The organism is Streptomyces sp. NPDC127100 (assembly GCF_042724095.1).
In the GTDB taxonomy this organism is placed as follows: Bacteria; Actinomycetota; Actinomycetes; order Streptomycetales; family Streptomycetaceae; genus Streptomyces.
Map to the genome: position 1 here is coordinate 1 of NZ_JBHXFL010000018.1, position 57671 is coordinate 57671.

The window sequence follows — 57671 nt, forward strand, 5'->3', positions numbered from 1 at the left end:
GGGGGGGGTTGGGCGGCTCCGGCGGCCCGGGGGCCCCCCGGCGGGCCCCGGGGGGGGGGGGGCCGGGGGGCCCGCCCCGCCCCCCCCCCCCGCGCCGAGGGCCTCGGTGAACACCGCGACCGCCTCGTGCAGATCGTGCGGCCGGCCGGCCCGCTGGTACCGCAGGACGAGGGCGAGGCCCAGGTTGAGGCCGGCCGCGGCCGGACCCTTCGGGTCGCCGGGGGCGGCCCGGCGGAACAGGTCCACCACCTCGTCGCACTCCTCAGGGGTGCCGCCCTCCCGGTGCCGCAGCGCCAGCAGCGTCGCGCCCAGGGTGCTCAGGCAGTGCGCCGGATGCGGACTTCCGGCGGGGAGTTGGGCCAGCACGTCCCGTGCGATGCCGACCGCTTCGTACAGGTCCTCCGGGTCGTGCGCCCGCTGGTAGCGGTCCAGCAGCTGGATGCCCAGGTTGCTGAGCGCCGGAAGCCGGTCGGGGGAGTGGCCGGGGAGCGCCTTGACGGTGCGGTGGGCGAGCCGGAGCGCGGCTTCCGCGTCCGGGCCGGCGCCCGGCGCGCCGTCCCGTTCGCCGAGGGACAGCGCGTGGGTCAGATCGGCGATCCGGGCGCCGTACGCGGGGTCGTCCTCCGGAGTCGCGAGGACGGCGAGGCTGCCCGTGGCGACGGCCGTCGCGAGCAGCACGTCACGGCTCTGCACCGAGGCGCTCACCCGCTCGGCCAGGGCGTACAGACGCCGGTCGGCCTCCGTTGCGTCACGCGGCGGCCGGTGCTGCCGGCCATCGGCCGCGATCAGGGCCGCGGCGCACTGCGCGGACCACTCGGCGGCCCCGTCGGCGTCCGCCGGGTCGGGGCGATCCGCGGGGGCGGTGGCGGCGAAACCGGCTGCCAACTGCGGTGGCACGAGCCGGGGATCGGCCGCCCACACGGGGAAGAGCAGCGTTCCGGCCATGGCGCCGTGGACGCTTCCCCCGGCACCGGCGGTGGCCGACGCGCGGGCGATGCACAGCCATCCGGCCACGTGCCGGGCCTCCAGATCGGTCCTCGGGTCCACGGCCCGCAGCAGGGCCCGCAGTTCGGCGTCCGCGTCGGGGCCGAACACCACGCCCGGATCCACCCCCGTCTCCGCGGTGCCCGCTCGCGCCAAGCGGGCGCGGACGGCCCGTAAGTGCCGGTCCCGGTCGTCCCTCACCCTGTCGTCCCCCTGCGCTGTCGGCTCCGGCGGCTTGGCGACTCACTCTCCACTGTGCCCTTCGTAAGGCACACTTGGACCATGACCGTATCGCCCGGCGCCCCCGAACTCGTGCGACGGCAGGCGGCGTTGTGCGCCCTGCTCGGCTCCCGGGAGGAGATGCAGCAGCCCGGCGTGGGGGAGGCGGCCGAGCGTGCGCGGGACCTGCTGCGCGCGGGCGCGGGCCCCGAGGAGCTCGCGGTCTGCTTCGACGCCCTCGACCACGCCCTGCGCCGGGCCGGGTACGCGGGCGGACTGCTCGTCGCCTCCCGGGGGGTCGAGGTGCCCGGCGTGACCACGCACGTCAAGGTGGCCGTGTGCCCCGGTCCCGCGCGCTGCAGCCGTACGGAGCGGGCCCGCGACCTGCTGCCCGCCCCGCACTGCGCCGTCCACGATGTGCGCATGACCAAGGCGCGCCTGCGCCCCGACCGGTGACCGCGCCCGGTCCGCCGCTTCCATGAACCCACTCCTCGCCACCCTGGGCGGCAAGCTCACCGAGCGCTGGCTCAACCTGCTGGTGCTGCCCGGCGCCCTCTTCCTCGCCGTCGTGGCCGTCGGCAGCCGCCTCGGGCACCGTCACTGGCACGACGTCGACCGGCTGCGCGGCACGCTGGACGACCTCGCCGCCCGTCCCGCGCTCGACCGGACCGGCACGGCCGCGCTGCTGGTGGCCCTGGTCCTGCTCACCGCCGCCGCGGCGGCGCTCGCGGCGCAGTTCCTCGGCGGCGCGATCGAGCGGTACTGGCTGCGGTCCGGCCGCGACCGGCTCTCCCGCGCCCTGACCGCACGACGACGGCGCCGGTGGACCCTGAGGGACGCCAGGCTCGAGGAGGCGGTGGCCCGGACCGTCCCGGCGGGCGGGGGAGCGGACGGTGCGCTGACGGTCCCGGCGGCCGAGTGGGCACGTATCCAGGACCTCACCGAGGCCCGCGACCGCGTCGCGCCGCGCCCGCCGGTGCGGCCCTGCTGGTACGGCGACCGGATGCAGGCGGTGGCGGACCGCGTCGAGGACGCCTACGGCGTCGACCTCGCGGCGTTGTGGCCCCGGCTGTGGCTGATCCTCCCCGAACCCGCCGTTCGGCAGATCCAGTCGTCCCGCGACTCCTTCGGCGCCGCGGGACGGCTCGCGGCCTGGGCGGTCGGCTACGCCCTGGTCGCCTGCTGGTGGTGGCCGGCCGCGCCGGTCGCCGTCGCCTGCGCGGCCGTGTCCCGGGCACGGGCCCGGGCGGCGCTGGAGGCGCTGGCGGAACTCGTCGAGGCCGCCGTCGACGTCCACGGCAGGGAACTGGCCGCGCGGGTCGGCCTGCTGGCGCCGGAGTCGGCCGGGGTGCTGACCGCCGGCGCGGGCGACCGGATGTCGGAGCTGTTCCGCAAGGCCGGCTGACACCGTGGCGGGTACGGCCCCGGCCGCCGGGTCAGCCCAGACCGAGGACGCCCATGGTGTGCTCGGCCATGCGGCGCTCGCCCAGCGCGTTGGGGTGGACGGGGACCAGGTTCTGACCGAACAGGAGCGGTTCGATCCACCGGGTGCCGGGGGCCTTGCAGGCGTCGTGCCCCTCGGAGGCCCGGGCGAAGTCCACGTAGGTCACACCGGTCTCCTCGGCGGCCCGCTCGACGACCGCGTTGAGGTGCGTCTGGATGCTCCGCAGGTAGGGCACGTCACCGGAGGCGATCGGCAGCTTCAGGAAGCAGGACGGGTCGGCGGTGGCCGGCACGATCCACGGGTAACCCAGGGCCGCCACACGCGCGTTGGGCGCCTTCGCGCGGACGCTGCGCAGGGCCTCCTTGAGGGCGGGATAGGTGTTCGCCTCGATCTGGTCGTCGAAGGACGTGCCGTGCTTGTCCTTGCAGGGGCTGCCCTTGCCGCCGCTGAGCAGGCCCGCGGTGCCGCACGCCGTCACCGCGTTGATGAACGTGCCGTTGTCGTTGCCGCCGATGGTCAGCGTCACCAGGTCCGTGTCCGCGCCGAGCGCGTCCACCTGAGGGGCGACCCCCGGGTACTGGGACTGCGTGAAGTGCTTCGTCTCGGCGGCGCCGCAGGTGACGTCGTCGAGCCGGGCGCCCGTCCGGGAGGCGATGACGTGCGGGTAGTTCGCCGTGGAGCGCAGGCACAGCAGGTTCGTCGGGTCCACGGGCAGCACGCCGGAGCCGGCGCTGTAGCTGTCGCCGAGGGCGACGTAGTCGAGGGACGGCGCGGTGTCGGCGGCGGCGGCGGTGACGCTGAGGGCCAGCGTGCCGACCGCGGCTACTGTCGCGGTCATGACACGGCGCACGGCATGCTTCGGCATGTGCTCTCTCTTCTCGGGAGGGGGGCACGGGTGAGCGGGCGCGGTCGCGCCCGCGCAGGCGTGCTGATCGGTGAGAGTGCGGCGGCTCGAGCGAAGGACGGGCGACGGCCGTGCCGCGAGCGGGACGCGCACGCCGACGACCGCGGAGTACCGAACGCGAGTTACCGATCGGTTCTACCGTTAAGTAATGTGCCCGCGGCCCCGACACCGCGTCAACGTTGTTGACTGAACTTCTTGCAGCGGGCGCTCCGGTGCCCGTCGCCGTGCCCCTGCCGCCCAGCCCCCGCACCCGGAGCCGACCCCGTGATCCCGACCGAGTACGACCTGACCGACGCCGTGCACCGCGCGGCCCGCGCCGCCTTCACCGACCTGTTCCGGGAGAACCCCGGCCACCGGTTCTACTACTGCACCCTGGTCACCCCCGGCGAGGCGTACGGACCGGCGCTGTCCGCCTGGTCCGAGCAGGCCCTCGCCGAACAGGCGGCCCGTCACGACTGCCCGCCCCTCGACCTCAAGTGGTCCTACGCCGACTCCCCGTTCTGCTGCTGGGGCGAACGGCACCTCGAGCCGGTGCGCGACCTCTTCGCGGCCCGCGGCGAGCTCGCCGACCTGCCCGACGGCGAGGACGAGGCGGAGTTCGACCTGCGGCTGCGGGCGATGGAGACGGCCGTGGCACGCCTGGACGCGGAGGGACTCTTCGGCACGGGCACCGCCCGCCACGGTGTCGTCGTCGCCGTCGAGGTCGTCCCGCCGGACACGGGCAACGACGAGAGGACGCTGCGGCTCAACCCGCCCGAGGCCCTCACCGAATGGCTGGAGGAGGCCGCCGTCCTAGACGACGCCTGACGGCACCCGGGGAGCGCCCCGGCTGTTCTAAAGTGGCCTCCGCCAGTGCAGACTGCGGATCAGTGAGGTAGCCACCAACCATGCCGACCGAAACGTTTGAGTTCCAGGTAGAGGCGCGTCAGCTCCTTCAGCTGATGATCCACTCGGTCTACTCGAACAAGGACGTCTTCCTGCGCGAGCTCGTCTCCAACGCCTCCGACGCGCTGGACAAGCTGCGCCTGGCCGCCCTGCGGGACGACACGCTCGACGTCGATGTGACCGACCTGCACATCGACCTCGACATCGACAGCGGGGCCCGCACCCTCACCGTGCGGGACAACGGCATCGGAATGTCCTACGACGAGGTCACACGGCTCATCGGCACCATCGCCAACTCGGGCACGGCCGCGTTCCTCAAGGAACTGCGCGAGGCCGAGGACGGCGACGGGGGCGACGGGCTCATCGGGCAGTTCGGCGTCGGTTTCTACTCGGGTTTCATGGTGGCCGACGAGGTCACCCTGGTGACCCGGCGCGCCGGCGAGTCCCAGGGCACGCGCTGGTCCTCGCGCGGCGAGGGCACGTACACCCTGGAAACGGTCGACGACGCACCGCAGGGCACGTCCGTCACCCTCCACCTCAAGCCGGCGGACACCGAGAACCAGCTCCACGACTACACCTCCCCCTGGAAGGTGAAGGAGATCGTCAAGCGGTACTCGGACTTCATCACCTGGCCCATCCGCCTCGTCGGCGGGACCGGGGACGACGGCGAGCCCGAGACCCTCAACTCGATGAAGGCCCTGTGGGCGCGCCCGCGCGACGAGGTGTCCGACGACGAGTACCACGAGCTGTACAAGCACCTCGGCCACGACTGGCGGGAGCCGCTGGAGACGATCCGGCTCCAGGCGGAGGGCACCTTCGAGTACCAGGCCCTGCTCTTCGTCCCGTCCCACGCCCCGCACGACCTGTTCACCCAGGGACACCGGCGCGGCGTGCAGCTCTACGTCAAGCGCGTCTTCATCATGGACGACTGCGAGGAACTCCTCCCGCCCTACCTGCGCTTCGTCAAGGGCGTCGTCGACGCGCAGGACCTCTCGCTCAACGTCTCCCGCGAGATCCTCCAGCAGGACCGGCACATCCGCATGATCCAGCGCCGCCTGACCAAGAAGGTCCTGTCGACGGTCAAGGACATGATGACGTCCGCCCCGGACCGCTACGCCACGCTGTGGCGGGAGTTCGGCGCCGTCCTCAAGGAGGGTCTCATCACCGACCCCGACAACCGCGACGCGCTCCTCGCCGTCTGCTCGTTCGCGACCACGCACGACGCCGACACGCCGGTCACCCTGAAGCAGTACGTGGAGCGGATGAAGGACGGCCAGGACACCGTCTACTTCATGACGGGCGAGTCCCGGCAGGCCATGGAGGCCTCCCCGCACATGGAGGCCTTCCGGGCCAAGGGGGTCGAGGTCCTGCTGCTCACCGACCCGGTGGACGAGGTCTGGACCGACGCGGTGGGGGAGTTCGACGGCAAGCGGCTGCGTTCGGTGACCAAGGGCGAGATCGACCTCGACGGCGACCGGGAGGACGAGGCCGACGCGGAGAAGGACCGGCGGAGCGAGGAGTACGCCGGGCTGCTCGGCTGGATGACGGAGCACCTGGGCGAGGACGTCAAGGAGGTCCGCCTCTCCTCCCGCCTCACGGTCTCCCCGGCCTGCGTCGTCTCCGACGCCGACGACCTCACGCCCGCGCTGGAGAACATGTACCGGGCGATGGGCCAGGAGGTGCCCCGCGCCAAGCGCATCCTCGAACTCAACCCGGACCACGAGCTGGTGAAGGCCCTGAACCGGGCCCACACCGAGCGCGCGGACCGCACGGAGGTCACCGAGACCGCCGAACTCCTCCACGCCCTCGCCGTACTCGCCGAGGGCGGCCGGCCGCAGGACCCGGCCCGGTTCGTCAAGCTCGTGGCGGACCGCCTGGAGCGCACCCTGTAGGCCCGCTCGGGCGACGGCCGGGCGGGGCACCCCCGGCCGCCGCCCGCCTGCCGGGGCGGAGCTGAGAAGGTGAGCACATGCGTCTGTACGAAGAACGCCTCGGCGTCCCGAGAGCCGCCTCCTGGCTCGCCGCCCTGCTGAGCGTGATGGCCGCCGTCCTCCTGCTGCCCTTCGGGCCCGTCGCCGCCGTCACCGGGCTGCTGCTCGTGGCGGCCCTCACCGCCCTGGGGCTGCACGCCTACGGTGCCGCCGCCATCGTGGTGACGGACCGGCACCTGACGGCCGGACAGCTCCGCTTCCCGCTGACCGCGCTCGGGCTGGCGGAGATCCTCGACCCCGAGGAGGCGTTCCTGTGGCGCACCCGGCGGGCCGACGTACGCGCGAAGATGCTGCTGCGCAGTCACATCCCGACGGCCCTGCGCATCGAGATCGAGGACCCGGACAGTCCGGCGCCCTACGTGTACCTCTCCACCCGGCAGCCGGCCACCCTCCTCGCCGTGCTGTCCTTCGCCCGCCGCTGACCGCGGCGGGCGAGCGCCGGCGCCCCTCCCGGGCGACCCGGCGCGTCAGGGGATCTTCACCCAGTCGAGCGTGCGCTCCACCGCCCTCTTCCAGCCCGCGTAGCCCTCCGCACGCTGCTCGTCGGTCCACCCGGGTTCCCAGCGCCTGTCCTCGTGCCAGTGCGTGCGCAGCTCGTCGGTGTCCCGCCAGAACCCCGTGGCCAGCCCCGCCGCGTAGGCGGCGCCCAGCGCGGTGGTCTCGGCGACGACGGGACGGCTGACCGGGACGCCGAGGACGTCGGACTGGATCTGCATGCACAGGTCGTTGGCGGTGACGCCGCCGTCCACCTTGAGCACGTCGAGATGGACCCCGGAGTCCTGCTCCATGGCCTCCACGACGTCGCGGCTCTGGTAGCAGATGGCCTCCAGCGTGGCCCGGGCCAGGTGGGCGTTGTCGTTGTACCGGGCGAGACCGACGATGGCCCCGCGGGCGTCGGAACGCCAGTACGGTGCGAAGAGGCCGGAGAAGGCGGGCACGAAGTACATGCCGCCGTTGTCGTCGACGGTGCGGGCGAGGTCCTCGCTCTCGGCGGCGGTGTTGATGATCTTCATCTGGTCGCGCAGCCACTGCACGGCGGACCCGGTCACCGCGATGGAGCCTTCGAGGGCGTACACGACGGGCTCGTCGCCGAACCGGTAGGCCACCGTGGTGAGCAGACCGTGCTGGGAACGGACCAGTTCCGTGCCGGTGTTGAGCACCAGGAAGTTGCCGGTGCCGTAGGTGTTCTTGGCCTCACCGGGGCGGAAGCACACCTGCCCGACCGTGGCCGCCTGCTGGTCGCCGAGGACCCCGCCGATCGGAAGGGCCGTACGCAGCGGCCGGGTCGTCCGGGTCACCCCGTACGCCTCCGGGTGCGAGGAGGCGTTGATGGCCGGCAGCATCGCACGGGGGATGTCGAAGAAGCTCAGCAGCTCCTCGTCCCAGTCGAGCGTCTCCAGGTTCATCAGCATGGTGCGGCTGGCGTTGGTCACGTCGGTGGCGTGGATGCCGCCGTCGGGCCCGCCCGTCAGGTTCCACAGCACCCAGGCGTCGGTGTTGCCGAAGAGCGCGTGGCCCCGTTCCGCCGCTTCGCGTACGCCGTCGACGTTCTCCAGGATCCACTGGATCTTGCCGGCGGAGAAGTACGTCGCCGGAGGCAGCCCGGCCTTGCGCCGGATGACGTCGCCCCGGCCCGAGCGTTCCAGGTTCGCCGCGATCGTGTCGGTGCGCGTGTCCTGCCAGACGATGGCGTTGTAGTAGGGGCGGCCGTTGCGGGGGTCCCAGACCACAGTGGTCTCACGCTGGTTGGTGATGCCGATCGCCGCCAGGTCGGTCGCCGACAGACCGCCGTAGCGCAGCGCGTTCTGCATCACCGAGTTGGTGCGCTCCCAGATCTCCACCGGGTCGTGCTCCACCCACCCGGAACGCGGGAGGATCTGGGCGTGCTCCAGCTGGTGCTTCGCCACCTCGTTGCCACCGTGATCGAAGATCATGAATCGGGTGCTGGTGGTCCCCTGGTCCACCGCGCCGATGAAGTCCGCCATGATTCGCTGCCTCTCCAGCCGGTGTGGTCAGTCCGCGGGTGTCGGGACGCGTCCCGGGGGCTCGGGCTCGGCGGTCGGCAGGAAGCGGCCGACGAACACCTTGTACAGAGCCGCGCCCAGCAGGCCGCCGACCAGCGGGCCGACGATCGGCACCCAGAAGTAGAAGTTCCCGTACTGATCCCGCCAGGCTCCGCCGTACCCCGTGATGAAGCTGGCCAGCCGGGGGCCGAAGTCGCGGGCCGGGTTGATGGCGTACCCCGCGTCGGCACCCCACGCCATGCCGATCGCGACCACGACCAGACCGATGATGAACGGCGCCAGGTTCGCACCCGGCGGATTGTTCATCAGGTCGGTGAGGGCCATGATCAGCAACAGCAGGATGGCGGTGCCGATGACCTGGTCGCGGAACGCGCCCCACTCGTGGACCGGCAGCGCCGGATTGCCGTTGGCGGGCAGGGTGGAGAAGACGATCTGCGTCTTGGTTGTGTGCCCGGGGTCGGCCGCGGCCAGTGCCTCGCTGTAGTTCCAGCGGACCAGGAGGGCGGCCACGAACGCGCCGGCCGTCTGGGCCAGCACGTAGGGAAGCACTTTGCTCCACTGGAAGCCCCGGAACGCGGCGAGGGCCAGGGTCACCGCCGGGTTGAGGTGGGCGCCGCTGAGCCGTGCCGCCACGTAGACGCCCAGCGTGACGCCGAGGCCCCACGCCCAGGCGATGCTGTCGTGGTCACCGAGGCCGCCCGGCGGGTCCGTGAGTGCGCCGGCCGCGACGACCTGGGCCACCACGCCGCAGCCGAAGAGGATGAGGATCATCGTGCCGGCGAATTCGGCCGACAGTTCGCCGATCAATGCGGTCCGTTTGCTCCGCTCAGCCATGACAGCTCGCCTTCCGCCGGCTGGGCCGGCCGTCGATCACCCGAGCGACGTCAGTCACGCTAGGACCGATCACCGGCGAGCGCATGTCAGGCGCCACGGCGTCGGAGGCCGCGGACGGCGAACTCCCCCTCGTCCGTGCCGCTCAACGGGGCGGACGGGGCGGGGCGGACGGGTGACAGGGACTCACGCGCGCTGCTCCGTACGTGTGACGGACTGTTCGGTGACCGGAGGGCAACCTTGTGAGCGGGTTGTGAGTCTTCAGATCGATCACACCGTGATCGGACTCACGAGGAGACCATCATCAGCGCCATACGCAAGACCCTGACCGCCACCGCCGTCGTCGGTGCCGTTCTCGCGGGCTCCGCCGCCTGCGGCACGGTGGAGCAGCTCTCCGCCGGCAAGAAGCTCGATCAGGCCTTCGAGAAGCTCGGCAACAAGAAGACCCTCTCCTTCGAGCTCGACCTGGACACCGACGTCGCGTCGCTGAAGGCGCTGGACGCCGCCTCCGAGCCCGCGCCCGACGAGGCGATCCCGGACGAGGCCGCCGAGCTGATCAGCGACGCGAAGATCACGGTCACCGTGCAGTCGAAGAAGCCGCTCGCCGAGTCGGGTGAGAAGGACATCGTCGGCATGGCCATGAAGATCGGCCACCCGGACGGCGACCTCGCGGAGTACCGCGTGATCGGCGACTACACCTACGTCCGTGCCGACGTCGACACCATCGGCAGGATGATGGGCAGCCCCATGCCGGCCGCCGAGGACCTGCCCCCGGAGGCCGGGGCCATGGGAGACGTCCTCGAGGGCAAGTGGGTGAAGTTCAACACCAAGGAGATGCAGGAGGCCGCCCTGGAGGGCGAGGAGGAGCAGGGCGCCCCCGCTCCCGAGCCGACGCTGGACGCCAAGACGCAGCAGAAGCTCGTCAAGGCCCTGCGCGGGGTCATCGCCCGCGAGGTGGACTTCAAGACGGCCGACGGGAAGAACGGCACCGAGCACGTCACCGCCACGGCGCCGTTCCGCACGCTGATCACCGAGCTGTTCGACGAGCTCCGGCCGCTGGCGAAGGACCTGCCTCCGGGCATGGACCTGCCGACGGACAAGGACCTGAAGGACGCCCCCGACACCGACGTGACGGCGGACTTCACGCTCAAGAACGGTGAGCTCACCGAGGTGGACCTGGACCTCGCCGGGCTGGCCGAGAACGCCAAGGTCAAGAAGCTGGGACTGACGCTCCGGATGAGCGACGGCACCAAGCCCACCGCCCCGGCCGGTGCCACCGAGCTGAACCTGCCGGAGCTCATGGAGGGCTTCTTCGGCGGCCCGGGGATGGACGACAAGGAGTTCGCCGAGAGCGGCCTCGCCGACCCGGACTTCCCGGAGGACGAGTTCTGACCCCGGACCGCCCCGGCAAGGGCGCCGTGCGCCCCGCCGGGGCGGGCCGGACGCCGGTCAGCGGGTCGTGGTGACCCGGTGCTCCTTCAGCGCCGCGCAGTTGGAGCCGGTCACCTGCACGGACACGCCGCCGATGCTGCCGCCCCAGTCGACGCAGTGGCCCTTGCCGTAGGCGTAGACCGGGCCCGCGTACGAGGTGTACGCCCCGAAGTCCCCGTCACCCTGGTCGGTGTCGGGGACGTACAGGTACGCCGACATGTCCACGGCCGTGCCCACCGACTTGCGGATGGTCACGACACAGTTGTTGCCGTTGGAGGCGTTGTAGGTCAGGTAGAGGGTCCCCCTGGAGCCGATGGGCGCGGAGTTGACGGTCTTGTAGGCGCTGCCGCAGACGGTCTGCGGGGTGACGCTCGCCGCGGCGGAGGCGGGCGCGGCCAGGGCGGTGGTGCCGCCGACCGACACCGCCACCAGTGCGGCCGCGGCGAGCTTCGAGCGGGTTGAGATCATTTTTCCCCCTTGTGCGGTCTTGGACCCGGTTGGTGCTCCTGCCTGGTGTGACCCGTCACGTACAGGAATGGTTGTGTCGCTGTCGCCGGGAATTTCCGGCAACCGGCGCAGAGGGGGGGCGCACTGACACCCCGTCGGGCTACCGGCGCCGGTCGCAGGCGCCTTGACGAGGCGGGCGGCGTGAGCCGGTCCCGAACGCGCACCCCACCGCGAGAGGTGAGGGGCCGTCACCCGGCGCGCCCGCGGGGAAATCGCACGCCCCATCGACGTGCGACCGGTATCGCTGCTAAACCTGCACCACCCGCACCACCTGCACCCACCGTTCAAGGAGGAGCATGTGAGAGCCCGTAGCGCGGCCACCCGGACCGCCTCGGCCCTTGCCGCCGCCCTGGCGCTGACCGCCGGACTGGCCGGCCCCGCCGTCGCGGCGCACGGCACGGAGGCCCGACCGGCCACCGCACCACGGTCCCTGACGGGATCGGTGGCCACCGCGACCGACCCCGTCACCCACCAGGAGAACGACCGCGTCCCCGAGGGCTCGGTCTGGACCCAGCACTACTTCCCGTCCTCGGACGGATCCGGCACCCAGCTGCACGCCGACGTCCTGCTGCCCGAGCGGACGGCCGGGCGGAAGAACGCGAAGGTGCCGGTCATCCTGTCCGTCGGCCCCTACTTCTCGCACTCCGGGCAGACCGGCCCGGAGGGCTGGTCCCGCACCGGCCCCTCGTCCCGCTTCCAGGACTTCATCGAGGGCACCGACCTGTTCGCCCGGGGATACGCCTTCGTCATGGTGGACCTGCGCGGCTTCGGCGGCTCGACCGGTTGCCTCGACTGGGGCGGGCCCGGCGAGCAGGCCGACGTCCGGGCCGCGGTCGACTGGGCCGCCGAGCAGCCGTGGTCCACCGGCGCCGTGGGCATGTACGGCAAGTCGTACGACGCCGTCACGGGCCTCATCGGCAACAACCTGGACCAGCGGGCCCTCAAGGCCGTCGTCGCCCAGGAACCGCTGTGGGACATGTACCAGTACATCTACTCCAACGGCGTGCCCCGCCCGAACGTGACCGGCACCGCCGGGGCGTACAACTCCATCGCCACCATGCCTCCGATGGCGGACGACGACCCGCGCTACCAGGCCAACGCCCGGTACGAGGAGACCCATCCGGAGTGCCTGACGGAGAACTCGGCCGGCTACCGGATATCCGACCAGCGGGACCCGTACTGGACCTCCCGCGACCTGGCGAGGATGGCCAGAGGGAGCGACACCCCGCTCTTCGTGACCCAGGGCTTCATCGAGAACAACACCAAGCCCGAGGAGATGGAGGAGTACCTCCGCAACCACAAGGGCCCCGAGCGCGGCTGGCTCGGCCAGTGGGACCACGTGCGCGGAGGCGACCGCGTCGGTGACGGACGCCTGGCGATGGGCCGCGAGGGCTGGTACGAGGAGACCTTGTCCTTCTACGACCAGTACCTCAAGGGCGTCCGGCCGTCCGTCCGTTACCCGGCCTACGCGGTCGAGGACTCCACCGGCGCCTGGCGCGCCCAGCGCACCTGGCCCGTGACGGAGCGGACGGTCACCCTACCGCTCGGCGGCGGCTCCTACGTGGACGACGGCGGCGCCTCCGCCCGAGCCGCGCTGACCGCCTCCGGCGGGCCGGCCCCGCAGCCGCCCGCGCAGCCGTCCGGCACCTGGGACATGGAGAACGCGCCCGCGACCGAGCAGGCCCCGCCGCGAGGAGTGGCGAAGGAACTGGCGAAGCGTCAGCAGGCCGGCGCGGTCACCTCCAGCTTCTTCGTCTGGTCGAAGCCGCTGAAGAAGGACGTGCGCGTCACCGGCACCCCCCAGGTGTCGCTGACCGCGAAGGGCGAGGGCAACGTGATGCTCAAGCTGTACGACGTCGCCCCGGACGGCACCGCCGTCATGTTCGACGAACAGGTCTCCCTGGTGGACTCGGGCCGGTTGACCGTCGATCTGAAGGCGACCGACTGGACGCTGTCATCGGGGCACGTCCTGGCGGTGGAGATCGGTTCGATCCGGACGGGTTCGTGGCGTGACACACCGTCGGGCGAGACCATCCAGGTCAAGGGCGCGAAGCTCAGGCTGGCCCTGGACAACCCGGCCGACGACGTGCCCACCGCCGGGGACCGCTCACCGTTCCTGGACACGTATCTCCGCCAGTACACGGTGAACCTGCCGGCCGGACCGGCGACGTTCACGGTGGTCCCGGGCGACCGCCTCTGACCCCTGGCCGGCCCCGGCGGCGAGACGGCCGGGGCCGGCCCTCGCCCCGGGGCCGGCCCGGAAGCCCCCGGCGGACCGCGCCGGGGGCGGGCCGGGTCAGCTCCGGTCGGCGGGCCGCTCACCCGGGGGATAGCCCGTCGGCAGGTCCGCCGGCGTGCCGTACACCCGCATCTCCGCGGCCGCGGCGAACGGCTGCCCGTTGAGCGCGTCCAGGGCCGTGAACCGTACGTGCGTGGCCCGGACCCGGTCGAAGGAGACGCGCTGCATCTGCGGCACGTCCTTCAGCGTGCCCTTGGCCACCGTCCTCCACTGCGCGCCGTCCTCCGACACGGCGACCTCGTAGCCGCCGACGCGGCCGTTCTGACCGCCGCTCTGCCGGTTCAGGTAGCCGAAGCCGTCCACGTCCGCCGCGCCGCCGAGTCGCAGCGTCACCCAGTGCGGGTAGGGCGCGGGGGCGTTGCTGTAGTCGGTGTGCCAGATGGTTCCCGGGTCGCCGTCGAGGACGTTGGACACGGGGCCCTCCCCGGCACCGGAGGAGCCGTTCTCCGAGTCGGCGGTGGCGGTCATCGAGCCGGGGGAGAGCAACGGCTCGGTGGTCACCGCGGCCCGGGCGTCCGCCGTGACGGTCTTGGTGGCCCCGGCATGGGCGTAGGTGGCGCTCGCCTGCCAGGAGGCGGTGGTGCCGGCCGCGCTGGCGGGCGGGGTCAGGAGCCAGGTGGTGCGCACGGCGGCGCCCGGCTTCACGGTCTCGAAGAGGTTGCCGTCCTCCTTGTCGACCTCGGCCTTCCAGCCCTCGGGCAGCCCCCGCAGCGCCATGCCGACGTTCACGACGTCGGTGGACTCGTTGTTGGTGAAGGTGGTGACGAACTGCCCCGGCACGCCGGGGCTCAGCTCGGCACCGGCCGGCACGCCCACGTTCGCGCAGGCGGCCCCGGCACCGGCCTCGCCCAGATCGGTCACGGTGAAGTCGTCGACGACAAGGTCCGTGCCGCCGGCACCGCCGAGCTTGCGCAGCCCGACCCAGGAGTCCCCGCAGCCCGCGACGAACTCGCGGGAGTACGTCGCCGTGTCCAGGGCGGGCTCCAGCACGTCGCGGCTGATGTCCCGGGAGGACGTCCGCCCGTCCGCGACCCGGTCCGCGCCGGTGACCCAGGCCCACTGGCCCTCGATGTTGGTCTGGTACGCGAACGAGACCCGGTACCTGTGGCCCTCCTCGAACGGCACCGTGGCCGGAGTCGTGCGGTACACCAGCCCGGTGTTCTCCGCGTGGGACTTCAGCGAGTGCCGCCCGGCGAGGACGTCGTCGACCGCCTTGCCCTTCAACGTGCCGCTGTCGTAGGGGGAGTAGGTGTTCTTCCACGCCTTCTGGCTGTACGGCGCGTGCAGGTCGCTGATGCTCGTGCGGGCGTCGGTGACGCCGCCGGCGTCGCCCTTCACGAACGGACCCCAGCCGGGCTGGTTGCCCTCGAAGTCGTCATGGGCGACGACGGTGCCGTCCTCGGCGCGGGGGAGCGGCACGGTGGTGTCCGCCATCACGCGTACGTCGTCCAGCACGACCGCCGCCCCGCCGGCACCGGCGCCGAGTTCCACGGTGACCTTGCCGCCACGCGGTGCCGTGAACGCGACGGCGGCCCGCTGGGAGTAGGTGTCGCGCTTCTCGTCGGCCGCCGTCCAGTTGCGTGCCGGGGTGATGTCGAAGGTGTTCACCGCCTCGTCGGCGGCGCCGCGTACCCGGAGGGTGGTGCCGCGTCGTTCGCCGGGCCCGATCTCGACGTCGGCGCTGAGCGTGTACCGCTTGCCCGGGACCAGGCCGGAGACCCGCTGGGAGACGGCGGAGGCGCCGCTGCCGAGGCGGGCGACGTTGTCGCCGTTGCCGGCCCGGGCGACCTCGGCGCCGCCGCTCGGGTTCCAGGCGTCCAGGTCGCCGCCGTTGAAGCCGGGGTCGGTCAGTCCGGTGAACTCGCCGTAGTCCGCGTCCCGGTGGGGCGCCTTGCCGCCGTTCGGCACCAGCACGTAGGGCCAGCCCTTCTCGCCGGTCAGCGTCACCTTCCCGCCCGTGGCCTTCACCCGGGCCTTCTCCACCCGGCCCTGGTCGGTGAGGGCGTACAGGGTGAAGTTCCTGTTCCCGGCGAACTGGCCGGTCAGGTCGAAGGTGTGGGTGCCGCCGGAGGCGCTGAAGAAGTACATCTTGTCGGCGTCGCCCGGCGAGGACGTGCCGTTGCCCTTCCGGGCGTCGCCCCACGGCAGCAGGTAGGTGTCGCCGTCGAGCACGACCGAGTCGCCCATGGAGATCCGGCGCCGGCCGTCCACGGCCTCGACGCGCACGCCGTCGGAGAGCGTCGCCGACCTGCCGCGGTCCCAGTCCATCACCTGGTAGTGCTGGAGGAACTTGGTGGGCAGGTTGTCGGTCCAGATGTTGCGGTAGAAGGCGTTCCAGTCGTCGTGACCGGTCCATCCCTCGAACTCGACGACGCTGGCGCCGCCGAGCAGCGGGTCGACGTTCCACACGTCACGGTCGGAGTTGGCGATGAACCGGACGATGTCGGAGTTGATGCCCTTGTTGGTGGCGCCGCCGTAGTTCTTGTCGGCCGCCCAGTGGGACCACAGCGACGAGCCCTCGAACTTGTACGACCACTCGGTGGCGACCTCGAAGCCCATCCTGCGCAAGCCGGCGGCCAGTCCGTCGGCCAGCCAGCCGCTGGAGTAGTAGGCGTCGATGTAGACCGTCCGGATCTGCGGGGCCTCCTTGCGCAGTTGCGCGAAGCGGTCCAGGACGGCGCCGGTGCCGAGGTCCTTGCGCTGGTCGATGTGGTAGGCCTGGTTGAGCCAGTCCCACCCGTTCGGCTGCCCGGCGACCAGCTCCTCGCTGAAGTTCTTCGCCTGCGCGTACGCCTCGGTGGCGTTGACGTGCACGGCGAAGTCCGCGTTGTAGCCGGCGCCGGTCCCGGTGAGCCGGTTGAGGTCCTTCAGGCCGCCCGCGCGTACGTTCTCGTTTCCGCCGTAGTCGGGGTGCGCCGAGTCGTGGCCCTCGCTCGCGTAGCCCTTCTCCAGCACCCACTGCCCGAGGTTGTCGGTGGCCATGGAGACGCGCTTGGTGTTGTCCAGCGTCTTCAGGAACGGATTGGTGGCCTGGCTCGCGAAGTTGAAGGGGATCCGCTGCACCACCCGCTCGGGCACCCGGTCCGCGCCCAGCGGGCGCCGCATGTGCTCCCGGTGGGCGATGGCGCCGTCCTGCCAGTCGACCGTGCCGTCGCCGTTGGCGTCCGCTGCCAGGACCACGGTCGCCCGGGGCAGCTCGTAGGTGCCGACCCGGGAGTCGGTCGCGCCCTGCGGGTGGTGGGTGTAGGTGCCGACGGACAGCTCCGCCCGGCGCCCGCCGTCGCCGGTGTCGACGATGCGGGACTGCAGGCGGGTGTTCCAGTTGGTGTTGTCGTTCTGCGGCGAGTCCTCCGTCGCGTTGGTGACGATGCCCGCGGACAGCTGGGCGTTGCCGACGAACGCGTACGGGGTGCCGACGGGTTCCTTGTCCGGGACGGTGCCGGCGGTGATCGGAACGAAGTGGTCGGCGGTCGTCGTCGAGTCCGTGGAGATCTTCGTCCGCGCGAGGTTGGCGCCCGGGGCGGAGGAGTCGACGGAGACGAGGGACTGACCGGGGATCGCGAGGGTCCGCACGGTCGATGCGGCCGCCCCGGAGATCTTCTCCACGGCGAAGACGACCGTGTGGTCCTCGGTCACCGTGAGGGCCGAGGTGATGGTGAGGCCCGGGAGGTCCGCGAACGTGGAGGTGTAGGTGGCCCTGCTCCCGTCCGCCTTCATGGTGGTCGTCGCCCGGTGCGGGGTGCCGTTGACGGTGAAGGTGTCGAGGACGGACGCCTGTCCGCCGAGGGTGCGTGTGCCCAGCCGGTAGGCGATGACCTGCGGGAACTCCTCGGCGACCGTGACGGTCAGTCCGCCCCGGCTCAACTGGACCGGCGTGGCCGCCGACGCGGGGGCGGGCAGGGCCCGGGGCGGCGCCGCCCCGGCGGGCATGGCCGCGGCCGACAGCATGCCCACGCACAGGCTCAGGGCCGCGGCCACGGCGCCGGGCCGCGGGCCGCGTCTGCGCCCGGGCGGGCGGGACGACGGGGACGTCATGTTTTCCACCTGGTACTTCCTCCTCGGATTCGGATGAGGGACGGGAGACGGCGGGGGAGGGTCAGAAGGTCTCGACGTACTCCTCGGGGGGACCCAGTTCGGGCCCCTTCCGCAGCTCGATCCGGTCGCCCAGCCGCTCGAGCTCCAGCAGGGTGAGGGTGTTCTCGCCGGGCACGAGCAGGGGTGCGGGCACGTAGAGCGTGTGCTGCGGGCCGACCTCCCAGTAGCGGCCGAGCAGGGTGCCGTTGACCCACACGAAGCCCTTGACGAAGCCGGGGAACGCGACGAAGGCGTCGGCGGGCTCGGGGACCGTGAACCGTGCCGTGGCGAATCCCGCGCGGCCGTCCGGTCCGGCGGCCGACGCGGCGCGCGCCAGGTCCTCGGGCGTCCACGTGTCGAGCGGCAGCCGGTGCATGGTCCAGCCGTGCACGAGCCGCCGGCCGACCGAGACACCGCCGAGGATGCCCTTGTGCCCGCCGAGCAGCGGACCGTAGTTCACGCGCCCCTGGTTCTCCACCAGCAGCTCCAGCAGCGCCCGTTCACCGCGGCCGGTGATGTCGAGCGACGCCGTCTCGCGGTCGAGGACGCCGAGCGGTGCGCCGTCCAGGAAGACCTGGGCCCGGTCGTGGAGCCCGGAGACCGTGAGGGTGTGACGGCCGCCGGGCAGCAGCGGCTCGGCGCGGTAGAGGACGAGACCGGACGCCTGCTCCAGCTCCTCGAAGCTCAGCGGATGCGGGGAGGCCACCGGCTCGGACGCGGCGCGCAGCGAATCGAGCAGACCGGCCTCGGCGTGCACGGGGACCGTGCGGGGGGCCAGCAGGGCCGGCTCGGGCGGCAGCGGGCGGGCCGGCGCCCCCGTGGCGGCGAGCAGCCGCTCGCGGAAGGCGTGGAACTTCGGGGTCGTCGCGCCGTGTTCGGCGATCGGCGCGTCGGAGTCGTAGCTGGTCACCGTCGGCTGGACAGCGCCGCCGTCGTGGTTGGCACCGGCCCACAGACCGAAGTTGGTGCCGCCGTGCGCCATGTAGAAGCTGACCGAGCCGTCGGCGTCCAGGATGTCGTCGAGCGTCCGGGTCGCGCTCTCCACGGACCGGACGTGGTGCTTCTCGCCCCAGTGGTCGAACCAGCCGTTCCAGAACTCGGCGCACACGAACGGCTCGTCGCGGCGGCGCGCACGCAGCAGCTCGGCCGCCTCGCGGGCGTGGGAGCCGAACGTCGCGGCCGCCAGGTGCCCCGGCAGGCCGCCGCCGTCCTGCATCAGCTCGGTGGGGCCGTCGGCCGTGTAGAGCAGCTCCGTGACACCCCGTTCCACGAGGGCGTCCCGCACCCAGCGGACGTAGCCCCGGTCGTCGCCGTAACTGCCGTACTCGTTCTCGATCTGGACGGCGACCACCGGCCCGCCCCGCCCCGCCTGCAACGCGGCGAGGCGCGGGATCAGCTGGTCGAACCAGCGCGCGACCTCCGCGAGGTACGGCGGGTGGGAGGAGCGCAGCCGCATGCCGGGACGGCCGGTCAGCCAGACCGGCAGCCCGCCGTTGTCCCACTCGGCGCAGATGTACGGGCCCGGCCGCACGATCACGTCCAGGCCGGTCTCCTGGGCCGTCCGGACGAACCGCTCGACGTCGTGTCCACCGGTGAAGCGGTACTGCCCCGGCCGCGGCTCGTGGAAGTTCCACGGGACGTAGGTGTCGACGGTGTTGAGCCCCATGGCCGCGACCCGCTCCAGCCGGTCCGCCCACTGGCCGGGGTGGACGCGGAAGTAGTGGAGTGACCCGGCCAGCACCCGGTGCGGGCGCCCGGCCCGCAGGAGCGTCCCCCGCGGATGGGTCAGGACGGGCCCCGGCGCGGACGAGGGATCCCCGGACGGCGTACCGCACGCCCGGCCGTCCGTCGTCCGGCCCTCCGCGGGACCCGATGTTATCGATGACACGCTGCTCTCCCTCTCGGCCGTGGCAGGCACGCTGGCGGGAACTATGGCAGACGTTGTTATCGATGCCAATAGTGTGGGTGTGCATAGACTGTGCCCGACAGCGGTACCTGCGACGACGCGGCCGAAGCCGCGGTTCTTGTGGAGAAGCGGACGATGGCAGCGGAAACACCGGAAGCCGGTGGGGCACTCACACGGGGACGTGCGGCGGGCGACGGCACCGCACGCCAGCCCGGCATGACCGACGTGGCCCGGCTCGCCGGCGTGTCCGCGCAGACGGTGTCCCGGACGCTGGCCGGCCATCCCAACGTCAAGGCGAAGACCCGCGCCAAGGTGCTCGCCGCCGTCGAGCAGCTCGGCTACCGCAAGAACAACGCGGCACGCGTGCTGTCCTCGGGGCGCAGCCGGACGCTCGGCGTCGTGACCCTCCAGACCAACTTCTACTCGCGCACCAACCTGACCTTCGGCATCGAGACGGCGGCACGGAAGGCCGGCTACACGGTCAGCACCGCGACCACCGCGTCGCTGGACACGGCCGCGATCGAGGACGCCCTGTCCCGCCTGGCGGAACAGGGCGTCGAGGGGGTCATCCTGTCCGTTCCGCTGGTCCACGTCAGTCCGCGGATCGAGCAGCTCACCGGCGCGGTGCCGACCGTCACCGTGGACGGGTCGCGGACCCCGGCGACGGAGGTCGTCGCCGTCGACCAGACCCTCGCGGCCCGGCTGGCGACCCGGCACCTGATCGAGCTCGGGCACCGCGGCGTGTGGCATGTCGCCGGGCCGAAGGAGTGGCTCGACGCCGCGAGCCGCTGCGCCGGCTGGCGCGACACCCTGGAGGCCGCGGGCCTGACCGCGCCACCCGTGCTGGAGGGCGACTGGACACCCGAGTCCGGTTACCGCAACGGGCTGATCCTGGGCAAGATCCCCGACGCCACCGCCGTGTTCGTGGCGAGCGACGAGATGGCCTTCGGCGTGATCCGCGCCCTGCACGAGCTCGGCAGGCGGGTGCCCGAGGACATCTCCGTCGTCGGCGTGGACGACATCGCGCTGGCCGAGTACTGCTCACCCTCGCTGACCACGGTCGCCCAACCGTTCACGGAGATGGGCGCGCTGGCGGTCGCCCACCTGCTGCGGCACATCGCGGACCCGGACGCCGCGCCCGAGCCGGCGTCCGTCGAGCCGGCGCTGGTCGTGCGTGCCAGCACGGCACCGCCGCCCCCGCTCCGGGCGGACCGGCCCCCGGCCTCCTAGCGAGTCCGGGGCGGCGCACGTACGGCGCCCGGTCCGGCCGGTTCCACCGGTCACCGGCCGCCGTCGGCTCCCAGGCCGTCGAGGGGAACGCCCAGACGACCGGCCACGGTGGTGAGGGCCGCTCCCAGCGGGAGGGCGACCCGGGTGAGGGCGTGCCGGTCGCCCCTGGTCGGGTCCCGGTTGACGATGAGGACCGGCTTCCCGTCCTGGGCCGCCTGGCGGACGAAGCGGAGCCCGGACATCACCGTCAGCGAGGAGCCCAGGACCAGCAGCGAGGCCGCCTCGCGGACCAGCCGCCGGCAGTGCTCGACGCGCTGCGGCGGGACCGTCTCGCCGAAGAAGACGACGTCCGGTTTGAGGATTCCGCCGCACGCCGCGCAGGGCACCACGCGGAAGTCCCCGACCTGCTCGTCGGTGAGGTCGGCGTCACCGTCCGGGTTGATGCCTGCGGCCACCGGTGCGAAGCCCGCGTTGGCCGCCTCCAGCCGCCGGGCGAGCTCGTGGCGCGGGCTGAGGGTCCCGCAGGAGAGGCAGACGACCCGGCCCAGGCTGCCGTGGAGCTCCACGACGTCCTCGCTGCCGGCGGCCTGGTGCAGACCGTCGACGTTCTGCGTGATCACCCCCGAGAGCAGCCCGTGCCGCCCGAACGCGGCCACGGCCCGGTGCCCGGCGTTCGGCAGCGCACGGCCGAACGTACGCCAGCCGAGGTGGCTGCGCGCCCAGTACCGGCGCCGGGCCTGGGCCGAACCGGTGAAGTCCTGGTAGGTCATCGGGGTGTGCCGGCTCAGGCTCCCCCCTTCGCCCCGGTAGTCGGGGATGCCCGACTCCGTGGAGATGCCCGCCCCGCTGAGCACCAGCACACCGCCGGCGCCCAGCGCGTCGACGACCGGCTCCGGGTCCACGGTGCCCGGCGGCAGGTCCTCGGTGGGGGTCCAGCTCAGAGTGGGGCGCATACGCATGCCGCCAGGGTACGGAACGGCCCGCCCGGCCGCCCCGGCCGACCGCTGCGGGCGTCCCCCGAGCCGGAACCGCGGTTCCCCCTGGTCGCGCCGGTAGGCTGCGGCGGTGCGTACGGTTGAGCTCCTGTTGGACGAGGCGGCGGAGCTGGCGGTCCGGGATGCCTGGCGGCGGCTCGCGGAGGCCGGGCTGCCGAGTCAGGCACGCCACCGGTCGCCGACCAACAGGCCGCACCTCACCCTGGCCGCCTGCCCGGAACTGACCGCCCCGATCCGCTGGGAGCTCGCCGAGGTGGCCGCGGCCCTGCCGCTGCCGGTGCGGTTCACCGGCGTCGTCCGCTTCGAGCGGCCCACCTCGGTACTCGCCTGGGCCCTGGACCTCGACTCCACGCTGGCCCGCCTGCACCGCCAAGTGTGGGAGGCGGTGGCCTCGGACAGTCCGTCCGGGGCCCTCAGCCCGTTCCACGAACCGGGGCGCTGGAGCCCGCACGTCACCCTCGGCCGTACCCGGCGGGCAGGCGCGTTCGCCGGCCGGCGGATCCCCGAACTGCTGCCGGCGCCGCCGCTGACGGTCCGGCTCGTCACCCTGCGCAGCTACGACACCGAGACCGGCACGCTGGAGGTGCTGGGGCCCCGCCCCTGAGAGGCCCCGGCCGCCGGGCCGGCCCCGGGGGAACCGGACGCGCACCACCGGCCGTCGTTCGGGCCCGGGGGCAGCCGCCGCCGGCGAAGAGTGGCCTGGACCCGCAGACGGTGCGGAACATCGCGGACACCGCACTGTCGGTCCTGCCCGGGCCGAGGGGCGGAACGGTGGGCGGGAACGACGGCTGCCCGGACGTCGAACGCCGTCCGGGCAGCTCAGGTACCGACGTCGTTGTGTCAGGCGGAGGGGGACGGGGAGCCGGTGGGGACGGGACCGCCGCCGGGTGCGCCCGCGCCGTCGTTCGTGGCGCCGGGGTCGACGGCCATCGTGATGTGGCCGATGACGCCGCGCTCGATGTGCCTCTTGTCGTGGACGAGCTTGAGCAGACCTCCCTGTGTGCCGGTTCCCGGGTAGATCGAGTCCTCGTCGAGGGTCGTCCGTGCGGCGGTGTTCGCCGAGTAGGGGGCGACGTCCACGGTGGCCTTCACCGAGTCCTCGGAGAAGTAGAACTGCCCGGTGTGACAGGTGCGTCCGCCGGTGTAGCCGTCGGAGGTCCGCGAGCCGCCGCTGTGCACCTTGGTGTGGATGTGGACGGCACGGCCGGCGTACCAGCCGGGGAAGACGGTCCGGAAGGTGACGAAGCCCTGGTGGTCGGTCATCTGGATGCCGCGCAGCCAGGTGAGGTCGTCGGTCGGGGTCGCGTGACCGCCCCCGCCGCCGCCCGGACCGCCTGGGCCCTGCGTGCCGTCCGGAGGCGCCGTCGGCGTACCCGAGGGCGGCGGACCGGGAGGCATACCGCCACCACCGCCGTTGCCCATCTCGGTGTAGCCGGAGTAGACACCGGACGCGTCGCAGTGCCAGATCTCGACGGCCGAGTCGCGGATGGGCCTGCAGGTCGCGCTGTCCACCGCACGGAGGACGAGGAGGAGCGGGATTCCGCTGCGGTCCTCGACCACGTTCCGCCGGAAGAGTTCGTAGTCGATGTAGTAGGGGCCCTCGATCTGCTCCGTGGTCAGCGACATGCAGGCGCCGGTCTCGGCGGCGGCCGCCTTCACCGAGTCGAGAGTGCCGGCGCCGGCGGCGTTCCGGTCGGCGGCGCTCGCTCCGGCGCCCGCCCAGCTGAGGGCGCCGGCGCCGGCCGCGCCGCCCAGGGCCAGCATGCGGCGGCGGGACACGAGTCTGGAGACGAGGGCGTTGTCGGGCTCGTCGTGAGAGGGTCTAGGCATGCGCACGACAGTAGGAACGCTGTCTGTGATCCTGATGTGAAACACCCGTCCCCAACGCGCCAACCTATGGCCGGTAGCGGTCTGGTGAAGGACCGCCACGGCCGCTGAGCCCGGCGCGTCGGAGGGACGTTCTCAGTGGTGACCGCCGGCCCGCCGGTTCACGGGCGCCGCCCCACTCGCTCGGCGGACCGCTGCTCATCGTCGGCCACGCTCGCCCGCCCGCGGTCGCCGCGTAGCAGCGTTCCCATGATCCCCGCCCCCGCCAGTACGGCCGTGGCGTGCAGCGCCACGGCGACCGCGACGTTCTCCGGGTAGCTGACGTCACTCGGATGCGCCAGCGCCACGTACACCGTGGCCGGTAGCCTCCAGCCGCTCCAGGCGAACATCGAGCCCGATCCCAGCCACGCCGACGCGAGCAGAAGCGGATACGGCAGCCGGGCCGGCCGGCGTCGTGCGATGGCCAGTACGGCGGTGGACGCCGCGAGAGCCCAGCACGCGCTGACCCCGACCAGCACATGCCAGCCGGCCGGCCGCTCATCGCGGTGCGCGATGCCCAGGGAACCGCCCACCGCCCAGTAGAGCCAGGCCAGGCCGGTCACGGCACCGGTCAGCGCAGGCCACAGCGATCCGGCGGAGGAGCGTGTGCGGGGTGGGTCCGGCCGGCGCAGCATGTCGGGCCGGCGTCGCCAGAGACAGGCGGGAAGCGCGACGGCCAGTGCGATCCCGGTACCCACGAAGCTGCACTGGAGCAGCACCGCTTCCCAGCCCGGCATCGACGCGTCACTCCCCGAGTCGTTCGAACCGCCCGCGTCGGGGGTCACGAACGCGCTGACGACCACGTACGGCAGGATCGACACCAGGAACCCCGACCCGATCCAGGCGAAGAATCCCAAGAGCCGGCCGGGGATCCGCATCCCCCACGGCCGCACCAGCGCCAGGCCCAGCGTGATGCCGGCCGCAGCCATACCGATCGTGACGGTGTTGAGCACCAGCCACCCGCCCAGGCTGAACCCCTGCCCGACCGGCAACAGCCCCAGTAACGAACCGACCACCCACGACACCTTGATCACGAGATACGGCACGAGGGCCGCCGCCGCCCCGTACGCCGCCGCACGCCCGATCCGGTCCCAGCGCTCCACCACGTCTCCCTCCGCCGGCCATCCCAATGCTCCGGCGTCCGTGCGTCCCTCCGCATCAGCCGCCGGGCGCACCCGGCTCCCCCGCTGGTCTGAATCGCCCTCCACCCTGCGGACCACCTCGCACAGGGCTGCTCACGCACCGTCCCCCTGGGTCACTCGTTGCGCCCCGCGGGGGCACTCTCCTGAGCGGGAGTCCTGTCCGTCGGGTGATCCGGATCCCCGGCCGGGGTGGCGGCACGCAGCGCCGCTTCGACCCGGCGGTTGCTGGTCATGGATGCCGTGACGGCCGTCATCGCCAGGAGGAGGCCCGCGGCGGCGTAGAGCGGGGTGCGGATGTCATAGGTGGTGGCCAGCCAGCCGCCGAGGAAGGCCCCGACCGGGGCGGCGCACATGGCCAGCATGCGGGAGGTGGAGGCGACCCGGCCCATGAGGTGCGCCGGGACGATCGCCTGCCGGAGGGACGGCCCGAGCACCATCGTGGCGCCCATGCCGGCCCCGCAGACGGCGAGCGCCAGCCCGGCCGCGTACGGGTTCGGAGCAGCGGCCAGGCCCAGGATGGCAAGACCCTCGACGGTGGCTGTGCAGGTCAGTGCGGTGCCGGTGCCGAGACGTCGGCCGAGGTAGGAGGCGATGCCCGCGCCGAGCAGGCCGCCGGTGGCCTCCGCCGTGAGGAGCAGGCCGAAGCCGTAGGTGTCGATGCCGAGACGGTCGTGCGCGAAGAGGGCGAGGACGGTCTCCACGGCGAGGAAGGCGACGTTCCCGACCGCCGGGCGGAGCGCCAGCCCGAGCAGCACCCGGTCCCGGAAGACGTACGAGGCCCCGGCCCGCGCCTGCCGCAGCAGGGACTCGCGCACCTCCGGCACGGGCCGGGACAGGGCGGGCAGCGTACGTACGAGCAGTGCGGAGAGCATGAACGACACCGCGTCGGCGAGCAGCGGGAACGTCCGCCCGAGCGCGAGCAGCGCACTGCCCGCGGGCGGCCCCGCGAAGCCGGACATGGCGGTCTGGGCGCCGCGCAGGCGGGAGTTGGCGCGCTCCAGGAGTTCGGGGTCGCGGTCGAGCAGCTGCGGCAGATAGGCCGTGGCGGCCGTGTCGAAGAAGAGCCCGCCGAGACCGAGCAGGAAGGCGACGGCCGCGAGCAGTGGGATGCTCAGCACGTCGAGCACGGCCGCCGCCGCGGGTATCCCGAGCAGGACCGCACGTGCCGTGTCCGCCACCCACATCGTGCGCCGCCGGTCCCAGCGGTCCACCAGCGCACCGCCGAGCACCCCGAAGAGTAACCACGGCAGCGTCCCCATGGCTGTGACGACGGCGAGCGCCATCGGATCCCGCGTCAACGTCAGCGCGAGCAGCGGCAGCGCGGCATGCGTCACCCCGTCACCCAGCGAGGAGACCGTCTGCGCGGCCCACAGCCGTCCGAACCCGGTCGGCAGCTTCCTGGTCCCCTCGGTCACCTGGAGCCTCCGTCCGCCTGCTCGCGCGGCGCCGGCCGGAACAGCGCGAAGGCGAGCGACACGTCCGGCAGCGACGGGTCCGACAGCTCCCGGTACTCGTCCGCCAGGGCCTGCAGCCGCGCCGCCAGCTGCGCGAACTGCTCCTCGGTGAGACGCAGATGTGCCATCCTTACGTGCCGCTCGTCCACCGGGGACGCCTCCAGGTCCGCCACCGCGTGACGCATCAGCACATCCGGCCCGCCCTCGCCCGGATCCGGCAGCGCGATCGACCGGGCGGCCATCGCGTAGTACCGCTCGGTGACACCCCGCACCTTCCGTGTCCGGACGACCTTCACCAGGCCGGCCCGCTCAAGGAGCCGTACGTGATAGCTGGAACTCCCCTTCGCCAGGCCCACGCGCTCGGCGATCTGCGTGATCGTCGCGGGCTCGAAACGGAGTACGGCCATGATCCGGTGGCGCGTGAGATTGGAGACGGCGCGCAGCTGCTCGTCAGTGGTGACGTGAAACGTCTCGGGAAGGTCGCTGGTAGACATGCGAGCAATGGTCAACGATTCTTGACCATTGCGCAAGGGGATTGGCGAACGGGGTCGCCCAGGGGGTGTGTCCCAACTGCGGTCCTGGGCCGCCGGGTTCTCGGTGGCCGGGACTAGGACCAGCGCCCGATGGCACCCGGTCACTTGATCTCTAAGCTCGCTGCCGTCCATGGCCCCGGACGCGGCCGCCGGCTCCCGCCGGGCCCGCCCCGATCAGGAGGTACGACGATGCCGGCTGACGGCACAGCTCACATCCGCATGGCTCGGCCCTCACGCGACCTCCGAGCAGCGGAACACTTCTGGGTCTCGGGCCTCGGCCTCGACGTCCTGTACCGGCATGCGGCGGACGGCACCCCGGGAGAGAGCTCACTGCTCATGGTCGGCTGGCCCGACGCCGGCTGGCACCTGGAACTCGTTCACGATCCCGCGGCTCCCGTGGAGCCGCGGCCGACCCCCGAAGACCTCCTGGTCGTCTACCTGGGCGAACCGGTGCCCGACTCCCTGGTGGGGCGGCTCGAGCGGCACGGCGGGAAGAGAGTGCCGGCTCACAATCCGTACTGGGACACCTGGGGTGTGACTCTCCGGGACCCCGACGGCTATCTGCTGGTGCTGTCCACCCGCGCCTGGTCCAACTCGTAGGCCGCGCCTGCCGCCCCGGGCGTCGATCCGGCCCGGCGGCTCCGGAGCGGCCGCAGGCCCGGCCGCGTGGGAGCGAGCCGGGCCTGCGGACGTGTGAGTTGCAGTCAGACGTAGTACGGGTGCATGAAGTGCGTCTGGCCGTACACGAAGCTGTTCGGTGCGGACTCCCAGCCCAGGAGGGCGCCGTTGAACATGGCGTCGGGCTCGGCCGTCCAGGTCCACAGGCGGACGATGCCGGTGGACGAGTCGCCGTACATGGCGCCGAGGTCGTCGCGCCCGTCGCCGTTGTAGTCGCCGGCCACCAGCTGCATCGACGAGACGTCGAGGCTGCCGCTCAGGGTGAGCTTCGGCGCGGGACCGAAGGCGGTGCCCGTGGAGAGAAGGGTCCGGACCGTGTCCGTGCCGTCGGTGTGGTCGTACCAGAACATCAGGTCGTCGCGGCGGTCGCCGTCGAAGTCGCCGGTGCGCGGGTGGGCGCGGTTCCAGTCGTACGTGGTGGCCGCCGGGCCGGTCCACCAGGTCGCCGGGGTGGTGAAGACACCGGCCGGTGTGGTGGGGAAGACGTACGTCCTGATGCTGTTGTCGCCCTGGCCGTAGAGCAGGCCCACCTCGTCGCGGCCGTCGCCGTTGAAGTCGCCGGTCACGAACTTGGAGCGGGAGGCCAGCCAAGTGCCCTTGGGGCCCGACCACTCGGACGGGATCAGCCGTACGACGCCACCGCTGCCGTTCGACGTCAGCGTCCACAGCTTGGTGACGCCCGTGGTCCTGTCCACGTTCCAGATCGCCACGTCGTCGTAGCCGTCGCCGTTGAAGTCGCCGGCCAGCGGGGTCATGTAGCTCTCGTGGAAGGTGACGTGGTTCGGGACCACCTCCCACGCCTTGGCCGGCTCGCTGTAGGTGCCGTCCTCCTTGCCGAGCGCGATGAACAGCTTGACGCTGCTGTCGCCGTAGCCCTGGATCGCCGTGAAGTCGGCGCGACCGTCACCGTTGAAGTCGCCGGTGGCCCGCTTCATGTGCTCGTTGCCCCACTGGCCCACGGCCGAGGTGTACGTCTTCTTGTAGCCGCCGAGGCTGCCGTCGGGCTTGCCGGAGAAGCTGTACGTGGCGTCCGTGCCCTGCGGGAAGACGTACCAGGCCGACATGTCGCTGCGGCCGTCGTGGTCGAGGTCGCCGCGGACGGCGGTGTTGCTGGACCACACGGCGGTACCGGACGCGTCGCGGATGACGAAGTCGCCGGAGTCCAGGAGGGCCGCTCTGCCGCCGGTCGCGCTGGTACCGGACCGCCACAGAGTCGTGGTGCCCGCGGCGTCGCGGACGACGAGATCGCCGTCCGCGCCGAAGTGGGCCGTCGCGCCCGCGTTGCCGGACGTGCCCGTGGACCACAGGTCCTTGCCCGCGACGGACGTGACGACCAGGTTGCCGTCGGCGCGCATGGCCACCCGGGCGGAGGCCGACACCAGGACGTCGCCCGTCCGCAGGGTCTGGCCGGCCGTGAGGGCCGAGCCGAAGCTCATGCCGTCCGTGCGGGTCGCCACAGCGCCCGTACGCGTCTCGGACGATCCGAAGCAACCACCCTGCCAGGACCGGGTGTTGATGCCGACCAGCTCGAAGCCGCCGTCGGACTTCCGGCGCAGGAGCGGGCCGCCGGTGTCGCCCGCGCAGATCGCGTCGTCGGCGGTGGCGCCCGAGAGGGACAGGGTCCCGCTCGTGACGCTCTCCACGCCGAAGGTGGCGGCGTGCAGCTTGTCGGGGCGCCACTCGCTCTTCGTACGGCCGAAGCCCGCCGCCTTCAGGACCTCGCCCTCGGCCACGGGCGTGGCGGCCACCGGGACCGGTGCGACGCCGGTCGCCGGGGCGCCGAGCCGGGCCAGCACGAGATCGGTGCCCTCGCGCGGCACCAGCTCGACGACCTCGCTGACATGGCCACCGGTGCCCGCGAGGTCGTTGCGGCCGACGGTCGCCACCGTCTTCAGGGCGGGCCTGCCCGCGGTGACCGTGCCGCCCGCCACCGGGTCGGCGGCGAAGCACGCGGCGGCCGTGAGGACCCATTGCGCGTCGATGAGCGCGCCCGTGCAGGCTCGTGTCCGGTCGCCCTCACCGATGCGCAGGTCCGCGGTGAACGCGTACGAGGCGTCGGTGACGGCGGCGCCTACCACCGCGTTCGCGGGGATCGCGGTGGCGAGCAGTCCGGCGACGGCGCCGAGGGTGACTATTCCCGTCATCCAGGCGGAACGAGGGGATCTTCCGGTCACAGAGGTTCCTATCTGTTCTGTACGGAAAGGGTGATCAGCGGCCCGAAGGAGTCTCCAGGTCGCGGGACTCCTCCACGGCAGGGCCGAGGAAACGATGATGGTCTACGGGACGGTCGAGGTGCGCGTCGACCGCGACACGGACGGCGCGGAAGGGTCGCCTCTTCACGGACGCGGAGAAGGCGTCGGTTCCGTTGCGTGACGAACGAGAACGCGGGACGCCCTCAGCACCGCACTGTACGTGAAGATCGCCGAGTTCGGCGGCAGTTGCAGGGTGCAGGGGCACTCGCGCGGGTCCGGGGCTCGCCCGCGCGTCGGTCCCACGCGTTGAAGAGCACTCCGCCCAACGTGAAGATGCCGTGGAAGCCTCTCACGATCGCGGCTGTTGCGCCGCTTCCTGAGCCGCGAGCTCTTCCGCGGTGCCCAGGAAGGCAGGGCCGCACCCCGCCGGAAGACGCCGGACCACCATGGCGACGGCCTCCTGCGCGGTTGCCGCGGGGCCGACCGTCTCGCTTCGCCGAGGGCCGGAAACCCAGTAGGTGCCGCCGGCGGCGGGCTGGATGTAGGGGATGTCCCAGGTCCACGGCCATTCGGTGCACCGGCTGAAGTGGAGCTCTCCCATCCCGGTCCAGGGGAACAGTCGCCGCAGGCGCGGCTCGGCGCAGGCCGCTGCCAGCAGTTCCACCCGTACACGCCCGTCGTCTCGTACCGCCTGCCAGCCTGCTTCGACGACCGTGTCGCGCGTTGCATCCGTATTCACATCACCAGCGTGCACGACGGACGCGGCATGGCCACCCGGAACGACGAACAGCCCGACGCGAGAGAGGCTTCGGCGTCCCTGCTCAAGTCCCAGCGCGACGGAAGCTCAGAGGACGGGGGCCGGCTCGGGCGACGGCTGCCACTCCCGCCTGAGCAGTCCGTAGATCCACGAGTCGGATACGTCGCCGTTGACGACGCAGTCCTCCCGCAACGTCCCCTCACGCACGAAGCCGAGCTTCTCCAGCACGCGGGCAGAAGCCACATTGCGTGTATCGGCCTCGGCTTGGACGCGGTTCAGGTCCAGCGTGTCGAACGCCCACCCGAGCAGAGCGCGCGCGGCCTCGGTCGCGTAGCCCTGGCCCCACGTCGTGTCGTCGTAGCAGTAACCGAGCGACGCGCTGCGGAAGTCCGGATTCCAACCGCTCAGGGTGCACCAGCCGATGAACGCCCCGTCGGAGACACGATCCACGGCCATCCGTGCCCCTGTGCCCTCCCGTTCCATCCGCCGGCAGGCAGCGATGAACTCCTCGGCGCGCGAACGTTCGGTCCACGGTGGTGAGTCCCAGTAACGAAGAACGTGGGCGCTGCTCTGCAGTGCGAAGAGGTCGTTCGCATCCGTGTCTTCGAAGGCACGCAGTCGGAGACGAGCGGTGTGCAACGAGGGGACGGGCAGCGACGCCCTCATGTTCACTCCCTGGTCGGCGGCCGACCCATCAGACATCCGCATGCGGGTCACTCGCAATGGGTTTTCTCGGCGGTCGGCAGACGGGTCCGCGACGAGGCGCAGCCTGTGCGGCACGACCCGCAGGGTACGGCGCGCTCCCTCAGCCAGGCCGTCCATGCCTTCGGGCGGGCTCAGCCGCCGCTGGTGAGCCAGGCCTCCGGGTCCGTGTACTGGCCGTCCAGAAGGACCTCGTAGTGGAGATGCGGGCCGGTGGACAGCCCCGTCGAGCCGACGAGCCCGACAGGGGAGCCGCTGCTCACGCTCTGGCCGGCGCTCACCTGGAGGACGGACAGGTGGCTGTAGGTGGTCTCCAGCCGCTTCCCCTGGATCGTGCCGTGGTCGATCACGACGCGGTAGCCGTAGGCCGAGGTCATGGCGGCGAACTCGACCCGACCCTCCCGCGACGCGGACACCTGGGCCCCTTCCGGCGCGCCGAAGTCGATGCCGGTGTGGAGCTTGGTGACCTTGGTCAGCGGGTGGACGCGTGAACCGAACGGCGAGGTGACGGTGAGCGTGGTGACGGGCGGCCTCAGCAGCGCGCCGGAGACCTGGGCGCCGTCCTGTTCGGGATTCTGCGAGACCAGGGCGTCGTAACGCGGCAGCCGCTGCTTGACTCCGAGCACGAACGCGCGGGCCGAGGCGGGGACCTTGCCGGCCTTTCTGACCTCGTCCAGGCCGGCCGTGTACGCGGCGAGCGTGAGGTCGGCGACGTCGCCGCTGACGGCGCCCTCCGTGCGGAGGGCGGTCACCTTCTCCGCCAGGGAGCAGTCCTGCCGCCCCAGCGCCATGATGGCGTCCACCGCATCGTGGGGCGAAGACCTGCCGTTGCCGTCGTCGTCCCGGCCCCAGGCCTTCCAGCCGGCGTCCGTGAAGCGTGCGATGCCCTGCTCGGAGAGGCTCGCACTGTCGTCCTGCCACCCGGAGAGCTGATCGACGTGCGCGGCGAGGAGTGCGGGCGTGACGCCCGCGCAGTCCGCGGTCGCCCTGCGCAGCCAGGGCACGTAGGAGCCGTCCACATTGCTGACGTCCGAGCGGCCCGGCTCCGAGTCCGGTGCCAGGACCGTGCCGAGGTTGCCGCTCAGGGCGAGGAAGGCGACGACCCCGGTGGACGTCACCAGTGCGGGCAGGACGATCAGAGTGAAGGGACCCGGGCCCCGCCGACGGCGTGCGGGCGCGCGAACGTCCCGTTCCTCGGCGGGTGACGCGTCCTCCACCGGTCCGAGCGTGGAATCGGCGGCGGCCGAATCCGTCGTGGTGGGGTAAGTCGGGTTTTCCCCGTCCTCGGTCACGTGCTGGGCCGGCTTCATGAAGGTGCCACGGCGGGACGTGATGCAGGCGGGGTGTATCGGCTCACGGGCACACGCTAAGGGGCCACTGACGGGGCGTCACCGGCCGAAAGGGCATGGCCAACTGCCCGATGAGGCGCAGCCGATGCCCCGCACGACAGCGCGGGCGGCCGGCGCACGGGTGCGGGCGGGCGGAGCCGCGGGCGTGGGGGCGGCCCCGGTCGAGGGGCCGCCCTCAGGGGGCGCCGACAGCCGGGTTCCGGCAGCCACGTAGCGGTAGGCCGGAAATGATGGTGCCGCCGGACCGACGGGAAGGGATCAGGGGCGGAGACGCAGGTGGTCTCGCCACGAGGTGCGGCCCGCTTCGGCGTCGACCAGTTCGGAGGCCTGGTGGGCAGGGGCGGACTCCGGGAAGTACGCGCTGTCCTTGGGGCGGTTCCGGTCCGTCGTCGAGCGGGGGCGTGGGGCCGGCTCGAGGTGGGGGATGTGCTTGGAGCAGTGGACGTAGGCTTCCTCGACGGTGAGGTGCACCCACAGGTGCGGCTGGCGGCCGGGCGCGGTCTCGGCCGGCAGCTGCGGGTACCACGCGCGGATCTCGTGGTCCGCGTACAGCCGGACCGTGCCGTTCACGTGCAGCCCTATGTGGTCGTGGGTGAAGTCCATGAAGAGCATGCCGAGCTGGGGGTTCTCGGTCATGTTGCCCGCACTGGCCAGAACGCCGTTGCCCCGGTATTCGGGGTACATCAGCGAGAGGTCGTCGGGGGAGACGCAGAAGCCCTGCGGCCCGGCGCGGAAGCTGGCGTCGCAGGCTCCCCGGGAGTCCGCGGTCGACAGGAACACCATGCTCTGCCGGGCTATGAACTCCCTCATGGCGGGGGTCAGGTAGGGGTGCACCTGACGGTCGTAGAAGGCGGCCGCCCGGTCGGCGGTGCCGAGCTGCTGCTGCAGCAGGCGTTCTCCGGAGGAGCCTGGCATTTCGTGGCCGTTCACAGGTCGGTCTCCTCGTCGGACGGAGGCGGCCCCAACGGGGCGGTCAGTACGGGGGTGTCCCAAGGGTCGTAGTGGATGTGTCGAGGCGGGACACCGTGGCGCCGCAGGGCCTGCACGGCCTCGCCCAGCATTTGCGGCGGGCCGCACAGGTACGCCTCGTGCCGGTACCAGGGGCCGAACTCCGCCAGCACCTCGGGCAGCGTGCCCTCCAGGCCCGCGATGCGCTCGTGGGAGACCGCTGCCCGGACGCGGAGCCAGTGGTAGCGCTGGGACATGCGCAGCATGTCATCGAGTCCGTACAGTTCGTCCGCCGTTCTGGCGCCGATGAACAGACTGACCTCACGTGAGTTGCCGATGCCGTCCCGGGCCGCTTCCTCGATCAGTGCGCGAATCGGGGCAAGGCCGGTGCCGCCGGCCACGAAGAGCAGGTCCCGCTGGCGGGTCGGGCGCAGGACCATGGCGCCTTCCGGCGGGCCGAGCCGGACGGGGTCTCCCGGACGGGCGTGGTGGACGAGCGCGTTGCTGACCTGTCCTCCACGTACGGCACGTATGTGGAACGTCAGCTCGTGACTGGGTCGTGGGGCGTGCGCGGGGGAGTACTGGCGCCACAGTCTCGGTGCCCACGGCGTTTCGACGCTCACGTACTGGCCCGCCACGAACGGGTACGGCTGGTGCGGCTGGACGGTGATCTCGGCGATTCCATGTCCGCGGTGCACGTGCCCGACGATGTGCGCGTCCCACACGGCCGGACGGTCGAGGGCGTCCTCCTCCGCGGCCCGGACCATCACGTCCGCGGCCGCCGTGTAGGCGCGCTGCCATGCGGTCGCCAGCGCCGGGTTCCAGGCCGGGCCCGCGAAGTCGGAGAGGGCCTGCAGCAGGCATTCACCGACGGCAGGGTAGTGGGCGCTCTGCGTGCCGAACTTGCGGTGGCCGCGTCCCAGACGGGAGCAGAACGCTATGAGGTTGTCGGTGTCGTCGACCAGTTCCACGATGCGCAGCAGTGCGCGCACCAGACGTTCCCGCTGGACATCGAGCTCCGCCGGAAACATGTCCCTGACCTGCGGGTAACGCGCGAACAGGATGCTGTAGAAGTGCGCGGCCAGCTCGGAGACATGAGGGGTGAAACCGGTCAGGCTGGCCCGTATCAGCGCGACGTCCTCGGCACTCACAGGGGGCGGGGCGGCTGCGATGTGACCGGGCGCCGCCGGGAAGACCGGGCGGGCCGTGCCGGGCCCGCTCCAGCCGTCCGCCGGCGCGCTCGGTCTGTCGGGGTGAGAGGTCAGGTGCATGGAATCGAACCTGCCCGTCACCGTCCACCCCAGACCTGTTCCGTCGCCGAAGCTGCACGGACCCGGAGACCGGGCGCTTCCTGCGAGGTTCGAACCCCTCCGCCTCCCTCGCGCGCTGCTCGTCCCCGCGCGGCGAAGCCGTGCGTGGCGAATCCCCGCATGGCGAGTCCCTGCGCGGCGAACAGGAGGCCCGGGGCGTGCGGGTCGCAGCGCTCTCTTCGCGCACTCCCCGGTGCCGGGCGAGGTCTACCCGAAGCGGCCCGGGCCGGGGACGTAACCCTGAGGGCGGGGCCCAGGACGAAACGCGGGATCGCCGGGCGCTCTTGCACCGGTACGGCGTGACGGCTTTCGGTATCGACCACGCCACCATGCGGCATGGGTTCGAGACGGGTGACGCCAGTGCGCCGGGGAGCGCTGTGCATGGAACTCACGTACCTTCTTCTCTCCACGTCGGCACCCTCGGCCCAAGCGGTGCGACGTCGTGGGACATTGGACCAAAACCGCCGAGAGCCACGCGCATGTGTGCAGATGCGTACGCTGACAGCCCGGCTGCCTGGGACGGGCAACCGTCAGGCGCCCGTCACCTTAGCGTCCGAAGACGGCGCCGAACGATCCAGGAGGGTTCGGCGGAACCATCCATGGGGGTTACCGAACGGTAGGTCAACGTCCGTTCGCTGCACAGGCAGGGAGTACCGCGCACGCCCGCTCCGCGCGTCGTCGTGCCATCCGGGCTCCGGCACCCTGAATCCGGGTGACCCGACGGAGCATCTCGGCCGACTTGCGCATTGTTTGTCCTGGCCGGGTTGCTGCGTCACGTATGGGAAGAGGCTCCGCAAATGGATCCGGCATCACCGGACCCACTCGACCTCGCAGAGACCTCGAACCGGCGTCACCACAAGGGTGATCAGCCCGGCGGCGGTGGGAGTCGACACGACTTCGGCGAGACGCGGAGTCGACGCCAGGGCGTGGACAGGTCTCTTCGTGGAGTTCCGGGGGGGGGCAACAGCGCACGTGCGCTGCCGCGGAGGCCGTGAGGCCGATTCAAGCAGTGCCCGACGGTTTTGGTTCGGTGCCGGATTCCCCCGGAGCTCCCGAGGAAGGGGAAGCAGCGCCGCCGTCCAGGCATGTCAGCGAGACGAGGACGAAGGCCTGAGCACCCTGGGGCGGCTGGACGGGGAGGACGGCGAGCACCGTCCAGTTGCCCTTCGTGAGGGAAAGCGCCTGGGCATCCACATCGGGGCCCGGTTGCCAGCCGTACTCGGAACGGGCCCGCGCGAAAGCCGCCTTGAGTGCGGCGTTCACAGTCTCCGGCGCATGCCGTCCCGAGAGCCGTTCGTAGCACCTGCCCAGGGAGTTCGATGGCTCCCTCTCCACCTCGATACCCTCTGCGGCCAGTACCGACCTGATCTCCGACACCGCCGTGTCCGCGGGCAGAGCCGGGCCGGAGAAGCGCGGGGGAAGTGGCCCGAGATCCGCAGGGGCACAGGCTGCCGCGGTCATCAGCGTCGCCGTGACGACGCACGCCAGGGCCGAGCGTCTCAGTCGCTGTCGAACGATGATGTCCGTCCTCTCTCAGTCCTCGACGGCTGACCATACTGCCGTCCTGGAGAGTCCGACGGACCACCAGCCATGACAGCGGCCGCCCAACCGGCCCGGAGCGGGGCCGTGCCGATCCCGCTGGCGGCAATCGGACCTCGTAGTGCGGCGCGGTCCGCACTTCCGCAACACGCTCCAGGTTCTGTCTCTTCGGTCAGCGTGGGGTCTGGACGAGGATGCGGGCGAGATGGTTCCGGTACTGCGCAGGTCCAACTCCTAGGAGAGTGAAGGAACAGTGCGTTTCGTCTGCAGAAGTAGTTCGTGCATACTGCATACTTCCGCAGGCGGGGTACGGCGTTCCGGCTGGGCCGCACTGACCAGGGGACATGCAGATATGTACACCGGTACACCGGTCACCGGCGGCTTCGGCGCGCTTGTGCACCGTCTACGGACGGAGGCCGGGCTGAGCCAGGAGGAGCTGGCACATGCTGCGGGGGTGAGCGTGCGGGCGCTGTCGGACATGGAGCGCGGACACACCCGGGGGCCGCAGCGTCGCACCGTGCAGGCCTTGGCTGCCGCCCTCAGCCTGGACGAGTCCGGCGCCCGGGAGCTGGAACACACCGCGAGCTTGGGCCGTCCCCGGAGAGCCCGCATCACGGATGCGCCAGCACCTACGGTCGTACCGGATGCTGTTGAGCAGACCGCTGCGCCCGATCTGCTGCCGCGCGCACCGCGTGGCTTCTACGGACGGGCGACGGAACTCGACGCCCTGTCCCAGGCCGCCGACGGCGAGGCTCCCGTCTGTCTGGTTGTCGGGCCCGCCGGGGTCGGGAAGACAGTCCTGGTGCTGCGTTGGGCCCACCACAACCGTGCCGGATTTCCCGACGGGCAGCTCTACGCGGACCTGCGTGGCTTCGGCGACACGGGCGAGCCTGCGCTCATCGAGGTGCTGCGTGAGTTCCTGCTGGCGCTCGGTGTGCCACTCGGGCGGATACCGGAGTCGGCGAATGGCGCAGCCGCGCTGTTCCGGTCGCTCGCCGCCGACCGCCGGCTCCTCGTAGTGCTCGACAACGCGCGAAACTCCGAGCAGGTCAGACCGCTCCTTCCAGGCGGCCGCCGCTGCGTGACTGTCGTCACCAGCAGGCACCGGCTGCCGGGGCTGATCGTCACTGACGCTGCTCGCTCCGTCGCGGTGGATGTGTTGGGACCGCAGGACGGCACAATGCTCCTCGCCGCGGTACTCGGCACGGAACGGGTGAACGCGGAGCCGGTGGCCGCGCGACGGCTGGCCGAGCTCTGCGACGGACTGCCCCTCGCGCTGCGGGTGGTAGCTGCCCGGATGACGCAACGACCCGGCTTTTCTCTGGAGGCGATGGCTGCCGAGCTGTCCGACGAGACGCGCAGGCTGAGCCTGCTGGATGTGGAGGACACCGGCGTGCAGGCGGCGCTGCGCGTGACGCTGCAACAGCTTCCGCAGGACGTCTCCCGTCAGTTCGCCCATCTCGGCCGCCACCCCGGTACGCACGTCGACCGGTATGCGGCGGCAGCCCTGTCGGACACGAATCCGCCAGCCGCCGAAGCCGCCTTGGAGAGACTGGCCGTCGCGCACCTCGTCACGGAGACGGCGCCCGGCCGCTGGACCATGCACGATCTCGTGCGGCTCTACGCACGGAGCCTGGATGTCGCGCCCGAAGCGCTCAAACGCGTTCTCGACCACTACATCACCACGGGCCTCGCGGCCGTGGCGGCGGCCGAGCCCGGCAACGAGGAGTGCTTCCCGCTGCCGGCGGACTACCTGCCGCCCGTTGCCGTCCGGGAGTTCGCTGATCGGTCCGCCGCCGTGGCCTGGTACGCGGCAGAGAGGGATGACCTCGTGCTTGCGGTCGCCGCGGCGCACGCTGCCGGACTGCACGGCAGGACCTGGCGGCTTGTGCTGACGCTGTGGCCGCTGATCGTGTGGCGTGTACGGGACGGCTGGGTCTCGCTCCTGGAGACCGGGCTCGAGGCGGCACGGGCCGACGCCGATCAGCACGGTGAGTCACGAGTGCTGAACGTGCTCGGCTGGGTGCTGATCGAGGAGGGGCGCATCGAGGAGGCGCTGACTCACCTGAGGGCAGCCTCCGCGCTCGCCTCCCGGACAGGCGACCCGGTGGCCGAGGCGAACTCCCTGATCGTTCTGGCCATGGCGCAGGCTGCACTCGGCGGCCTGGACGAGGCCGCGCAGGGGTGTGAGCGGGCGGTGGAGCTGGCCCGCAAGGCTGACGATCGGACCATCGAAAGACTGGCCCTGCAGCACCTGGCCCGTCATCGGGCCGACGCCGGGAACTGGCGCGAGGCCCTGGACACGGCGACTGAGGCACTGACCTACGATGACCGGTCCGGCACGGCCGACATCCCCCGGATTCTGCTGCTCATGGTGAGAGGAGAGGCGCTGCTGGGCCTCGGGGACAAGGCCGAAGGCATCGAGCAACTCGATCTCGCAGCCCGGGAAGCGGAGTCCTCCGGCTACGAGGACGGCGCGGTACGGGCGCTCGGCGTCCTGCTGAGGGTTTCCGCGGACACGAAACTCCAGGCACGGTACGACGCGGCAGTCAAGCGGCTCACGACGCGGACGTCAGGTTGAGCAGTCGGCCCCTGCTGCACGAGGACCATCGAAAGAGCTAGGGGCCCTGACAAAGGGGATGGGCGGTACGGCCGGGCGCGGGCGGTCAGCCGTTGAGCGGGAGGTCGTAGCGGGTCCACGGGGACCAGTTGCCGTCGTGGTCACGGTTGCGGCCCCAGTACTCCCCGGTCTCGTCGTAATAGAACACCCTGAAGGTCCAGGGGTCGCTGGTGTCGTAGTCGTAGGCGCGCGCCGTGCTCCAGGCCCTTCCGCCCATGGACATCCATCCCGACCAGTCCCCGTCGGAGTCGGTCCAGCGGGTCCACACCGCACGGTCGGTGCCGACGATGAACTCCTGCTTCGTACCGTTGGGGAGCTTGTGGCTGCTCACGCCGTACTCGCAGATGTAGACGCCGCCTCCGCGCGAGCAGTTGCTCGCCTCGGCCGGCGTGGCCACCACGGCGACACTCGCGACCGCAGCGGCCGCGATCACGGTCGCCTTGAACCTATGGATCGGCATGACTCTCTCCTTCCGCCGTTGAACGGTGCATCAACCGCTTCAAGCAATGACGCGGCATCGCGACAGACCGCAACCATCCACCTGCGGTGCGGCAGGCACAGTCGATCACGGTGGGCGGGTTCCGTCCCAGGCAGTTCCACCTGAAGAAGTACGGCTGGCGTTCTTCTGCTGGGCTTCGAATCCGGGGGTGCCCGCGGCGGGTGCGGGTGCGGGGGTTGGCGGTCAGGCGTCGGGGTCTACTTCGGGGTGCGTGAACCGCATGGGCTTGCCCAGCGACCGGGCGTAGGCGATTTCGGCTCGGGTGCTGTCTCCGATGTAGTCGCCGACTACGAGCACCTCATCAGCGAGCCGGATCTTCGCTCGGTGCAGATCGTCGAGCCGAACCTTCAGCGCCTCGGCCTCGACAGGATCGGACCAGAGTTCGTGCGGCGACTTCATGTCGCAACCCGGTTTGACGACGATCTTTCCGGCTTCGGTCTCCCGGACATCGGCCTCGGCCATCTCGGTCATGAAGCGGGTGGAACCGCAGATCACGACGATACGCGGGAGGCCCAGCCGCTTCTTCGCGTCGGCGAGTCTCTCCTCGGGGGTGAGCGGTTGCGGGTATGACACTGGGTTCCTCCTGGTGGTGTGCTCCAAGGGATGCCTGCGGAAACGAGAACGAGGGCGTCCAAGATCGTCTCATGGCGGACGACGTGGACACCCCTGAAATGATCAGTCAGCGGGACAGCCCCGACTCGCCCGCACGCAGGCCGGCCTGGAAGCGGGAGTTGGCCTCGAGCTTGGCCATCAGCTCGGCCACGCGCCGCCGGTAGGTGCGCAGCGAGACGCCGAGCCGCTGGGCCGCCGATTCGTCGGTGAGTCCCGAACCGAGGGCGTTGAGGATCAGGCGGCCGTCGGCATCGAGATGGGGGATGTCGCTGCGCAGGCAAGTGTCGAGATCGAGGGCGCTGTCCCAGATGGCTCGGAACAGGGAGTGGACGCCGTCGACCAGGATCGGTGACGTCGTCACGGTGTACTCGCGGCCGGTAGGGGTCTCGCGGCCGGCGAGGATCATCACTCGCCGGTCGATGAGGATGGTCTCGTGCGGAAGCTGGGAGCCGCTGATCCGTACGAGAGCGCCCTTGCTCTGCACGAGCCGCAGGTGCGCGCGGTCCTCCTCGTGGGCGAGCGCGACCGGGCTGAGCAGCTTACGAGAGGCGAAGTCCGAGGAATTCGCAGTACGCATCCGGTTTCGGATCGCGGCCCTGGCCTCCGGCTGCGACCAGGTCTTCAGGTCCCGGGCGGCGCAGAGGAACTCGCTTTGCGCGGAAGCGAAGAGATGACCGGCACGCGCGATCAACTCCGCGTCTCCTTGGACTGAGAACACCTGTTCGTTCCGCATACCGTCAGTCTGGCAGCAAGCTGCCACGAGCTCGTCGGGTATCGCGGCGGCGGACACCATGAGCCTTGTGACGATCAATACCTTCTCCCTCGGCGGAGACCTGACCATCAATCGGCTCGGCTTCGGCGCGATGCGCCTCGCGATGGGCACCTTCGACGGCCCGACGCGAGCTCCGGAGGGCGGCATCGCCGTGCTCCGGCGCGCTGTGGAACTGGGCGTGAATCACATCGACACGGCCGGCTTCTACGGCCGGGGAGCGGTGCGAGCCAACGAGCTGATCCGTACGGCACTGAGCCCCTACCGTGACGACCTGGTGATCGCGACGAAGGTCGGGCCGCTGCTCGGACCGGATGGTGTGCCGAGCGAGCAAGCGACGCCTGCTCAGCTGCGCGGCCTGGTCGAAGCGGACCTGCGCTCTCTCGGCCTGGACCGGCTCGACCTGGTCTATCTGCGCGTCGGCGGGATGAGCGGGCCGGGCGGTGAGTCGATCGCGGAACGCTTCGCGGCGTTGGCCGAACTCCGCGCGCAGGGGCTGATCCGGCACCTTGGCGTCAGTAACGTCGACGCCGCCCAGTTTGCCGAGGCCCGGGCGATCGCGCCCGTCGCGGCGGTGCAGAACCGACGCACCAGTGACATGGGGCTGCTGGCCGAGTGCGAGGAGGCGAGCATCGCGTACGTGCCGTACTTCCCGCTCGGCGGAGGCCTGCTCGACGCCGAACAGTTCGGCAAGGTCGCAGCACGCCTGGGCGCGACCAGCGCGCAGGCTGCGATCGCCTCGCTTCTGGCGACCTCGCCGTCGACGCTGGCGATTCCGGGCACCGGTTCTCTTGCTCACCTGGAGGAGAACCTCGCGGCGAGCGATCTCAGTCTCGGTGACGAGGACTTGTCTGAGCTGCGAGGCTAACTGATCCCTACGTCGTTCTGCGGGACGTGGTGAGCCCTTCGTATGGTTCACCCACCCAGGGGCGCCGAGTGTGGCTCTACCGGCATGACACATCCTCCCCGCGGAGCCTCCTCCGACTCCGACCTACGTGAGCGACCGTTCACGGATCGCACACAGGAGGGTAGAACGACACCTGTCACAAGATCCACGGGGTTTCGTTTGGATCAGGGGGTGTTGTGGTGGCGGTCGTTTGTGGGTGGCAGCCTCGGGCTATGAGCCCCTGGAACACCGCTAACTGATCGGTTCCAGACGACAGCTTGCCTGCTATGCCCGTAGACAGCTTGAGAGCCACGATCGAGCACCGGTTTCGGGCGCGCGCGGATCATGTTGCTCGCGGCCGCGGGCTGAGGTGTCCCACGCGGGACTCCATCCGGCCGCATCCCGCCCTCTCCCTCGAAGCGCGGGCGGAGGACGGGATGTGGTCAAACCAGCCGGCTCAGCCCCCGCAGCCACCGTAACCGAGGGCGGTCACCGCGTTGTCGTAGGCGAACAGAAGTTCCTGCTTCTCACCCGGCGGGATGGTGAACCAGTAGCCGTAGTAGTCGGCATCGGTCCAGATGCAGGCGAACTTGTCGCTGCGGTTCCACACCGAGCTGGCCCGATCGTTCCACGCCCAACCGATGTTGGGGATGTCCACCGGATCGAGCTGCAGGACGTCGCCGGTATTGTTGTGGCCGTCGAACAGGCAGACTTTGCCTTCCCAACAGCGGCTCACGGAACCATCTTTGGGGTCATCGGCCGATGCGGTTCCCGGAGCCGCCAGTACGGCGGTGGAGGCGAGTACTGCTCCTACTATCGCGGCTTTGGCTGTCAGTTTCATGAGTTCCCTTTTCGTTGTTGCCCGCGGAAACACGGTCCTGCTTGCCGCGTCCAACAGTTGCTTCCGTGGCGTTCTCGCGGCTTACCGGTCGTTTCGACATGACGTTCGAAGTGGTCGCAGGCAGATGATGCTGCAGGCGAGTACCGGGCTCGAGATGGAGGAAAAGATAGCCGCGTTGTCCACGATCGGGACATTGCTGTACTGCGCCGTGAAGGGCGTCGACGGGGTATTTTTGCCGAACCCGCCTCAGGTTACCGGGCATTCCACGGGGCCTCCGCAGATACGCACGTTGTACACGCGGGCGTGGAGACCCCAGTCGATGGTGTAGTCCTGCCACTTACGCAAGGTGCGCTCGGTGTAGTAGTCGTTCTCCTCGATGATGTAACTGAACGTAACAGTGTTGTTGCCCGAGTGAAAATGCCTGACGTCGTTGAAGGACACTCTCAAGCTGCCGGCGTTGGCGAAGCACAGGCGATTGCCGGTGCTCGTTTCCACCCATGCGAGGTCGTTCCGCTGGGGGAGAGTGGGGTCTCCGCAAGACGTCTCGTTGGCCGCGGAGGCGGAGGCCGCCGGCATCGCGAACGTCAAGCCGGCAGCGGCCACCGCTGCGACGAGAACCCTCTTGGCCACCTGCTTCATGGTTGTTTCCTTCTGTGATACAGGAGTGGAAATGATCATGCGAGCTTGTTGGATCTCTTCGCCATCGGTCTGGCGCGGGCGCTGCGACCAGGTGGAAGACTACGGAGAGCGCGGGTGGCGGTCGTCACCACGCAGAGCCAACTCGGACGTAGCTCCCGTGGGGGACAGGCCCCCGCTGGATCCGAATCCAGCAACGCATCGAGGACGGCAAGGACCGTCTCGCGATACCCGGAAGAGGTGCCGGCCGACCTCTCACAGCCCCGCCGACCAGCCTGCTCGCCGGCATCGAGAACCCGGCTACGCGACGAACTCGCTGTCCCGCGCTGCCCCTGTGTGTCGATGTCGGTTGACGAGTATCAGGGTGAAGCAGACGGCGGCGCAGGCCAGGGCTGCGTAAAGCAGGGGCGTGGTTCAGAACGCCACGTCGTTGGTGCTGTGGCCGCTGCTCCAGTGGCAGGTGAGGGACGGGGGGAAGTGGTGGACGGTCGCTGACGCAAGGCTGTAGTCACGCCCGCTGTCCACGTAGTCGCCACTGGCGGTCTTCGTTGCACAGAGGTCAAGGGGGTGCGTGTAGGCGAAACCGTAGAAGGTGCCCGCGCCATAGGCGGCGACAGCTGCTGCGCCTGCGATCGCAGCCAGACGGGCAGGGCGAGAGGGCTTCTTCCTGGCGACCCACCACGCGTACGGGAACACCCCGAAGACGATCAGGATCAGCGTGACCGCGGGCGGCCCGAAGAGCGCGAAGAATGCCATGCGCCTTGACGCTACTTCGCCCCGAGGAGCGCTGTCCCGGCGGCCTCTTCGGGTGCGGAGAGGGGGCGGTGCCCCTGCCCAGATCCCGACGCGCCCGAGGCGGTGAGTGCGGTCGATCATGCGTCGTGCCTGGCAGTGCGTGCGGAGTCGAGGTATGCAGCGCGCCCTCCTGCGGGCACTAGGCGATCGTCCGGAAGGCCACTCGGACGTGTCTAGTCGTGCCGGGCTGCTCCTCGCTCCACTTGCCTATCCAGGATGTAGGTTCTGGCCATGTCTGTTGACTGGCGGACGGATCGGATCGGGGCTGCGCTGAGAGGCGAGAACCCGACCGTGTTGCGACGGTTGACCTCGGGCTTCGCGGTGATCGGGGATGTGCAGTTCCTGCCGGGTTACTCGGTTCTGCTGGTGGACGACCCGGACGTGCAGCGACTGTCGGACCTGCCGAGGACGAAGCGACTGTCGTTCCTGTCTGACATGGACCAGCTCGGTGAAGCGGTCGAACGTGCCTGTCAGCGGCTGGACTCGGCCTTCCGGCGGGTCAACCTGGAGATCCTGGGGAACACGGACCCGTTTTTGCATGCCCATGTCTGGCCGCGGTTCGAATGGGAGCCGGCTGACGTAGTGGGTGCTCCGGTGTGGCTCTATCCGCGCGAGCGGTGGGGCGACGAGCGGTTCAGGCTCGGCCCGCAGCACGACGCGCTGCGGGAAGCGATCGGTAGCGAGCTGGACCGGCTGCGATCCGCGTAGGCATCCAGGCAGGTCCACGAACAGGCCGAACTTGCGCACGCAGCAGCGCCGCACGTCCGACGCCCACTCAGCCCGGGCCACACCACCCCGGCACTGGTGCCGACCCTCGGAACCCTCGGCGCCGGCCCCGCGGCAGCGTCGGCCCCCTCCGCTGCCGAGCCGGTCAGCGCCCTCGACCGCAGCGCCCGTCCCCTGAACGACCTGAACGCGCTCGGCCGCATGGTCGGTGACGCCCGCGTCGTGGGCCTGGGCGAGGCCAGCCACAGTGCCCACGAGTTCTTCACGCTCAAGCAGCGGCTCTTCCGGCATCTCGTCGCCACCAAGGGCTTCACCACCTTCGCCCTGGAGTCGAGTTGGAGCACCGGCCTGCGCCTGGACGCCTACGTCACCCGCGGCATCGGCGAGCCCGCGCAGATCATGCGGGACGAGTTCCAGGGCCAGTACGTCTTCTGGAACACCCAGGAGTACCTCGACCTGATCCAGTGGATGCGCCGATACAACATCACCCACCCCGACCGGCCGCAGCTGCGGTTCGTGGGCAACGACCTCGGCTACGCAGGACCCGACGCCTTCGACCACGTCACCGACTACCTCGCCGTGCACCGCCCCGACCTGGCCGGGCGCGTCGGGCACCTCTACGCGGGACTGAGGCCGGCGGCCGGGACACAGGCGGGACCGTGGATGGTCGCTCAACTGACCAAGGAACTGCCGGCACGCCGGGCCGAGGCCGACCGGGCCGACGCCGCCCTGGCACTGCTCCGTGACCGCGGCCGCCCCCGCACGGCCGGCCGCGACTCCGAGCGGGCGCACGCCTGGGCCCTGCAGAACGCCGCCGCCATCACCCAGAGCTTCACCGGCTACGCCTTCCCCGACGAGCAGTTCCCCGAGCGCATGCGCTTCCGCGACCGGGCCATGGCCGCCAACACCGCCTGGTGGCTGCGGCACGAGGGCGGCCGCATCCTGCTCGCCTCCAACAACGGCCACATCGCCTACACCAGCGACAACCCGGACGAGTTCCCGGAGCCCACCGGCGCCTTCCTGCGCGCCCGACTCGGTCCGGACTACGTCAACATCGGTCTGACCTTCAACCAGGGCACCGTCAACGCCCTGCCCGACTTCACCGCCCAGCGGCCCCGGCGGTACACCGTCACCCCGGCCCCGAAGGGCTACAACGAGCACACCCTCGACAAGCTCCGCCACCGCGACTTCAGCATCGACCTGCGTACCGCGCCCGCGGCAGCCCGCACCTGGCTCGCCGCAGCCCGCCCCACCCGCTCCTACGGCCTGTACTGGTCGGCCGACGACCCGGCGACCGCCCTCGGCCGCTCGTACGACATCCTCATCCACCTCCACCAGGTCGAAGCCGCCCACATCCTCCGGTGACTCGACAGGCGGGGGAGCCCGGCTCCGGAGGAGGTCACTGACGCGCGGCCCTGTTGCTCATGGGGCGGTTGCGGTGGGATCACGGTTCGGCCCGTCCGGACGACCGTGTCTTCACCGTGGCGGCGCCGTGTGATCGGATCGGCCCGTATCAGCAGGCAGCGGCTCGGGGAGGGCCGCGTAGGAGGGGAACACCGTAATGCCCGCCATCGCCCAAGAGACCACACAGCCGTGCCCGGAGTGCGGCACGGAGATCCGCGGCGACAGCCGGTTCACCGTCTGGTGTCCCGCCTGCGACTGGAACGTGGACCCCGGGGAGCCGCAGCCGGACACGGGACGGCTGGAGAGAGCCGAGCGCGCCCTGGCCCGACGGCATGGAGAGCAGTTGCTCGCCGAGATGCTGAACGGGCAGGAACCGCTCCCGCGACGTGACGTCTCGGCGGTGACGGCCACCGCGCTCGCCCTGACCGTGCACGGCGTCACCGTCGCGCTCGCCGTCGGTGGTGTCTGGAGCGTGGCGGCGGGCTGGGGCGGCGTCGGCATGGTGGCGGGGCTGGTCCTCCTGGCGCTGGCCTGGGCGCTCGCCCCGAGACCCCGCCGGCTGCCCGACGACCGGCCCGTGTTGTTCCGCGCCGACGCGCCCGAACTCTTCGCCCTGGTGGACGAGGTGGCGCGGGCGGTCGACACCCGGAGCGTGCACGCGATCGCCGTGGACGGGAGCATCAACGCCGCCGTCACGACGTACGGTGTGCGCGGCCGCCGGCTGCTGGTGCTGGGCATGCCGCTGTGGGGGGTCCTGACGCCCGAGGAGCGGATCGCGCTGCTCGGCCACGAACTGGCGCACTACGCCAACGGCGACACGCGCAACGGCCTGGTGGTGGGCACCGCGGTGCGGTCCCTGTCCCTGTGGCACCACATCCTCCAGCCGCTTCCGCACCCGTCCGGGCTCGAGGTGATCGTCAACGCCCTCTACGTGCTGCCCCGTCTGCTGATCGGGGGGCTGCTGGTGCTGCTCGTCCGGCTGACGTCACGGGCCGGGGTGCGGGCCGAGTACCTCGCCGACCGGCTGGCGGCCCGCACCGCGTCCAAGGACGCGGCGGTCGGCCTCATGGACCGCTTGCTCATCGCCGACTCGCTCAGCGGCCTGCTGCGCACCGAGGCCAACCGTGCCGCCCTCGGCGGGCCGAGGTCCACCCGGGAGGCCGCGGCCCGGGCCGACGAGCTGTGGGGACGGCTCACCGCGTTCGCGGCGTCCGTCCCGGAGCACGAGTACGAACGGCAGCGGCGCGTAGGAGCCCGGCGCGGGCACCAGGTCGACGCCACCCATCCTCCGACCCATCTGCGCCGCGCCTGCCTGCTCGCCGACCGGTCCGAGGCAGCCGCGGTGGTGCCGCAGGCCCGCCGGACCGAGCTGATCGGCACGGAACTCGCCGCGGCCCGCACCGAGGTGGCCCGGCGCCTGCTGCGCGGCAGCCTCGGCGACTGAGGCCCTCACGGGCCACTCCTGCCTCCGGTCGTCGACCCACGCGCGTCCCCCGGCGGCACGGCCGGCCCCCCGCGGCACACCGGTGCCGCGGGGGGCCGGACCCGTGTCCGTCTCCGGCGCGAGGGGCGCGGCCGGGGTCACGCGTCGACGACCGCCCTGCCGTACGGCACGAGCCGTACGGGGCCGACGAGCCCGTAGTTCTGCCGCTTGGCGAGCCCGAACACCGCTGCCCGGGCCACCCGCAAGCGATTGAGCAGGGTGGTGGCGACCTCCACCTCGATGGTGTTGGTGCCGCGCCGCAGGTACGGGCCGACGTCGACGACCGGTGTCAGCTGGTCGGCGGGCGGCAGGGCACGCCCGTTGACCGTGACCCGGTAGGTGTCGAACACCTCGCCCAGTTCCAGCCGGGCGCCGTGGCCACCGGTCCAGGCCGCCCCGAGCTTCACCGTGGTGCGGTAGCGGCCGATGCCCGAGGCGTCGGCCAGCTCCGGGATCTCGGGCCAGGGCTTGAGCCCGTCGAGCTCCACGGTGCGCCGGGTCCTGGTGGTGCCCGACGGGATGGTGCCCGACGCGGTGGCGCCCGGCGTCCAGTCCTCGGCGGTCAGCGTCCAGCGGGTGAGCGCCATCGGCTCGGCGACCTCCTCGATGGTCGCGCTGACGGCGGCCCCGCTCTGCAGGACGGTGGTGTAGGTGCCCGGACGTGTGTCGCGTATCTCCAGCCGGCCACCCGCGGCGCGACGGACCTCGGCCGCCTCGCTGGACGTCGCGTTCCAGCGGGGTGCGGGGCCGGGGATCCACTTGCCGGGCCGGGCCGTCGCGACGATCGTCGTGGCTCCCGGTTCCAGCGCGACGCGGAGCCGGATGCGCCCGTCGTCGAGCCGGGTGTACGTGGCGAGCGGTTCGACCGTGCCGGTCCAGGCGTCCAGGACGTAGGGGACGGCGTCCGGCCTGCGCGGGGTGAGCGTGACGTCGTGACTGATGGGTGTGCCGGTCGAACCCTTCTTGCTGACCGAGTCGTTGGCGAAGAAGTAGTAGTCGGCCTCGGTGTCGGCCCGGTGCGCGTGCAGCAGCATCGAGGACTGCGCGTACTCGACGTCGCGCCTCAGGCCGAGCGCGGCGATGGCCTGCGGTACGTCGGGGCGGTCGGGAACGTTGAACACGCTCGGCTGCGCCAGCAGTTCGCCGATCAGGCCAAGCAGACGCGCATTGTCGCCCTCCTTCGGCAGCCCGGGCACGTGCCCGTCCTTCCAGTCCCCGATGACGATGATCGGCAGACCCTTCCTGGCGTAGCCGACGAGCTTCTCGGCGACGTCCAGTTGCAGCGTGTGCTCGCGGCCGATCATGACGTCGCCGTCGACGAGGAGCGCCTTGAAGGCCGGGCCGTCGGGCGCGAGGCGGCCGTCGCGCACCACGGCTCCGGGCAGCGAGAGCAGGCGCGGGCTGAGGAAGAGGTGCGTCCAGCCGACCGGTACGCCCTCGCCGCTGAACCAGGACGCGCCGAGGCCCGAGCCGGCGTAGCCCTTCTGCCACAGCACGCCGACGTCGGCCCTGTTGACGCCGGTCTGCAGGACCTGCTGAACCCGGCCCAGGTACCCGGCGACGTCGGGCACGTGACGCCAGGTGGGCTGGCGCGGGCCCCACGCCTCGCCGTAGCCGGCGCCGCCGTTGTACGGGGAGAAGGCCGCGAAGCCGGGCCATGCCGCGCCCGGGGCGTCGGCGTACGCGAAGCCGTGGAAGACGGCCTGGTTCACGCCGGCCGCGTACTGGGTGACGAGCTTGCGGAGCGTGGCGTCCCAGGTGGTCGCGTAGGCGCCGCCCGCGGTGCCGCCCGCCTCGTTGGACAGCACCAGCCTGCCGCCCATGTCCCGGCCGCCGGCCAGGCAGCGGAAGTCGTCGAGGTTCTTGAACCCGAGCGACTCGCCCTCGGGCACGTCCAGCAGCGCGGCCTTGTACATCGCGTCGGTCTGGAGTCCGTACGGCTGGACGCGCAGTTGCAGCCCGAGGCCGTGCGCCCACTCCCGCACCGGGAGCAGGTGGTTCTCGACGTACAGCTCGGTGACCACTTCCATGTAGTCCCGGCGGACGGCCTTGTTGGTGGCGTCGTCGAACGAGAAGGCGTACTTCTCCTTCGTCTGGAGCAGGGCGGGAAGGTACGGAGTCAGCGAGTAGCCCATGCGGCGCTCGAACTCGGCCGGGATGCCGGGTGTCCACAGGGTCGCGTGCGTCTCGATCTCCAGGGAGTCCTCGAACAGCGCGCCCCCGGTCTCCCGCAGCAGCTTGCGCATGCGCGGGGTGAGGATGCGGCTCTCCCAGAAGTCGATGACGGCACGCGTCCCGGCCTCACCGAAGTGGTCGACGACATAACTGAGCGGGGCGGTGTGCGCGGGACCCTCGGGGCGCTGGCCGGAGCCGCGTTCGAAGCAGGCGACGACGAGCCAGGTCCCGTCGTCCGGCGCGGTCCACTCCAGCCGTCCGTCCTCGACGAGGGAGGTGAGATCGGTGACCGAGTCCTTCTCCAGCCGGGTGGGGAAAGCGGTGGGCGAGGTGCCCGCGACGACACGGGCGACCTGCACGGACCGCAGCGTGCGGGTCGTCGCGGCGGCGTCGGGGGCGGTCACCGGCTCGGGGAGCGCACCCGTGTAGGTGCTTCCTCCGGCGACGACGGCGACGCCGTGCGCCAGCTCCTTGATCGCCGACCTGCTGTCGGGCGTGATGCCGGGAACCGCTGCCGGCCAGGCCGGGCCGATGGTGAGGTCCACGACGATGCCGCGCTTCTTCGCCTGGCTCAGGGCCGTCTCGACCGCGTCCACCCAGGCGGGCGTCCCCCAGCCGAACCGGGACGGGTCGATCGGTTCGGAGAGGCTGTGGGTGACCGCCGCGATCTCCACGCCGCCGAAGCCCGCGTCGGCGATCTGGTCGATCTCCCGCCTGATCTCGTCCGCGTCGACCAGCGCGTCCGGCCACCACCAGCGGAACCTGGGACGTACCGGCGCCGCGGGGGAGGAGAACGAACGGGCGAACGCTCCGCCGGGTTTCGCCGTCGTGGCAGCCGCCGGCGTCGTCGGCGCTCCCGCCGCCGCGGCCGCGGCCGCCGGGGCGGCACCCGCGGAAAGGGCCGCCGCGGCTCCGGCCGCCGCCGTCATCTTGAGCAGAGCCCGTCGCCGCAGGCTGTCGTGCTCGAAGGAGTCTTCCTGCCCAGGTCTGTGTCTCATCGCGCCTCGTTTGAACGTTTTAATGGCCTGGCTGGAACATACGCAGCCCGATGTGCGGCCGCAAGGGGTCGGCGCGGACGGATCGTCGGGCGGGGCACCTGAGTCGCCAACAGGGCCATCTACCAGCAAGAGCCCCTCAAGGGCAGTCCGGTGACACGGCGTCGCGAGTCCGGGTGGGGCTGTCGGAACCCTTGACTCGCCACAAGGTCACGCCTACTTTGCCGTCGGCTGACAAAAACGTTTCAACGCACACTGCGGAGCCGGCTGCAGGGCGTCCCTCCCGCCGCCCCGTGCACGCATCGGCCCATCCCCGAACGGTCATCCCTCCCCGAAGGAGCCCGGCTTGTCCGTGCGACCCCATGTGCCCAGCCCTCCTGTGCCCAGCCCCACCCGACGCCGTGTCCTGACCGCCACGGCCGCCGCGGCCGCCACCACGGCGCTGCCCGCCACGACCGCCGAGGCATCCGCCGTCGGCCCGGGCACCGGTTCACCGGCCGGTACCCGGGCCGGCGCCGGGTCGGCCGTGGAGGCCGTCCGGCCGGCGCTGGACCCTTTCCCGCTGTCCGCGGTCCGGCTCCTGGAGAGCCCGTTCCTCGCCAACATGCGGCGCACCTGCGCCTACCTGCTGTACGTCGACCCGGACCGGCTGCTGCACACGTTCCGGCTGAACGCCGGATTGCCGTCGGCCGCCCTGCCGTGCGGCGGCTGGGAGGCCCCGGACGTCCTGCTGCGCGGTCACACCACCGGTCATCTGCTGTCCGCCCTCGCCCAGGCACACGCCAACACGGGTGACGACGCCTACGCGGCGAAGGCCCGCCACCTGGTGGCGGCCCTGGCCGAGTGCCAGGCCCACGCCCCCGCCGCCGGATACCGCCCGGGCTACCTCTCCGCCTTCCCGGAGAACGTCTTCGACCAGCTCGAGGCCGGAGGCAGGCCCTGGGCGCCCTACTACACGCTGCACAAGATCATGGCCGGACTCCTCGACCAGTACCGGCTCAGCGGCAACGAGCAGGCGATGACCGTGCTGACCGGCATGGCGGCCTGGGTGGACTCCCGCACGGCACCCCTGCCCCACGACCGCATGCAGTCCCTGCTCCGCGTCGAGTTCGGCGGGATGAACGAGGTGCTGACGAACCTGTACCTGGAGACCGGCGACCCCGCGCACCTGCGCACCGCGCTGCGCTTCGACCACGAGGAGCTGTACGGACCGCTGGCCGCGGGCCGGGACGAACTCGCGGGACGGCACGCCAACACCGAGATCCCCAAGATCGTGGGCGCGGCGCGCAGTTACCGGGCGACGGGGGAGCGGCGCTACCTGGATATCGCGACCCACTTCTGGGAGACGGTCGTCCGGCACCACTCGTACGCCATCGGCGGCAACTCCAACCAGGAGCTGTTCGGACCGCCCGGTGAGATCGTCAGCCGGCTCTCCGAGGACACCTGCGAGAACTGCAACAGCTACAACATGCTCAAGCTCGGCAGGCAGCTCTTCCTGCTCGACCCCACGACCACCGCGTACATGGACCACTACGAGTGGACCCTCTACAACCAGATGCTCGGCGAGCAGGACCCCGACTCCGAGCACGGTTTCGTCACCTACTACACGGGCCTGTGGGCCGGTTCGCGGCGTCTGCCCAAGGGCGGACTCGGCGCCGCGCCGGGCAGTTACAGCAGTGACTACGACAACTTCTCCTGCGACCACGGAACGGGCCTGGAGACCCACACCAAGTTCGCCGACAGCATCTACTTCCGCTCCGCCGGGCCGGACCCGGAGCTGTACGTGAACCTGTTCGTCCCCTCCGAGGTGACCTGGCGGGAGACCGGGGTGACGCTGCGTCAGGAGACCGGCCACCCGGAGACCGACCGCACCCGGCTCACCGTCACGGACGGAGACGCGCGTTTCACCCTCAGGATCCGTGTCCCCGCCTGGCTCGCCGCCGGCGGCGGCCGGGCCGCGGTGCGCCTCAACGGCCATGCGGTCGGGGCGCCCGCCCGCCCGGGCCGGTACGTCACGATCCGGCGGCGCTGGCGACGCGGCGACACGGTGGAACTGACCCTCCCGCGCGAGCCGGTGTGGCAGCCGGCCCCCGACAACCCGCAGGTCCGGACGCTGTCCTACGGCCCCGTCGTGCTCGCCGGCGCCTACGGAACGACGGCGCTCGCGACCATCCCCGACATCCGGCCCGGCTCCCTGCGGCCGGTGGCGGGCGTCCCGCTGGAGTTCACCGCCGTGGCCGACGGGCGGGAGGTCCCGTTGCGGCCGTTCTACAAGGTCCACCACCAGAACTACACCGTCTACTGGGCCGTCACCCCCCGCCTGGGCCGCGAACGCGACATCGCCCGCTACCGGCTCGACGAGGGCAGCGGCACCACGGCCGCCGACAGCACCGGCACCTTCCCCCGCGCGGTGCTGACCGGCGGCGCCGGCTGGACCACGGACGGCACCCGGACCGCGGTGCTCCTGGACGGGACGGACGGTCACGTCACGCTCCCCGAAGGGCTCCCCGCCGGACTGAGCGAACTGACGGTCGCCGTGCGCGTCCGCGTCGACACGCTCGCCAACTCGGCCCGCGTCTTCGACCTCGGTTACCACAAGGGCACCTACCTGTACCTCACACCCCGCACCGGCGCAGGCCGGGCACGCGCCGCGCTGAAGATCTCCGGCATGGAGGGCGAGGACGTGATCGACGCGCCGGGGCCCCTGCCGCGGGGCCGGTGGATCCACGTCGCCGTCACCCTGGCGGGCGGCACCGGGACCCTGTACGTCGACGGAGCCGAGGCCGGCCGCAACACCGCCATGGTCACCAGCCCGCTGCTGCTCGGCGCCAGCACGCGCAACTACCTGGGCCGTTCGCAGAACGCCACGCATCCGTACCTGCACGGCGCGGTCGCCGACTTCCGCCTGCGCAACCGTGCCCTGACGGCCGCCGAGGTGGCCGGACTCGCCGCCGGCTGACGACACCCCGGACGCACCCCGCACCCCGCACCCCGACCCACGCCCACCCGTGCCGGGCGGCACCGGACACCCCAAGGGCCCGGTGCCGCCCGGCACGGACCCGCCCGACCCGACGCCCCCACCCGAACGATGGAGTTCCCGTGTCCGAATCCGACCTGTCCAGACGCCGGTTCGTCGTGGCCGCCGGAGCGGCAGGAGCCGCCTTCGCCACCGGCCTGCCCGGCACCGCCGACGCCGCGCAGGCCGCCCGGCCGGCGGCCGCCGGGGCCGCCCGCACGGCCGGCTACGCCCCCGACGACTTCGCCGACCCGCGCCGGGACAGCCGGCCGACGGTCTACTGGTACTGGAACGGCCCCGTCACCCCCGAACTGGTCGAGACCCAGATGGCCGACCTCCGTGACAAGGGCATGTTCGAGGTCGTCCTCTTCCCCTTCGACAACGCCGAGATGCGGCCGGTGTTCTTCACCGAGGAGTGGTTCGCGATCGTCGGCCACGTCCTGAAGGTCGCCGAACGCACCGGCATGCGGGTCTGGCTGTTCAACGACGACCACTTCCCGAGCGGCCGGGCCGGCGAGTACATCGTCACGGGCGGCACCGTCGGCTCCCGCACCTACGCCCCCCGGCCGGACCTGCGGCTCAAGGCACTGTGGCGGTCCACCACCGTCGTCGAGGGGCCCGCCACCGCCGACCTCACCGCCACCACCGGCGTGGGCGTCGACACCGGCCGCCTGGTCGCCGACGCCGACGTCCTCGGCGGAGCCGCCGTACTGAGCGCGGGCGCGGGCTGGACCGACTGCACCGTCACCGGCAGCGCCAAGGCCGAACACGGCGCCGCCGGGCTCGTCGTCCGCGCCTCGGCCACCGGAACCGACGGCTACGCCGTGGAGTTCGACCAGACCGGCGTCGTCACCGTCCTGCGCCTGGCCGACGGCACGGCACCGCAGGAGCTCGCGCGCAGCAGCCGTACCGACGGCTTCAACAAGACCAAGTTCCACACCCTCGTCGTCACCGTCCGCGGCGACGGCCTCACCGTCACCCTCGACGGCAAGGACAAGGGCACCGTCACCGATGCCGCCCGCACCACCGGCAGCGTGGGCGTGCGGGCCGTCGACGGGCAGCGCGCCCTGTGGGAGAGTCTGACCGTCACTGCCGCCGACGGCACCACCCTGTACGAGCAGGCCTTCGACGACCCGGCCGCCGCCGGCGGCTTCCCGGCCCGGCCGCGGCCCGCGGGCACCGCGGCACCCGTCGCCGCGGTCGCCCGCCCCGTCGGTGCCGGCGGCACCGACCGCCTCGTCGAACTGACCGAGGACCTCCGGGCCGGACGGCCCTGGAAGGTCCCCGCCGGCCGCTGGCAGATCGACGTCTTCGGCGGCAGCCCCCTGATCGACGACAGCCAGGGCTACAGCCGCAGCTACGTCGACCTGCTCGACGACGAACCCGTCGACCTGTTCCTCGACATGGTCCCGGGGGAGTACCACCGCCGCTTCGGCCGCTACTTCGGCAACGTCGTGCCGGGCTTCTGGGACGACGAGCCCTACTTCGCCTCCGCCGAGGCCCACTTCAAGCGCCTGCCCTGGTCGCCGACGCTGCAGGACGCGCTGCACGCCGTCGGCGTCGAGCCGGGCACGGCGTACGCCTCGGCCTTCGACGACCTCGGCCGCGACGGCCGCATCGCCCGCGGACGGTACTGGCAGGCCGTCTCCGACCGGTTCGCCGTGTACTTCGAGAAGCAGTCCCGCTGGTACGAGAAGAGGAACGTCGCCCTCGTCACCAACCCGCTGTACGACGAGACGTCGCCGTCCAAGCGCATCGCCTCCACGGGCGACCTGCACAAGGTCCACCAGTGGGCGCAGGTCCCCGGCGGCGACATCATCACCGCCGAGTACGTGGCCGGCGAACCGACCATGATCCCGCGCAACCCGGTCGGCGTCGCCCACCAGATGGGCCGCGAACGCGTCCTGCTGGAGGCCTTCGGCAACATGGGCTGGCAGGTCGCCCCCGACTTCGCCCGCGCCCTCGTCGGCGCCAACGCCGCCCGCGGCATCAACCTCACCGTGCTCCACGCACTGTGGACCGACGAGACCCGGGTGTACTTCCCCCCGCCCTTCGGACCGCGCGCCCCCTGGTGGTGGGCCATGGAGCCGCTCGCCGACTGGATCGGCCGCGTGATGGAGGTCGCCCGCGGCACCTCGGCGGCACGGACCGCGCTGATCCAGCCGCAGCGGGCGGCCGAGCAGTGGCGCGGCACCGACCGGCAGGGCACCGTCGACAGCGCCCTGAGCGACACCGCGTACGCCCTGGAGGCCGCCCAGGTCGACTTCGACCTCGTCCACGAGGGAGCACTGAGCGGCGACCGGGGGCTCCTCGCCCACGCCACCGCCCGCGGCGGCCGGCTCACCGTCGGCGCGGCCCGCTACGACCTGGCCGTCCTGCCGCCGACCCCGACGCTCGACGCCGCCGCGGTGAGGACGCTCACCGACTTCGTGCGCGGCGGCGGCACCGTCGTCGCCGTCGGCGACCTGCCCGGGGACGAGGCGAACGGCGGCGACCGCGGCCTCGAACGCGCGCTGTCCGGGCTGTTCGGCGAGCGGATGCCCGGCAGCCGTCGCACCGGCGCCGGGACGGCCGTCCGCGTCGCCGACGTGGCCGGCCTTCGCGAGGCCACGCACGCGGCCGGCGTCGCCGCCGCGGTGCTCGAACCGCCCGCCGAGGCGGTCCGCGTCCTGCGCACCATCCGCGGCAAGGACATCGCCTTCCTCGTCAACAACGAGAGCGGACGGACCGTCGAGACGGTCGCCGCACTGCCGGCCACGGGCGTCCCGGAGCTGTGGGACCCCGCCACCGGCACCGCGCGTCCCGCACCCGTGTACCGCCGCGACCGGGGCAGGGACGGCCTCCGGGTCCCGCTGCGCCTGCGCCCCTACGAGACGCTCGCGATCGTCGTCCGCGCCTCCACCCGGCCCGGCGCCCACCTCACCGACGCGACCCTTCCGGTGGAGGACGTCACCGCGCGGAAGAACACACTGCACGTCACCGCCGTCGCCGAGGCACCCGGCAGCCACCCGCTGGCGGGCACCGACGACCGGCACACCTACCGCGGCAGCGCCGAGGTCACCGACCCGCTGCACGCCGTGGACCTGGGCGGCGACTGGACGCTGACACTCGACAAGGACGGCGCCACGCCCGTCACCCGGCCCCTGGACAGTTGGACCGACCTCGACCCCCTGTTCTCCGGCAGCGGCACCTACACCACCACCGTCGACCTGGACCGGCACACCCTCGACGGGCGCGGCTTCCGCCTCGACCTGGGCACGGTCCGGGAAGTCGCCGCCGTGACCGTCAACGGGACCGCACTGCCGCCGCTGCTGTGGAGCCCCTACACCGCCGACGTCACCGACGTCCTGCGGGCCGGCCGCAACACGATCACCGTCCGCGTCTCCAACACCCTCTCCAACGAACGCAAGAAGCCGCTGCCGTCGGGTCTGCTCGGGCCCGTGACCCTGCGGCCGTACCGCCGCGTCACGGCCGCCCTGCACCGTGTCTGACCCGGCCGCGTCCGCCCCGCCCCCGCACACCCGCAAGGAGCACCCCATGCGCAGAGCGCTCACCCGGCGCGCCCACCGGCGCCCCGCCCTCCTGGTCGCCTCCGGCCTCACCGCACTCGTCACCGTGCTGCCCACGGCCGTCCACGCCGACGCCGGGCCCCCCGCCCGCGTCACGCCCGTCCAGCTGCGCACCCAGCACCTGACGCAGGCCCTCGGCATCGACGACACCACGCCCTATCTGAGCTGGAACATCACCAGTCGGGCCGCGGGCGTCGTGCAGTCCGCCTACCGGGTCCAGGCGGCCACCTCACTGAGCCGACTGAAGCAGGGCAGACCCGACCTGTGGGACTCCGGCAGAGTCCGCTCCGGCGTCCCGCAGACCACCTACGACGGCAAGCGGCTCGGCTCCCGCAGCCGCGTCTACTGGAGGGTCATGCTCTGGTCCGGCGACTCCGGCCGCGACTCGGGATGGAGCGAGCCCGCCGTGTTCGAGACGGGCCTGACCGAGCGGCAGGACTGGGACGCGGAC

General features: G+C 71.7%; 42 protein-coding genes and 1 pseudogene (1 of these 43 running past the window's edge). 18 read left to right on the top strand and 25 right to left on the bottom strand.

The genetic code is table 11. From position 1 onward, the window contains the following. Positions 1-1110: pseudogene (locus ACFWJB_RS18350) on the bottom strand (CHAT domain-containing protein); the annotation flags it as partial. A gap of 156 nt (positions 1111-1266) precedes the next feature. Between ACFWJB_RS18350 and ACFWJB_RS18355 the strand changes: the two are divergent. Together ACFWJB_RS18355 and ACFWJB_RS18360 are read left to right on the top strand one after the other, a co-directional pair. Then, positions 1267-1659, top strand: coding sequence for a hypothetical protein (locus ACFWJB_RS18355; RefSeq protein ID WP_385468445.1), 393 nt, complete (start codon positions 1267-1269; stop codon positions 1657-1659). Between the two features lie 22 nt (positions 1660-1681). Next, positions 1682-2608: a hypothetical protein gene (locus tag ACFWJB_RS18360; RefSeq protein ID WP_385468448.1), complete on the top strand. Its 927-nt coding sequence runs from the start codon at positions 1682-1684 to the stop codon at positions 2606-2608. 31 nt (positions 2609-2639) lie between these two features. On the opposite strand, the gene ACFWJB_RS18365 is transcribed toward ACFWJB_RS18360, so the two are convergent. Then, positions 2640-3512, bottom strand: coding sequence for an SGNH/GDSL hydrolase family protein (locus ACFWJB_RS18365; RefSeq protein ID WP_385468451.1), 873 nt, complete (start codon positions 3510-3512; stop codon positions 2640-2642). A gap of 303 nt (positions 3513-3815) precedes the next feature. Between ACFWJB_RS18365 and ACFWJB_RS18370 the strand changes: the two genes are divergently transcribed. The 3 genes from ACFWJB_RS18370 to ACFWJB_RS18380 all read left to right on the top strand — a co-directional run bounded on the left by ACFWJB_RS18370 (position 3816) and on the right by ACFWJB_RS18380 (position 6849). After that, positions 3816-4358, top strand: a complete 543-nt coding sequence (locus ACFWJB_RS18370) for a DUF4303 domain-containing protein (protein WP_385468454.1) — start codon at positions 3816-3818, stop codon at positions 4356-4358. Between the two features lie 80 nt (positions 4359-4438). Beyond that, on the top strand, positions 4439-6328 hold the full coding sequence (htpG, locus tag ACFWJB_RS18375; RefSeq protein WP_386923319.1) for a molecular chaperone HtpG: 1890 nt from the start codon (positions 4439-4441) through the stop codon (positions 6326-6328). A 77-nt stretch (positions 6329-6405) separates the two neighbouring features. After that, positions 6406-6849 (top strand): DUF3093 domain-containing protein, encoded by a 444-nt coding sequence (locus ACFWJB_RS18380; RefSeq protein WP_386923321.1) that lies wholly within the window; start codon positions 6406-6408, stop codon positions 6847-6849. 45 nt (positions 6850-6894) lie between these two features. Here the strand turns inward: ACFWJB_RS18380 and glpK are convergent, their stop codons facing one another. Together glpK and ACFWJB_RS18390 are read right to left on the bottom strand one after the other, a co-directional pair. After that, positions 6895-8412 carry a glycerol kinase GlpK gene (glpK, locus tag ACFWJB_RS18385; RefSeq protein ID WP_385468462.1) on the bottom strand — a complete coding sequence of 506 codons (1518 nt, stop codon included), beginning with the start codon at positions 8410-8412 and terminating at the stop codon, positions 6895-6897. Between the two features lie 27 nt (positions 8413-8439). Then, positions 8440-9285: an MIP/aquaporin family protein gene (locus ACFWJB_RS18390; protein ID WP_385468465.1), complete on the bottom strand. Its 846-nt coding sequence runs from the start codon at positions 9283-9285 to the stop codon at positions 8440-8442. Between the two features lie 378 nt (positions 9286-9663). Here ACFWJB_RS18390 and ACFWJB_RS18395 point away from each other — a divergent pair, with 378 nt between their 5' ends. Further along, complete coding sequence (locus tag ACFWJB_RS18395; protein ID WP_385468468.1) at positions 9664-10674, top strand: hypothetical protein; 1011 nt, start codon at positions 9664-9666, stop codon at positions 10672-10674. A 57-nt stretch (positions 10675-10731) separates the two neighbouring features. Here the strand turns inward: ACFWJB_RS18395 and ACFWJB_RS18400 are convergent, their stop codons facing one another. After that, on the bottom strand, positions 10732-11181 hold the full coding sequence (locus ACFWJB_RS18400; RefSeq protein ID WP_386923324.1) for a spore-associated protein: 450 nt from the start codon (positions 11179-11181) through the stop codon (positions 10732-10734). Positions 11182-11518: 337 nt separating this feature from the next. Here ACFWJB_RS18400 and ACFWJB_RS18405 point away from each other — a divergent pair, with 337 nt between their 5' ends. Beyond that, a complete protein-coding gene (locus ACFWJB_RS18405; RefSeq protein ID WP_386923326.1) occupies positions 11519-13420 on the top strand; it encodes a CocE/NonD family hydrolase in 1902 nt (633 codons plus the stop codon). A 96-nt stretch (positions 13421-13516) separates the two neighbouring features. Here ACFWJB_RS18405 and ACFWJB_RS18410 read toward each other — a convergent pair whose 3' ends face one another. Then, positions 13517-17554, bottom strand: a complete 4038-nt coding sequence (locus ACFWJB_RS18410) for an endo-alpha-N-acetylgalactosaminidase family protein (protein ID WP_386923328.1) — start codon at positions 17552-17554, stop codon at positions 13517-13519. A 61-nt stretch (positions 17555-17615) separates the two neighbouring features. Beyond that, positions 17616-19382, bottom strand: a complete 1767-nt coding sequence (locus ACFWJB_RS18415) for a beta-galactosidase family protein (RefSeq protein ID WP_386923442.1) — start codon at positions 19380-19382, stop codon at positions 17616-17618. A 333-nt stretch (positions 19383-19715) separates the two neighbouring features. Here ACFWJB_RS18415 and ACFWJB_RS18420 point away from each other — a divergent pair, with 333 nt between their 5' ends. Then, on the top strand, positions 19716-20729 hold the full coding sequence (locus tag ACFWJB_RS18420) for a LacI family DNA-binding transcriptional regulator (RefSeq protein WP_386923329.1): 1014 nt from the start codon (positions 19716-19718) through the stop codon (positions 20727-20729). A gap of 50 nt (positions 20730-20779) precedes the next feature. On the opposite strand, the gene ACFWJB_RS18425 is transcribed toward ACFWJB_RS18420, so the two are convergent. Next, the gene (locus tag ACFWJB_RS18425; protein WP_386923331.1) at positions 20780-21688 is read right to left on the bottom strand and encodes an NAD-dependent protein deacetylase; all 909 of its coding nucleotides are present in this window, start codon (positions 21686-21688) and stop codon (positions 20780-20782) included. 106 nt (positions 21689-21794) lie between these two features. Between ACFWJB_RS18425 and ACFWJB_RS18430 the strand changes: the two genes are divergently transcribed. Continuing rightward, positions 21795-22328: a 2'-5' RNA ligase family protein gene (locus ACFWJB_RS18430; protein ID WP_386923333.1), complete on the top strand. Its 534-nt coding sequence runs from the start codon at positions 21795-21797 to the stop codon at positions 22326-22328. Positions 22329-22564: 236 nt separating this feature from the next. On the opposite strand, the gene ACFWJB_RS18435 is transcribed toward ACFWJB_RS18430, so the two are convergent. The 4 genes from ACFWJB_RS18435 to ACFWJB_RS18450 all read right to left on the bottom strand — a co-directional run bounded on the left by ACFWJB_RS18435 (position 22565) and on the right by ACFWJB_RS18450 (position 26680). Further along, the gene (locus ACFWJB_RS18435; protein WP_386923335.1) at positions 22565-23554 is read right to left on the bottom strand and encodes an intradiol ring-cleavage dioxygenase; all 990 of its coding nucleotides are present in this window, start codon (positions 23552-23554) and stop codon (positions 22565-22567) included. Between the two features lie 158 nt (positions 23555-23712). Then, the gene (locus ACFWJB_RS18440; RefSeq protein ID WP_386923337.1) at positions 23713-24693 is read right to left on the bottom strand and encodes a hypothetical protein; all 981 of its coding nucleotides are present in this window, start codon (positions 24691-24693) and stop codon (positions 23713-23715) included. A 152-nt stretch (positions 24694-24845) separates the two neighbouring features. After that, positions 24846-26147, bottom strand: coding sequence for an MFS transporter (locus ACFWJB_RS18445; protein ID WP_386923339.1), 1302 nt, complete (start codon positions 26145-26147; stop codon positions 24846-24848). Then, on the bottom strand, positions 26144-26680 hold the full coding sequence (locus ACFWJB_RS18450; RefSeq protein ID WP_386923341.1) for an ArsR/SmtB family transcription factor: 537 nt from the start codon (positions 26678-26680) through the stop codon (positions 26144-26146). Before ACFWJB_RS18450 ends, ACFWJB_RS18445 begins: the two co-directional genes overlap by 4 nt. A gap of 228 nt (positions 26681-26908) precedes the next feature. Here ACFWJB_RS18450 and ACFWJB_RS18455 point away from each other — a divergent pair, with 228 nt between their 5' ends. Then, positions 26909-27319: a VOC family protein gene (locus tag ACFWJB_RS18455; protein WP_386923343.1), complete on the top strand. Its 411-nt coding sequence runs from the start codon at positions 26909-26911 to the stop codon at positions 27317-27319. A gap of 104 nt (positions 27320-27423) precedes the next feature. Here the strand turns inward: ACFWJB_RS18455 and ACFWJB_RS18460 are convergent, their stop codons facing one another. From ACFWJB_RS18460 to ACFWJB_RS18485, 6 genes are all read right to left on the bottom strand, one after another. Then, the gene (locus ACFWJB_RS18460; RefSeq protein ID WP_386923345.1) at positions 27424-29541 is read right to left on the bottom strand and encodes an FG-GAP-like repeat-containing protein; all 2118 of its coding nucleotides are present in this window, start codon (positions 29539-29541) and stop codon (positions 27424-27426) included. Positions 29542-29938: 397 nt separating this feature from the next. Beyond that, positions 29939-30328 (bottom strand): DUF6193 family natural product biosynthesis protein, encoded by a 390-nt coding sequence (locus ACFWJB_RS18465; protein WP_386923346.1) that lies wholly within the window; start codon positions 30326-30328, stop codon positions 29939-29941. A gap of 105 nt (positions 30329-30433) precedes the next feature. Further along, the gene (locus ACFWJB_RS18470) at positions 30434-31012 is read right to left on the bottom strand and encodes a GNAT family N-acetyltransferase (RefSeq protein ID WP_386923444.1); all 579 of its coding nucleotides are present in this window, start codon (positions 31010-31012) and stop codon (positions 30434-30436) included. A gap of 170 nt (positions 31013-31182) precedes the next feature. Then, complete coding sequence (locus ACFWJB_RS18475) at positions 31183-32340, bottom strand: M23 family metallopeptidase (protein WP_386923347.1); 1158 nt, start codon at positions 32338-32340, stop codon at positions 31183-31185. A 315-nt stretch (positions 32341-32655) separates the two neighbouring features. Beyond that, positions 32656-33327: a pyridoxamine 5'-phosphate oxidase family protein gene (locus tag ACFWJB_RS18480; RefSeq protein ID WP_385462566.1), complete on the bottom strand. Its 672-nt coding sequence runs from the start codon at positions 33325-33327 to the stop codon at positions 32656-32658. After that, on the bottom strand, positions 33324-34616 hold the full coding sequence (locus ACFWJB_RS18485; RefSeq protein ID WP_385462569.1) for a globin domain-containing protein: 1293 nt from the start codon (positions 34614-34616) through the stop codon (positions 33324-33326). Before ACFWJB_RS18485 ends, ACFWJB_RS18480 begins: the two co-directional genes overlap by 4 nt. 1930 nt (positions 34617-36546) lie before the next feature. On the opposite strand from ACFWJB_RS18485, the gene ACFWJB_RS18490 reads away from it, so the two are divergent. Continuing rightward, entirely contained in the window at positions 36547-38775 is a 2229-nt protein-coding gene (locus ACFWJB_RS18490; protein WP_386923350.1) for a helix-turn-helix domain-containing protein, read from the top strand. 85 nt (positions 38776-38860) lie between these two features. Here the strand turns inward: ACFWJB_RS18490 and ACFWJB_RS18495 are convergent, their stop codons facing one another. The 3 genes from ACFWJB_RS18495 to ACFWJB_RS18505 form a co-directional block, all read right to left on the bottom strand. Further along, positions 38861-39274, bottom strand: coding sequence for a hypothetical protein (locus ACFWJB_RS18495; protein ID WP_385462576.1), 414 nt, complete (start codon positions 39272-39274; stop codon positions 38861-38863). A gap of 222 nt (positions 39275-39496) precedes the next feature. Continuing rightward, positions 39497-39886 (bottom strand): hypothetical protein, encoded by a 390-nt coding sequence (locus tag ACFWJB_RS18500; RefSeq protein ID WP_386923352.1) that lies wholly within the window; start codon positions 39884-39886, stop codon positions 39497-39499. 106 nt (positions 39887-39992) lie between these two features. Further along, positions 39993-40658, bottom strand: coding sequence for a DNA-binding response regulator (locus tag ACFWJB_RS18505; RefSeq protein ID WP_386923354.1), 666 nt, complete (start codon positions 40656-40658; stop codon positions 39993-39995). Between the two features lie 67 nt (positions 40659-40725). On the opposite strand from ACFWJB_RS18505, the gene ACFWJB_RS18510 reads away from it, so the two are divergent. Further along, complete coding sequence (locus tag ACFWJB_RS18510) at positions 40726-41562, top strand: oxidoreductase (protein WP_386923356.1); 837 nt, start codon at positions 40726-40728, stop codon at positions 41560-41562. A gap of 475 nt (positions 41563-42037) precedes the next feature. On the opposite strand, the gene ACFWJB_RS18515 is transcribed toward ACFWJB_RS18510, so the two are convergent. From ACFWJB_RS18515 to ACFWJB_RS18525, 3 genes are all read right to left on the bottom strand, one after another. Beyond that, positions 42038-42421 carry a peptidase inhibitor family I36 protein gene (locus ACFWJB_RS18515; protein ID WP_386923358.1) on the bottom strand — a complete coding sequence of 128 codons (384 nt, stop codon included), beginning with the start codon at positions 42419-42421 and terminating at the stop codon, positions 42038-42040. A 246-nt stretch (positions 42422-42667) separates the two neighbouring features. Continuing rightward, positions 42668-43060: a beta/gamma crystallin domain-containing protein gene (locus ACFWJB_RS18520; protein ID WP_385462587.1), complete on the bottom strand. Its 393-nt coding sequence runs from the start codon at positions 43058-43060 to the stop codon at positions 42668-42670. 411 nt (positions 43061-43471) lie between these two features. Beyond that, positions 43472-43813 carry a hypothetical protein gene (locus ACFWJB_RS18525; RefSeq protein WP_386923360.1) on the bottom strand — a complete coding sequence of 114 codons (342 nt, stop codon included), beginning with the start codon at positions 43811-43813 and terminating at the stop codon, positions 43472-43474. A gap of 270 nt (positions 43814-44083) precedes the next feature. Here ACFWJB_RS18525 and ACFWJB_RS18530 point away from each other — a divergent pair, with 270 nt between their 5' ends. From ACFWJB_RS18530 to ACFWJB_RS18540, 3 genes are all read left to right on the top strand, one after another. Continuing rightward, positions 44084-44560 carry a diadenosine tetraphosphate hydrolase gene (locus ACFWJB_RS18530; protein ID WP_386923362.1) on the top strand — a complete coding sequence of 159 codons (477 nt, stop codon included), beginning with the start codon at positions 44084-44086 and terminating at the stop codon, positions 44558-44560. Between the two features lie 96 nt (positions 44561-44656). Continuing rightward, complete coding sequence (locus tag ACFWJB_RS18535) at positions 44657-45943, top strand: erythromycin esterase family protein (RefSeq protein WP_386923364.1); 1287 nt, start codon at positions 44657-44659, stop codon at positions 45941-45943. A gap of 196 nt (positions 45944-46139) precedes the next feature. Beyond that, entirely contained in the window at positions 46140-47426 is a 1287-nt protein-coding gene (locus tag ACFWJB_RS18540) for a M48 family metalloprotease (RefSeq protein WP_386923366.1), read from the top strand. 137 nt (positions 47427-47563) lie between these two features. Here the strand turns inward: ACFWJB_RS18540 and ACFWJB_RS18545 are convergent, their stop codons facing one another. Beyond that, positions 47564-50638: a glycosyl hydrolase gene (locus ACFWJB_RS18545; RefSeq protein WP_385462599.1), complete on the bottom strand. Its 3075-nt coding sequence runs from the start codon at positions 50636-50638 to the stop codon at positions 47564-47566. A 349-nt stretch (positions 50639-50987) separates the two neighbouring features. On the opposite strand from ACFWJB_RS18545, the gene ACFWJB_RS18550 reads away from it, so the two are divergent. The 3 genes from ACFWJB_RS18550 to ACFWJB_RS18560 all read left to right on the top strand — a co-directional run. Further along, positions 50988-53594 (top strand): beta-L-arabinofuranosidase domain-containing protein, encoded by a 2607-nt coding sequence (locus tag ACFWJB_RS18550; protein WP_386923446.1) that lies wholly within the window; start codon positions 50988-50990, stop codon positions 53592-53594. A gap of 140 nt (positions 53595-53734) precedes the next feature. Continuing rightward, positions 53735-57142 carry a glycosylhydrolase-like jelly roll fold domain-containing protein gene (locus ACFWJB_RS18555; RefSeq protein WP_386923368.1) on the top strand — a complete coding sequence of 1136 codons (3408 nt, stop codon included), beginning with the start codon at positions 53735-53737 and terminating at the stop codon, positions 57140-57142. 46 nt (positions 57143-57188) lie between these two features. Then, positions 57189-57671, top strand: partial view of a family 78 glycoside hydrolase catalytic domain gene (locus ACFWJB_RS18560; RefSeq protein ID WP_386923370.1) — the 5' portion only. It continues 2784 nt past the right edge of the window; only the first 483 of its 3267 coding nucleotides appear in the window; its start codon is at positions 57189-57191; its stop codon lies off the right edge, out of view.

Bases quoted from the DNA above. Each gene is read 5' to 3' on its own strand.
- ACFWJB_RS18355 (WP_385468445.1), top strand. From the start codon at position 1,267: ATGACCGTATCGCCCGGCGCCCCCGAACTCGTGCGACGGCAGGCGGCG.
- ACFWJB_RS18360 (WP_385468448.1), top strand. From the start codon at position 1,682: ATGAACCCACTCCTCGCCACCCTGGGCGGCAAGCTCACCGAGCGCTGG.
- ACFWJB_RS18365 (WP_385468451.1), bottom strand. From the start codon at position 3,512: ATGCCGAAGCATGCCGTGCGCCGTGTCATGACCGCGACAGTAGCCGCG.
- htpG (WP_386923319.1), top strand. From the start codon at position 4,439: ATGCCGACCGAAACGTTTGAGTTCCAGGTAGAGGCGCGTCAGCTCCTT.
- ACFWJB_RS18380 (WP_386923321.1), top strand. From the start codon at position 6,406: ATGCGTCTGTACGAAGAACGCCTCGGCGTCCCGAGAGCCGCCTCCTGG.
- glpK (WP_385468462.1), bottom strand. From the start codon at position 8,412: ATGGCGGACTTCATCGGCGCGGTGGACCAGGGGACCACCAGCACCCGA.
- ACFWJB_RS18390 (WP_385468465.1), bottom strand. From the start codon at position 9,285: ATGGCTGAGCGGAGCAAACGGACCGCATTGATCGGCGAACTGTCGGCC.
- ACFWJB_RS18400 (WP_386923324.1), bottom strand. From the start codon at position 11,181: ATGATCTCAACCCGCTCGAAGCTCGCCGCGGCCGCACTGGTGGCGGTG.
- ACFWJB_RS18410 (WP_386923328.1), bottom strand. From the start codon at position 17,554: ATGACGTCCCCGTCGTCCCGCCCGCCCGGGCGCAGACGCGGCCCGCGG.
- ACFWJB_RS18420 (WP_386923329.1), top strand. From the start codon at position 19,716: ATGACCGACGTGGCCCGGCTCGCCGGCGTGTCCGCGCAGACGGTGTCC.
- ACFWJB_RS18425 (WP_386923331.1), bottom strand. From the start codon at position 21,688: ATGCGTATGCGCCCCACTCTGAGCTGGACCCCCACCGAGGACCTGCCG.
- ACFWJB_RS18435 (WP_386923335.1), bottom strand. From the start codon at position 23,554: ATGCCTAGACCCTCTCACGACGAGCCCGACAACGCCCTCGTCTCCAGA.
- ACFWJB_RS18450 (WP_386923341.1), bottom strand. From the start codon at position 26,680: ATGTCTACCAGCGACCTTCCCGAGACGTTTCACGTCACCACTGACGAG.
- ACFWJB_RS18455 (WP_386923343.1), top strand. From the start codon at position 26,909: ATGCCGGCTGACGGCACAGCTCACATCCGCATGGCTCGGCCCTCACGC.
- ACFWJB_RS18460 (WP_386923345.1), bottom strand. From the start codon at position 29,541: ATGACGGGAATAGTCACCCTCGGCGCCGTCGCCGGACTGCTCGCCACC.
- ACFWJB_RS18470 (WP_386923444.1), bottom strand. From the start codon at position 31,012: ATGAGGGCGTCGCTGCCCGTCCCCTCGTTGCACACCGCTCGTCTCCGA.
- ACFWJB_RS18485 (WP_385462569.1), bottom strand. From the start codon at position 34,616: ATGCACCTGACCTCTCACCCCGACAGACCGAGCGCGCCGGCGGACGGC.
- ACFWJB_RS18490 (WP_386923350.1), top strand. From the start codon at position 36,547: ATGTACACCGGTACACCGGTCACCGGCGGCTTCGGCGCGCTTGTGCAC.
- ACFWJB_RS18495 (WP_385462576.1), bottom strand. From the start codon at position 39,274: ATGCCGATCCATAGGTTCAAGGCGACCGTGATCGCGGCCGCTGCGGTC.
- ACFWJB_RS18505 (WP_386923354.1), bottom strand. From the start codon at position 40,658: ATGCGGAACGAACAGGTGTTCTCAGTCCAAGGAGACGCGGAGTTGATC.
- ACFWJB_RS18515 (WP_386923358.1), bottom strand. From the start codon at position 42,421: ATGAAACTGACAGCCAAAGCCGCGATAGTAGGAGCAGTACTCGCCTCC.
- ACFWJB_RS18520 (WP_385462587.1), bottom strand. From the start codon at position 43,060: ATGAAGCAGGTGGCCAAGAGGGTTCTCGTCGCAGCGGTGGCCGCTGCC.
- ACFWJB_RS18525 (WP_386923360.1), bottom strand. From the start codon at position 43,813: ATGGCATTCTTCGCGCTCTTCGGGCCGCCCGCGGTCACGCTGATCCTG.
- ACFWJB_RS18530 (WP_386923362.1), top strand. From the start codon at position 44,084: ATGTCTGTTGACTGGCGGACGGATCGGATCGGGGCTGCGCTGAGAGGC.
- ACFWJB_RS18540 (WP_386923366.1), top strand. From the start codon at position 46,140: ATGCCCGCCATCGCCCAAGAGACCACACAGCCGTGCCCGGAGTGCGGC.
- ACFWJB_RS18545 (WP_385462599.1), bottom strand. From the start codon at position 50,638: ATGAGACACAGACCTGGGCAGGAAGACTCCTTCGAGCACGACAGCCTG.